This is a genomic window from Thalassobaculum sp. (genome assembly GCF_040219215.1).
Classification (GTDB): Bacteria; Pseudomonadota; Alphaproteobacteria; order Thalassobaculales; family Thalassobaculaceae; genus Thalassobaculum_A.
On the sequence record NZ_JAVJSX010000021.1, the window covers coordinates 1 to 57,306 of the forward strand.

The following is a 57,306-nucleotide window of genomic DNA, read 5'->3' on the forward strand; positions in this document are numbered from 1 at the left end:
AGAAGCGCCAGAAATCAGGACGCACAGTCAGATGCACAGATCGGCTCGTATGCCAGAACCCTCTCAGGTCCCAGCGTGCCCAGCAAAACCAAGCCAGACCGCCGCCTGCGCATCCCTTCCATTTCACAATGTCCAAGAGCCGCGGACCAGTTCCCCGGAGGGCTTCCAGTCCGTCGCCGCGACCCGATGTGTCTCGGCGAGGCGCGGCTTATACGAAGCCCCCGATTTTATGTCAAACCCCTTTTTTGAAGTTTTTTGGTCTTCCGTCGGATCGGCCGTTTGCGCCAGTATGGCTCCCGCGCGAGGGGAGAACGCGGGCAGTAGCTGATTAATCTGTCTGTTCAGGAAGCAGCTAAAACCACATGGAATCGTTCAGTTTCCTTGACAGGAGACGGTTCGAGAACGATCATGCGGCCAACGTCTTCGGGCGGCGGCACGGCATTTTGATTTTCGGGGAGACGCGGCCAATGAAGTGGACGAGCGCGGTGGTATTCGGGATTCTCGCCGCCGCATGGATCGTTCTCGGGCAATCCGAACCGTCGAACGCCCGTTTTGCCGAAGCGTCTCCGCCGCTGATCGACGGCGCCACCATCCGGCCGCAGAGCTTCGATGCCCGGCGTGCCGAGGAAATGCACGCCTTCCCGACGGTGGAATCCGAGCCCGGCCCCGAAGACCGGATCATCACGGTGTCCCGCGGCGACACCCTGATCGGCATCCTCACCGACAACGGCGTGGACCGGGTCAGCGCGCACAGCGCGGTCAGCACCCTTGGTAAGGTGTTCGACGTCCGGCGCCTGCAGATCGGCCAGGACATCACCCTGACCTTCAAGCCGAGCACCGACGGCGACCAGTTCCTCGGCATGGCCCTGCGGCCGTCGCCGGACCGCGACGTCCTGGTCAAGCTGGACGACGCCGGAAGCTTCACCGCCGAGGAAGCCGAGCGCGCGCTGGACAGGCGCTACGCCTATGGCGCCGCCACCATCGACAGCAGCCTGTACGAAGCGGCCATCGAAGCCAACGTGCCGATCGACGTGCTGATGGACTTGGTCCGGGTGTTCAGCTTCGATGTCGATTTCCAGCGCGACGTGCAGCCCGGCGACCGCTTCGAGGTGCTGTACGAAGGCTTCGACGACGAGTTCGGCGACCGGGTGCGCAACGGCGACATCCGCTATGCCGCCATGACCCTGTCGGGCAAGACCCTGGCGTTCTATCGATTCACTCCGTCCAGCGGCTTCGTCGACTATTTCGGGCCGGATGGGCGCAGCGTCCGCAAGGCGCTGATGCGCACACCGATCGACGGCGCCCGCCTGTCGTCGGGGTTCGGCAAGCGACGGCACCCGATTCTCGGCTACACCAAGATGCACAAGGGCGTGGACTTCGCGGCACCGACGGGAACCCCGATCATGGCGGCCGGCGACGGCGTGGTCGAGATGGCCGAGCGGTTCGGCGGCTACGGCAACTACGTGCGGATCCGCCACAACAGCGAGATCAAGACGGCCTACGGCCACACGTCGCGGTTCGCCAAGGGCGTCCGGGCCGGCAGCCGGGTCCGCCAGGGCCAGATCATCGCCTATGTGGGCACCACCGGCCGGTCGACCGGTCCGCACCTGCACTACGAAGTCATGCTGAACGCGCGGCAGGTCAATCCGATGAGCATCAAGCTGCCGACCGGCGAACAGCTCGCGGGCAAGGATCTGAAGAAGCTGCAGGCGCTGATCCCGACGATCGACGCCGAAGTCGACGCCGCCCGTGCCGAAGCCAGCGTGGTCGCGTCAAACGAGGGGCGCTAAGCAAGCCTGTTTCCCGGTTATCCGGCGATTCGCACCAGTGCGTCGACCGCCACGGCGCCGGTCTCGGTGACGATCACCGGATTGGCTTCGGCCTCCTCGACCCGGCGTTCGGGATCCAGCGCAAGGCGGGACAGCGCAACCACAGCCGATGCTAAAGCGTCGAGGTTGCCCGCAGGCCGGCCGCGCCAACCCGCCAGGGCCGCGAAGCCCTTGACCTCGCCGATCATGGCCCGGGCAGTCGCGAGATCGACCGGGGCCAAGCGCACCGCCACGTCGCGGTACAGTTCGGCGAAGATCCCGCCCACACCGACGGTGATGACCGGACCGGCCTCCGGATCCAGCCGGTAACCCATCAGGGCCTCACCAACCCCGCGCACCATCGACTGGATCAGCCAGCCGTCAAGCCGCGCCTCGGGCGCGCTCACCGCCAAGCGCTCGCGCATGGCCACACGGGCTGCATCGACGGCGGCACGATCGGCAAGGCCGAGCGCCACCGCCCCGGCCTCGGTCTTGTGCGGCAGGTCAGCCGAAAGCGCTTTCAGGGCAACGGGATAGGTCAATCCAGCAGGCACTTCCGCGTCCTGCTCCAGGTGCTGGCGCTCCACCGTCGGGACGCCAAGCCGATCCAGCAGATCGAGGCCGGCGGCCTCGTCGAGCAGGGCACCGGACGGAAGCGGATCCAGCGCGGGGATTTCCCCTATGGCAAGGTCGCGCGGCGGCGCCCAGGCCAGGAACGCCCGCACCGCGTCGGCCATCGCCTCGACCGTGCGGAACCCGGCGACGCCACCCTCGGCCAGCATTTCCAGCGCTCGGTCGGCCTGCGGCAGCGGAACCGCCGCCAGCGGGGTTTCATGGCCGGCCGAATCGATGATCGGCTGCACCGCCCGCTCCGGCAGGAACTGAGCCGACGACCCGATCGCCGCGATCACCGCAGCGTACTCCCCGCAATCGAGAAGGCCATCGAGCACCGCCTTCATGACTTCATAGCGCGCGCCCGCCAGCGTCACGTCGATCAGCCTCCCGCCCTTCACCTCAAGTCCGTGGTCCGCTTTCACCCGCTCGCGCAGCGTCTGGCTCGCCCCCGCCAACGCCACGCCGGCGCCGCCGAGGCGGTCGACCGCCATCGCCCCGCCGCCGCCGGTGGTGGTCACCACCGCCACCGGCCGCCCGGCACGGGCCGCATCGGGGCGCCTGCCCTTCAACAGCGCCGGCAATTCCAGCAACGCCTCGAACTGATCGACCCGAAGGATGCCGTGGTCGCGGAAGAACGCGTCCGCTGCCTGGTCGGAGCCGAGCAGCGCGCCGGTGTGCGACACCGCCAGCGCCTGCGCTTCGGGCGAGCGACCAAGCTTGTAGGCAATGATCGGCTTGCCAGCGGCGTGCGCCGCACGGGCGAATCGGGCCAGCCGGTCCGGTCGGCGCAGCGTCTCAAGGAACAGCAGGAACGCGTCGACTTCCGGCAGAGCGGTCGCCGCCTCGCCGATCGCACCCACGTCAAGATCGGCCTCGTTCCCGACCGACACCAGGTGCGAGAAGCCGATGCCGCGGGCGGCGCCACGCGACAGCAGCGTGCCGATCAGCGACCCGGACTGCGACAGCGCCATCAGCCGGCCCGGCAGCAGGGTCGAGGCCTCCAGGGCGGCGTTGGTGGTGAACGGAATCCGGTCGACGACGTTGACCACGCCCATCGAGTTCGGACCGAGCAGCCGCAAACCACCCTCCGCGGCCCGCGCCACCAGCCGGTCCTGGCGGGCACGCCCCTCGTCGCCCATCTCGGCAAAGCCGTCGGCGAGAACCGTCGCCGCGGGCACGCCGAGCCGGGCCGCCTCGACCACGGCGTCCTCGACCCGTTCGGCCGCCCCGACGATGTAGATGTGGTCCGGACGTTCCGGCAGCGCCTCGAGCGACGCCCACGCCTTCTCCCCCAGCACGGTGTCGCGCCGTGGGTTCACCGGATAGACCGCGCCTGAGTAGCCGTGCTTGCGCAGGAACCGCAGCGGCCGCGCGCCGTCCTTCCTGGGGTCGTCCGAGGCACCGATGATGGCGACGGACCGCGGCCGCAGGAGTGCCGCGAGCCAAGGGGCGACCGAGCCGGGGTCTGGCATGCTCACGCGGACCGCTTCGGCGCGCGCTGCGAGAACCGGCGATCGAAGACGCCTTCTGCGATCCGGTTCTTCATCATCTCCAGGCTGCCGCCGGCGATCTGCCAGCCGCGGGCCCGCCGCCAGCAGTACTCCACCAGACTTTCCTCGCTGTAGCCGAGCGCGCCCAGGACCTGCATCGATTCGTTGGCGGCGAAGAAGCCGGCCTCGTTGCACAGATACTTGACCAGGGCCGTCTCGTAGGCGTCGGGCAACCGGTCGACCGCCCGGGCCGCGACCCGGTACAGCATCAACTGGGCCGCCTCCATGCGGGCGGCCATCTCGGCGAACTTCCACTGTATGCCCTGGAAGTCGCTGAGCGTCCGGCCGAACTGGCTGCGGATCTCGGCGTGCTCGCGGGCGATGCCGAAGGCGTGTCGGCCGAACGCCAGCGAGCGAGCGGAATTGCCGAGGCGCTCGACGTTGAATGCCGCAATCTGCTTCTTGAAGCCGCCCTCGCGCAGCAGCACGTTGCCGCCCGGCACGAAGACGTTGTCGAAGTACAGCTGGCACCACTCGTCGCCGCCGACGTACCGGACCGGCTTGCCAACCGAGAAGCCCGCCGTGCCGCGTTCGATCAGCACAGACCCGATTCCGTCGACCCCCGGCCCGTAGCGCACGTAGACCAGGAACAGCTTTGCGTCCGGACTGTGCGAGGAGAACACCTTGGTGCCGTTGATCCTGAAGCCCTCACCGTCGGGCGTTGCGGCGGTCACGAGGTCGGTGACCGCCGAGCCGGCTTCCGGCTCGCTCATTCCAACCGAGATCAACGCTTCGCCGGCCAGCATCGGCCCCAGGTACCGGGCCTTCTGGTCGGGCGTTGCGTATTCGACGAAGGTCCTTATCGGTCCAAAATTTCCGGTCTGGATGACGTCCGCCGATCGCGGACAGACGGACGACACCGCTTCGATCGCCAGGATCGTATCCATCAGCGTGCCCTCGGCCCCGCCATCGGCTTCCGGGAAGGTGATGCCGAGCAACCCTTGCTTCGCCATCAGCTTCGCCACGTCGAACGGAAACGACGGTTCGTGCGCCCGCGCCAACGCGCCGGCCGCCAGATGGCGCTCGGCAAAGCCGCGCACCGAGTCGCGGAACTGGATCTGCTCTGCGGTCAGCAGGTCGTCGAACAGCGCGGTCATAGGCCAATCTCTCCGGTGGCAGGCGATACGTGGCGGATGGTCATTCGGCCGCCTGGGACAATGCGGCACCGGCAAGCAGGTCGTTGATCCGCCGGCCGGCCCCAAGGGTCTGCAACCGATGCAGCAGGGCAGCGGACCGCTCGGCGCCGAGCACCGGGCCGGCCAGTTCAGCGAACTTGTCGGCCAGGTCGGCGTCGGTCAGCGGGTTGTCGGGGTCGCCCTTGCGGGTCGGGGCGAACCGCTCGAGCCGACGGCCGTCCATGGTCACGATCGCCACGCGGGCCGACCGGGCCTTCGGGAACGCGGCCTCGCAGCCGGAGTCGACGGTGTGAACCACGCGCGCCGCCACCGCCCGAACGGTTGGATCGGCCAACGCCGGGTCCTCGAACGCCGCCCGACGCACCGAGCCGAGCACCAGGGTAGCCGCCACGCAGTACGGCAGGCTGAACTTCGCCTCGAACGCCGTGACCGGCGTGGCGTTGCCGCAGATCTCCAGCGACTTGGCATAGGAGCCGACTTCGATCCGGTCGATGTCGGCCGCCGTCAGGGCGTGCTCGTCCGCCAACGCTCGCACCGCGTCGACGGCGGCGTGCAGGTGGCCGCAGGCGGCGTGGTTCTTGAACGTCATGCGGGTGATCGTCCAATCGACCCCCAGGTCGGCGGTCACCGCATCCCAATCGATGTCGGCACCGCTCATGGCGGCGGCGAAGCCCCGCGGCCCTTCCAACGCATCAAGCGCGCCGGTGACCCCTTCGGCTGCAAGCCGGGCCGACAGCAGCCCCGCCTCCGCCGCCCGTCCGGCGTGCAACGGCTTGCTCATCGCGTCGGCGCGGAACGCCTGTTGCAGCCCGGCGGCCATGGTGGCTGCGCTGGCCAGGGCGTGGGCGGTGCGGTTGCCGTCGAGACCGAGAATGGCCGCCGCAGCGCCGGCGGCGCCGAAGCATCCGACCGTTGCGGTGGTGTGCCAGAAATCGTAGTGGCGCGGATTCACCGCCACGGCGATCCGGTTCGAGATCTCATAGCCGGCAACAACGCCAGCCAGCAGCTTTGCGCCGTCGGCATCGGCCAGTTCGGCCGCCGCCAAGGCCGCGGCGATGGTCGGCGCACCCGGGTGGTACAACCCGTCACGGTAGATATCGTCGAACTCCACCGTATGGGCCGCGGTGCCGTTGATCAGGGCAGCCGCCTGCCCGCCGGCCGGCGTACCGGACGGTATCAAGGTCGCCTTGCCGTGGCCGACCTGGTCCGCCAGCGCCCGGACCGCCAGGGTCGCCGGCGGCATCACGCCGCCGGGCAGCGTCGCCGCGAACCAGTCGATAACAGCGCGACGGGCGTGCCGCTGCACCTCATCGTCCAACGGGCCGGCGCACCGTTCGGCGGCGAACGACCCGAAGCGTTCGAGAACCGTAGCCATACTACCCTCCTCAACAACCCAGCCGGTCGGCCAACTCATCCATGCTGTTCACGGCATGGTCCCAGTCGTCCTCGGCACGGAAATCGCGGGACTGCTTGTCGCCATGTTCGGTCGGCCGGGCGATGAACGCGGTGCGAAGGCCGAGCGCGCGGGCGGCCGCGAGATCACCGTTGTGCGCCGCCACCATCATGACTTCCGCCGGCACGAGACCAAGCCAGTCGACCCCGGTCAGGTAGACCGAGGGCACCGGCTTGTAGTTCCGGGCGGGTTCGGCGCCGAGGATCATGTCCCAGGGCAAGCCAGCGTTCTTCGCCATGTTCAGCATCAGCGCCACGTTGCCGTTGGACATGGTCGCCAGGATGAAGCGCTTCTTCAACCGGGTCAGGCCAGTCACGCAATCCGGCCATGGATCGAGCCGGTGCCACGCCCGGTTCAGATGCTCGAGTTCCTCGGCCGGCAACGGATCCAGACCGAACTCCTCGACCAGGGTGACGAGGCTGGCGCGATGGAGGTCATCGAGACGGACATAGGGCTTCTCGCCCCGGCGCACCGGATCCATGGACGGCTGGTAAAGCGCCCGCCACCGATCGGCGAACGCGACCGGGTCGATGCTCCACCCCTTCGCCGCAGCAACGGTGCCGACCTCGCGCGCCACGCTGGTGCGCCAATCGACGACGGTGCCGAACACGTCGAACACCAGGGCTTTCACGGCGGGCTTTGGATTGGTCTCTGACATTGTGTCCTCCTGTCCGCGCCATGGGCTCTTTCTTGACCGACGGTACGTGGCGTGAAAATGTATACAAGCGCCTCACGGTGCGGCAACCGGTGGTCTCGACAAAGCCGGAAGATACGAATGCAGGGAACGGGGAGGTCGGTAGCCGCAGAGCTGCTCCTATCCGTCTATCAGCTCGTCCAGCCCAGCCTGCTGGCTGGCGGCGCGAGCGCAAAGATCGACCGGACCAGGGACGTTGCGCCCTGAACCGCGTCGCATGGGAAGGAGACGTCCACATGAGTTCAGGACTGAAGACATTCGCGGCTTCCGTCGCGGTCACTGCCGCGCTCGCCTTAGGGCTGGGCGGGGCCATGGCGGCGGAAACGCCGAAGAAGGGTGGGGTTCTCAAGTTCGTGGTGCCGGACGAGCCACCAAGCTTTGACGGGCACCGGGAGACCACCTTCGCGCTGATCCATCCGATCGCACCGTTCTACAGCCTTCTGGCCAAGGTCAATCCGGAGAATTCAAGCGATCCGACCGACATCATCTGCGATCTCTGCACCGAGATGCCGAAGGCCACCGACGGTGGCAAGACCTTCACCTTCAAGCTTCGCCAGGGCGTCACCTTCGAGGACGGCTCGCCGCTCGATGCCAAGGACGTCAAGGCGACCTTCGACAAGATCATCTTCCCGGCAGAGGGTGTCAGCTCGGCCCGCAAGGCCTATTTTGTGATGGTCGACTCGGTCGAAGCGCCTGATGCCAGCACGGTGGTCTTCAAGCTGAAGTACCCGTCGTCGGCGTTCATCCCGGCGCTCGCGATGCCGTTCAACTTCATCTACGACGACGCCAAGCTCGCCCAGGACATGCACTGGTACGAGAAGAACGTGCTCGGCAGCGGTCCGTTCCAGAAGTTCGAGCGGCAGGCGGGTGCATTCATCAAGGGCACTGCCAGTCCGAACTACTATGAGAAGGGCAAGCCGTACCTGGACGGCATCGAGGCGATCTTCGCCAAGAAGGAGTCCCTGCGGGTCCAGGCGATCCGTGGCGACCGCGCCGCGATCGAGTTCCGTGGCTTCCCGCCGCAAAGCCGTGACGATCTGGTCAAGGCCCTCGGCAAGGACATCACGGTCCAGGAAAGCGACTGGAATTGCGTCCTGCTGATCACTCCGAACCACCGCAAGAAGCCGTTCGACGACGTGCGCGTCCGTCGGGCGTTGACCCTCGCGGTCGACCGCTGGGGCGGCTCGGAGTACCTGTCCAAGATCGCCATCGTGAAGACGGTTGGCGGCATCGCCTTCCCGAAGCACCCGCTGGCCGCGACGAAGGCCGAGCTTGAGCAGCTTGCTGGTTATTGGCCGGATCTGGCCAAGAGCCGTGAGGAAGCCAAGAAGCTCCTCAAGGAAGCCGGCATTCCCGACGGGTTCAAGTTCACGCTCAACAACCGCGCCGTCGACCAGCCGTACAAGATCGTCGGCACCTGGCTGATCGACCAGTGGAAGCAGATCGGCCTGGCGGTCGACCAGCAGGTCCAGCCCACCGGTCCGTTCTACGACACGCTGCGCAAGAAGCAGGATTTCGATGTTTCGATCGACTTCAACTGCCAGTCGATCGTGAATCCGCTGCTTGACGTATCGAAGTTCATCTCCGCCGAGCGTTCCGGCAGCCAGTATGGCGGCTACGAGGACGCCGAGGTCGACAAGCTGTTCGACGCGATGAACCAGACCGACGACACCGCCGAGCAGCGCAAGCTGATGCGGCGGATGGAGCAGATCGTCCTCGACGAGAAGGCCCTCGGCTTCATCACGATGTGGTGGTACCGGATCATTCCGCACCGCTCGTATGTCAAAGGCTGGAACGTCAGCCCGAGCCACTACCTGAACCAGGATCTGGCGAACGTCTGGCTCGACCAGTAACGCCGACTTCCTGCCGGTGGCCTGCCGCCCAGCGCGGCGGGCCACCGGATCGTTCTTGATCGACCTTCCAGGACCGAAGGCCGCTGCTCATGCACCAGTACATAGTCAAGCGCATCCTGTTGATGATCCCGACCCTGTTTGGGGCCGCCGTGCTCGTCTTCTTCCTGATGCGCATGATCCCCGGCGACGTCTGCGAACTGCGGTTGGCCGGCACGGGCTCGACCTTCGATCCGCAGGCCCTTACGCTTTGCCAGGAAGAACTCGGCCTGGACGAACCGATGTTCGTCCAGTTCGCAAGTTGGGTTGGAGGTTTCTTCGTCGGCGACCTCGGGACCTCGATGTGGACCAACCAGCCGATCGTCAGCGAGATCGCGCTGCGGTTCCAGGTTTCCCTGCAGATCGCATTGATGGCGACCGTCGTATCGATCGTCATCTCGATCCCGATGGGGATCATCTCCGCGGTGAAGCGCAACACCTGGGCCGACTACGCGGTTCGGGCGTTCTCGATCGCCGGGATTGCCATGCCGTCGTTCTGGCTCGGGATCCTGATCATCCTCGGCCTGCTGGTGACCAGCCAGGCCTGGTACGGCGTACCGTGGATGCCGCCGATCACCTATGTGCCGATCTGGGAGGACTGGAAAGTCAACCTGTCGATGCTGATCTGGCCCGCGCTCGCAACCGGATACCGCTATTCCGCGGTGGCTACCCGCATGACCCGCTCGGCGATGCTTGAAGTGCTGCGCGAGGACTATGTCCGGACCGCCCGGGCCAAGGGGCTGATCGAGAAAGTGATCGTCAACCGGCACGCGCTCAAGAACGCGTTGCTGCCGGTCGTTACCGTGATCGGCATCGAGTTCGCGTTCCTGATGGGCGGACTGGTCGTCACCGAACAGGTGTTCAATCTCAATGGACTGGGCAAGCTGTTCGTCGAGTCGGTGAGCAATCACGACTACACCATGACCCAATCACTGGTGATGCTGGTGGCGCTGATCTTCGTGGTCACCAACTTCATCGTCGACCTGTTCTACGCGTGGCTTGATCCACGCATCCGCTACAGCTGAGAGGGAGAGGCTCAATGGCGACCTCGGAGCTCCCGGCAAACATGCCGACGAACGCTCGTACGCATCGGACGGCATGGCAGGTGTTCACGCGGATGGCGCGTCGGCAGCCGCTCGGCGTGGCCGGCGGCTTCATCGTCCTGCTGATGATCATCATGGCGGTCTTCGCCGACTACATTGCACCCCACGATCCCACGGCGATGAACTACAGCGCGTTCGCCGTCGCACCCGGTGCCGAGTACTGGCTGGGCACCGACCCGCTCGGTCGCGATGTGTTCTCGCGCATCGTCTATGGCGCCCGCACGGCACTGTTCGTCGGCTTCGTGTCGGCCCTGATCGGCGGTGGCGCGGGTTTGGTCCTCGGAGTCGGCAGCGCCTATTTCGGCGGGCTCGTCGACCTGATCTTCCAGCGGGTCATGGACATCTTCATGTCGTTCCCGCTGATCATCATGGCGCTGGCCATGGTCGCGATCTTCGGCACCGGCACCGACAAGGTGATCGTCGCCATCACCATCCCGTTCGTTCCACGATGCGCGCGGGTGGTGCGGTCCAGCGCGCTGGCGGTTCGCGAAATGCCGTATGTCGATGCCGCCCGGTCGATCGGCTACAGCCACAGCCGGATCATCCTGCGCCACATGGTGCCGAACGTGATGGCGCCGTTCCTGATCATGATCACCGCCTTCGTCGGCCAGGCGATCCTGCTCGAAGCGTCGCTGTCGTATCTCGGTCTCGGCGTCCAGGAGCCGACGCCGGCCTGGGGATTGATGCTGCAGGGTGGCGCCGAGCTGTACGCCGAGAGCGCCCCGTGGATCGCGGTATTCCCGGGACTGGCCATTACCCTGGCGGTGTTTGGTTTCAACCTGTTCGGTGACGCCGTCCGCGACACCCTGGATCCGAGGCTGCGGTCGCAGTAGAGACCGCAGCCTCAAGACATTAGGCGACAGGATCGCCTTTCAGAACTGTACCGATACGACCGGTCTTGTCGGCATCCATGCTTGAGTTCGGCTCGAGTTCCATGGCGCCGAACACCAACCGTGGCACCTCGTCTTCATCCGCTAGTACCGGCAGCAGTATCCGCCGGAACGACTGGTGATCACGCCCGTCGACCACCACGACGCCGCGATAGAACACCGGCCGGCGTTCATCCAGGCACTCGAAGAACAGGCGCGCCCGATGAGGGTACGACTCTGGTTGCAGGCGCTGGTCGAGATACTGTCCCCGTGGCTCGTAGCCGAGAGCCGCAACGAACCGGCCACCAGCCAAACGGCACTTCAGGCGATTGCCATCGACCCGTTCATACAGCGACAGGTCGGGCAGTACTCTTGACGGGATCGCCAACGGATCGAGATCACGGTGCCTTGGAAGGCCGCCGTCGCGCTTGACCAGATCGGACCAGAACTCGAATACGGCCGTTATCGACGAACCTTCTGGCACGTATCCGGACAGATCCATGGTCAGGCGGGTCTCCGGCCAACTGGTCGTTGTTGGCTCAGGCGGCCGCTGCCGCAGCAATCTCCTGCACGAAGTGTCCGGGACCCACTTCACGATAGTGGCGGGCCGGCGGCTCATAGCCGATCGGCTTCAACGGGCTGGGAATTTCGTCGGTCATAAGCCGCAGCTCGGTCTTGCGCTTGGTGGGGTCGGCGATCGGCACCGCCGACATGAGTTTGCGTGTATAGGAATGCTGCGGGTTCTCGAACACCGACTGGCGCGGCCCGATCTCGACGATCTCGCCGAGATACATCACCGCCACCCGGTGGGCGATCCGTTCCACCACCGCCATGTCGTGGCTGATGAACAGATAGGCGAGACCGAACTCCTCCTGCAGATCCATCATCAGGTTGACGACCTGTGCCTGGATCGAGACGTCGAGCGCCGAGACGGCCTCGTCGGCGATGATCAACTTCGGATTCAGGCCGAGCGCGCGGGCAATGCACAGCCGCTGGCGTTGGCCGCCGGAGAACTCGTGCGGGTACCGGCTGGCGTACTCTTCGTCCAGCCCGACCCGGCGGAGCAGGTCGATCACCCGGTCCTCCGCATCCTTGCCACGCGCCAGACCGTGCACCAGCATCGGCTCGGCGATCGCCGAGCCCGCCGTCATTCGCGGGTTCAGGGACGCGAACGGGTCCTGGAAGATCATCTGCATGTTGCGGCGCAGCGGCCGCATCTCGCTCGCCGACAGACCGATAACCTGCTGGCCCTCGAACTTGATCGATCCGCGGGTCGGCTCGACCAGGCGGATGATGCTGCGCCCGGTCGTCGATTTGCCGCAACCGGACTCGCCGACCATCGCCAGTGTCTCGCCCGGCAGCAGGCTGAACGAAATGTTCTCCACCGCGTGAATGCGCCCGGTGGCTCGGCCGAACATCCCGGTCCGGATGTCGAAGCGGGTCGTCAGGCCATCGACGGTCAGCAGCGGGGCCGCGTCGCGCCGCACCGTGTCGCGGATCTCCAAGGCCGTTTCGGGTTGGTCCTGGCGGTCGACGACCACGTCGCCCTCGGAGCGGGTGACGTCGACGTTGGCAAACTTCCGCGGCAGCTTGAAGCCCTTCATCGAGCCAAGACGCGGCACCGCGTCCAGCAGGGCCTTGGTGTAGGGATGCTGCGGGCTGTGGAAGATCTGTTCGGCCGGCCCCTCCTCGACCTTCTCGCCGCGCAGCATGACCACGACCCGGTCGGCGACCTCGGCCACCACGCCCATGTCGTGGGTGATGAACATCACCGACATGCCGATCTCGTTCTGCAGCAGCTTGATGAGGTCCAGGATCTGCGCCTGGATCGTCACGTCGAGCGCGGTGGTCGGTTCATCGGCGATCAGCAGGCTCGGCCGGCACGACAGCGCCATCGCGATCATCACCCGCTGGCGCATGCCGCCGGACAACTGGTGCGGATACTGCGAAAGCTGCTTCTCCGGTTCGGGAATGCGGACCAGCTTCAGCATCTCCAGCGCCTTGTTCAGCGCCTGCTCCTCGGACAGTCCCTGGTGCAGCATGATCGCTTCGGCGATCTGGAAGCCGACGGTGAACACCGGGTTCAGCGACGTCATCGGCTCCTGGAAGATCATCGAGATGTCGTTGCCGCGGATCGAGCGCATCTGCTCGGGCGTCTGCTTGACGATATCGACGACTCCGCCTTCGGGCTTGCGGAACATGATCTTGCCCGTCGGGATGTGCCCTCCGGCGTTGTCGGTCAGTCGCATCAGGGCCATCGCCGTCACCGACTTGCCCGAGCCGGACTCGCCGACCACCGCCAGGGTTTCGCCCTTGTCGATGTGCCAGGACACGCCGTCCACCGCTTTGACCGTGCGGTCGTCGAGCGGGAAGTGGACCCGCAGGTCCTCGACTTCGATCAGGCGCTTGTCATCCATGGCGTCGCGGTCCCCCTCACGCATCTCGGCATAGCCCGCGTCGGCGGGACGCAGCATTTTGCGTATGCTGGACCAAGACCACAACCGTTACCATGCCCGGATTGCATACAACCTTCGCCTATCGGAGCCTGACGTGACCAAATCCGAGAGTCGATCCGCTGCATTTCGCGGATTCCGCGATGCCATCAGCGTTCCGCTGCTGATGGTCGGCGGTGGGATGGCCGGTTTCGGCGCGCTTGCCCATGACATCGGCTTCGCGTCGTGGGAGGCGGTGCTGGCATCGCTCCTTGTCTGGGCTCTGCCGGCGCAGGTGGTTGCCGCCGACCTCTACACCTCCGGTGCCGACCTCATCGCCATCGCCATCGCAGCAACCCTTGCCAGCATGCGGTTCTTCCCGATGGCGGTCGCCCTGCTGCCGACCCTCGGCAAACCCCGTGGAGGGCGGTTGGGGAGAATTGCACAGGCCCAGTTGATGTCGGCAACCAGCTGGGCGTTCCTGATGCGCGGCAGCGCGCCTTCCGAGCCCCGGCAGAGACTGGCCTATCACACGGTATTCGCGCTCACCTGCCTGTCGATCGGGGCGCTCGGCACCATCGCCGGCTACCTCGGCGCCGCCGGCCTGCCGCGGCCGCTGGCGCTCGGTCTGCTGTTCCTCAACGCCGCATCGTTCACCGTGCTGCTGATCGAGACCCGCAACCGTCAGGCGCTGCTGGCGGTGGTGCTCGGCGCGGCGCTGTGCGCGCCGATCCATTCGGTGATTCCGGAAGCTTCGCTGGTGCTGGCCAGCGTCATTGGCGGAACCCTGGCCTTCGTGCTCGGCGACCGGCTGCGGAAACCCGCCGGATGACCGATCTGCCGCACGCGCCGCTCACCGTCGTGCTTGTCGCCGCGGCCGCCACCTTCGTGTGGCGGGCGCTCGGGGCAATTCTGGTCGACCGCATCGATCCCGAGGGCGCGGTGGTGCGCTGGTTCACGCTCACCTCCTACGCCCTGCTGGCAGCCTTGGTCGTACGGCTTGTCGGCCTGCCGACCGGCTCGCTCGGCGGCGTGTCACTGGCCATCCGGCTTGCCGCCGTTGCGGTTACACTGGGCGTGTGGTGGCTGACCCGTCGCAATCCGTTGCTGGGCGTCCTGGCCGGCACCGCGTGTTTCATTGCGGCGGTCACCTGGACCGCCGGTCCCTGACGCGTCAATACCTGAACTGGAGGAGAACGTCGTGAAGATCCCCGCCCTTCCGTTCACCGTGACCGACTGGTCCGGTGTCGAGCCGACCGAGCATCCCGGCGAGACCGGAACGGCCACATGGCGGACGCTCAACGTGGGCGACATCCGGATCCGGCAGGTCATCTACTCGCCCGGCTACCTCGCCGATCACTGGTGCGACCGCGGGCACATCCTCTATGTGGTCGAGGGCGAGTTGGTGAGCGAGTTGAAGGACGGCCGGCGGTTCACCCTGACTCCTGGCATGAGCTACCAGGTCTCCGATCACGGCGACGCGCCGCACCGGTCGGTGACCACGACCGGTGCGACGCTGTTCATCGTCGACTGAGCGACAGCCCGTCAGGCGTTGCCCGCCAGATAGTCCATCGCCACCTGGACGCCGCCCGGCTTGATCGGCACGCCGGCAATCCGCATGCCCATCTCGCAGCCGGCCAGGGTGCCCATCAGCATCAGGTCGTTGAAGTCGCCCAGATGACCGATCCGGAACATCGTGCCCTTCACCTTGCCGAGTCCGGCCCCGAGCGACATGTCGAACTTGTCCAGGATCACCTTGCGCACCGCGTCGGCGTCGTGGCCGTCCGGCATCACCACGCCGGTCAGCACCGGGGAGTACACGCTCGGCTCCTGGCACTGGATCTCCAGCCCCCAGGCCCGCACCGCGCGCCGGGTCGCCTCGCCGTGCCTTTCATGCCGGGCGAACACGTTGTCGAGACCCTCGTCCATCAGCATGTCGCAGGCTTCCAGCAAGCCGTAGAGCAGGTTGGTCGCGGGGGTGTAGGGGAAGTTGCCGGACGGGTTCTGGCCGAGCTGCGAGCCCCAGTCCCAGTACGACCGGGTCAGCTTGGCCGACTTCGATGCCTCGATCGCCTTCGGCGACAGCGCGTTGAAGCCGAGGCCCGGCGGCAGCATCAGGCCCTTCTGGGAGCCGGTGATGGTGACGTCCACGCCCCACTCGTCGTGCCGATAGTCGGCGGAGGCCAGGCCCGAGATGGTGTCGACCAGGAACAGCGCCGGGTGCCTGGCGGCGTCGATCGCCTTGCGCACCAGGCCGATGCGCGACGTCGCGCCGGTCGAGGTCTCGTTATGGACCACGCAGACCGCCTTGATCTTGTGTTCCTTGTCGCGGCTCAACCGTTCCTCGATCGCGGCGGGATCGACCCCGCGGCGCCAGTCTCCGGTGATTACTTCCGGCTTCAGGCCGATGCGCGTCGCCAGTTCCACCCATAGGGTGGAGAACTGGCCGGTCTCGTACATCAGCACGGTGTCGCCCGGCGACAGGGTGTTGACCAGCGCCGCCTCCCACGCCCCGGTACCGGACGACGGGAAGATGATCACCGGGTGTTCGGTCTTGAACACCGGCTTGACCTTGGCCAGCACTTCCTTGGCCAGGGCCTGGAAGGTCGGGCCGCGATGATCGATGGTCGGCCGCTCGATGGCGCGCAGGATGCGTCCTGGCACGTTCGAGGGACCGGGGATCTGCAGAAAATGCGGGCCGGCGCGATGTCCGCTCATGACGTCTCCTACTCCTTGCAAAACGGGTGATGCGCAAGGCCGGCCGGATCGGGCCGCTTTTGCCGCATCAATGGAAATCCGGTACCCTTGGGGTCGACGGGGTTCGCGAAGTGGCCGTATCCGCCAGTTCGCGTTTTGGATGCAGCCGCCGGTCGACGATCTACGGTCGGGCGTCGGGGTCTGTAGTTCAGCCATTCCGCTCGACAGGCGAGCGGCCGCTGGGGGATTGAAACATGATCAAGAACAGTGTTTCGCGCCGGAGCGTGATGGCCGGTGTCGCGGCGTCGGCCGCCATTGCGGGCCTGCCGTCGGCCGCTCACGCGTTGGCGCCGCAGCAGCAACTGGTAGCCACGACCCGCGAGATCGAGGTGAACGGGACGCTGGTGAAACGGCTGGCCGTGGTTGGCCCGGACGGCCCCGAGGGGTTGCGCGTGAAGCGCGGCGATTACTTCAGGTTCAAGCTCACCAACAAGCTCGACACCGAAACCCTGATCCATTGGCACGGCCTGATCCTGCCGCCGTCCCAGGACGGCGTGCCGGGTATCTCCGCTCCCGCCATTCCGCCGGGCGGATCGGCCGACTACGACTTCCCGCTGGTCCAGGCCGGCACCTACTGGATGCACTCCCACGTCGGCTTCCAGGAGCAACTCGGCCTGGCAATGCCGCTGATCCTGGAAGACCCGAACGACCCGCTGTCCAACCTTCAGGAAGTCGTACTGTTCCTGGAAGACTTCACGTTCAAGGACCCCGAAGCGATCGTCGCGGCGTTGCGTGCGCCCGGACAGTCCGACACGGCGGCCGGTCAAGGCACCAGCGCAACCGACACTGCCAAGCCTGGTATGAAGGGAATGGCAGGGATGGCTGGAATGGCCGGCATGACCGGTATGGCTCCAGCAACCGGAACGACCGCTGCACCGACCATGGCTGGGATGGTCGGATCGACCCCGGCAGCGGGAACAACCACGGCCATGGCCGGAATGGAGGGCATGGCCGACCTCAACGACGTCGACTTCGACGCCTATCTGGCCAATTCCCGCACTTTGCGCGATCCGCAGGTCGTCTCGGTGGAACGCAACGGCAAGGTCCGTCTGCGCATCATCAACGGCTCGGCATCGACCAATTTCTTCATCTCGGCCGGTGGGCAGTCGGCCCGGCTGATTGCGGTCGACGGCGAAGCAGTCCACCCGATCGACGACGTGATCTTCCCAGTCGGCATCGCCCAGCGGATCGACCTGCTGGTCGACGTTCCCGGCGGCAAGGCCCTGCCGATCATTGCGCAACGCGAGGGCGATACCGCCCGGACCGGCCTGATTCTCGCCGGTCCCGGTGCCGAGGTCGCGAAGCTGTCCGACAACGCCGACGCCAAGGCCGGCGCCATCGGTGTGGAACTGGAGGCGCGGCTGCGCGCCGTCAAACCGCTGCCGGAGAGGCCGATCGCGGCGGAACTCGACTCGCTGCTGTCCGGCGACATGGCGAAATACATCTGGATGATGCACGGCGGGGTCTACCCCAACAACAAGCCGCTGGTGGTCCGCACCGGAGACCGCACCGCCGTCCGGATCCGCAACCAAACCGGCATGTCGCACCCGATGCACCTGCACGGCCACGTGTTCCAGGTGATCGAGATCGGTGGCAAGCCTCTGGCCGGCGCGGTCCGCGATACCGTGGTGGTCCCGCCGCAGTCCGACATGGTCATCGCGTTCGATGCCAACAACCCCGGCAACTGGGCCTATCACTGCCACAACCTCTACCACATGGAGGTCGGCATGTTCTCCTACCTGACCTACGTGCCGGCGACGTGAACAACTGAGGTCGGCGAGCGGCAGCATCAGCCGAGGCTCCGCGCCAGGACGACCGCGACATGCTCCGCGGTCCGTCCGGCGCCGTCGTGGATCTGGTGGCGGCAACTGGTGCCGTCGGCGACCAGCAGGGTGTCCGGCCCGGCCTTGCGGACCGCCGGCAGCAGGTTGAGTTCGGCCATCTTCATCGACACGTCGTAGTGCTCGGCCTCGTAGCCGAACGCCCCGGCCATGCCGCAGCAGCTCGACTGGATCACCTCGACCTCGAGCCCCGGTATCAGCTTCAGGGCGGCGGTAACGTCGCCCATGGCGTCGAACGCCTTCTGGTGGCAGTGACCGTGCACCGCCGCCTTGGTTGCGATCGGCTTCAACGCCAGGCCGTCCAGCCGACCGGCTTTCGCCTCGCGCGCCAGGAAGCTCTCGAACAGCATGGCCTGGCCCGGCACCGCCCCGGCGGCGTCGCGCAGCAGCGACGGCAACTCGTCGTTCAGGGTGAACAGGCAGGACGGCTCCAGCCCGACGATCGGCACCCCGCGCCCGGCATAGGGCGACAGCGCCTCGACCAGCCGGCGCATCTCGGCCTCGGCCTGCTCGATCAGCCCGCTCGCCAGGTAGGTCCGGCCGCAGCACAACCGCCGCCCCTCGCCGGTCTGCGACGGGTCGACCACATGCACCGTGTACCCGGCGGCGTCCAGCACCCGCACCGCGGCGCGCAGGTTCTCAGGCTCGAAATAGCTGTTGAAGGTGTCGGCGAACAGCACGACCTCGCGGCCGTCGGTCACCGGCCGTTCCGGGACTTCGGACGCCCGGAACGGATCGCCGGAGAATGCCGGCAGGCTGCGCTGCCGGGCGAAGCCCATCAGCTTCTCCGACAGCCACGGCAGGCCCGGTAGGACATCGCGCAGATTGGCGAGGTAATGGAAGCGCGACGCCGCCTCAGCCCAGCGCGGCAGGGTAGCGATCATCCGGTCCTTCAGCGACAGGCCGTGGCGCCGGACATACTGGCCCAGCACCTCGGTCTTCATCTTCGCCATGTCGACGCCGGTCGGGCACTCGCGCCGGCAGCCCTTGCAGCCGACGCACAGGTCGAGTGCCGACTTCATCGCCGGGTCGGTCAGGCCATCGGGGCCGAGCTGGCCGCTCAGCGCCAGCCGCAGCGTGTTGGCCCGGCCGCGGGTGACGTGCTCCTCGTCGCCGGTGGCCCGGAAGCTCGGGCACATCACGCCGGGATCCCGTTTGCGGCAGGTGCCGTTGTTGTTGCACATCTCGACCGCGCCGGAGAGTCCGCCCCAGGCCGACCAGTCGAACCGGGTCGCCGGGTTCACCGGCTTGTAGTCCGGCGGGTAGCGGAACAGCGAGCGGTCGTCCATTTTCGGCGGATCGACGATCCGGCCGGGGTTCATCAGCCCCTGCGGGTCGAAGGCGCGCTTGACCTCGCCGAACGCGTCGACCACCCGGTCGCCAAACATTTGGCGGTGGAACTCCGAGCGCACGATGCCGTCACCGTGCTCGCCGGAATGCGAACCCTTGTACTCCCGCACCATGGCGAACGCCTCCTCGGCGATCGCCCGCATTTTCTTGACGTCGGTTCCGTCCTTCATGTTCAGGACCGGGCGGACGTGCAGGGTGCCGACGCTGGCGTGGGCGTACCAGGTGCCGTTGGTGCCGTGCTTGTGGAACACCTCGGTCAGGCGGTCGGTGTAGTCGGCCAGATCCTCCAGCGGCACCGCGCAGTCCTCGATGAACGACACCGGTTTGCCGTCGCCCTTCATCGACATCATGATGTTCAGGCCGGAGCTGCGGACCTCGGTGATTTGCGCCTGGAATGCCGGGTCCTCGGCCCGGACCACCGAATCCGCGAAGCCCAGGTCGCCCATCATGGCGTCCAGGTCTTCGAGGCGCTTCAGCAGCGGATCGCACTCCTCACCGGCGAACTCGACGACCAGCAGGGCCTGCGGCTCGCCCTTCACGAAGCGGTCGACGATCGGCCGGAACATCGCGATCTGGCGCGCCAGATCCATCATCGTGCGGTCGATCAGCTCGACCGCGTAGGGCTTCAGGGTGACCAGGTGGCGGGTCGAATCCATCGCCTCCCGGAACGTCGGAAAATGACAGACCCCCATGACCCGGTGCTTCGGGATGGCGTGGGTCTTCAGTCGGATGCGCCGCGACAGCGCCAGGGTGCCTTCCGAGCCAACCAGCAGAGAGGCCATGTTGTGGCCGCCGCGGCCGTCGCGCTGCACCACCCGGTCCAGATTGTAGCCGCCGACCTTGCGCATCAGCTTGGGGATCCGGCCGTCGATCTCGTCAGCCTCGCGCTCGGCGATGGCACGCACCGTCTGCACCAGGTCGCGGTACCGCTCCGGTCCGACCAGTTCGCCGAGATTGCCCGGCACGTGACCGAACCGCGCCTCGGTGCCGTCCATCAGGATGGCGTCGATCGCCTCGACGTTGTCGACCATGATGCCGTAGTGGATCGACCGCCCGCCGCATGAGTTGTTGGCGGTCATGCCGCCGATGGTGGCCCGCGACGCGGTCGACACGTCGACCGGGAACAGCCGTCCCTTCGGCTTCAGCCAGGCGTTCAGGTGGTCGAGCACGATGCCGGGCTGGACCGTGACTTCCTCGGTCTCTGCGTCGTAGTCAATCACGTCGCGCAGGTGCTTGGTGCAGTCCAGCACCAGGGCATGGTTGACGGTCTGGCCGCACTGCGAGGTGCCGCCGCCGCGCGGCAGCAGGGGCACGCCCTCCTCGGCGGCGATCTGCACGGCGATGCGCAAGTCCTGCTCGGTGCGCGGGATCACCACGCCGATCGGCTCGACCTGGTAGATCGAAGCGTCCGTGGCGTAGCGGCCGCGGTTGAAGGCGTCGAACAGCACGTCGCCCTCGAGCTCGCGGCGCAGCCGCGCGGCCAGCGCGGAATCGCCGATACGGGCAGTGGCGGCGCGGTTGGCGCTCATGGTCTCATTCCTCCCATCGCCTGCTAAACTACCCCGAGTGGGAAGCAACCGATACCGGACCAGCGGACAGCGAATGTCGCCGAGCGGACAGGACAACAAGAAGCAGACCGCAGCGGGACGCGACCCGGTCAGCGGCCATGTTGAGGCCGATGTGGCGATCATCGGCCACGCCGCCAGCTTCGCGCCGGGCGCCAGCGTGTTGTGGCACCGCCACAGCCGCGGGCAACTGGCGCTGACCCTGGCGCGGGTGATGCGGGTCGAGACCCTGGACAAGGTCTGGCTGGTGCCGCGCGGCAGCGTGCTGTGGCTGCCGGCCGAAACACCGCACCGCAGCCTCGCGCCCGAGCAGCGGCTGATGCGCAGCCTGTACGTCCGACCGGACAGCGCCGAATCCCTGCCGACCGCGCCGACCGCGGTGGAGCAGGGCACCCCATTGGCCGACATGGTGACCTGGCTGGCTGAGACCTATGACAGCGACCGGCTGGACAAGGCGTGGTCGACGGTCGCCGGCGCCGCGCTCGCCCTGGTCCGGCCGGGACCGGGGGTCAGCATCCGGCTGCCGCAGCCGGCCGACCCGGCCCTGGCGGTGATCGCCGATGCCGTGCTGGCCGACCCGTCAGCCGAGATCAGCCTGGAGGACTGGGCCGAGCGCTTCGGCATGGCCGCCCGGACCCTGCGCCGCCGGGTCCAGGCCGAGACCGGCCTGTCCTACCGCGACTGGCGCCGCATCCTGGGCCTGACCGTCGCCGCCGAACGCCTGCTGGCGGGAGGACGGGTCACCGACGTGGCGTTCGAGACCGGGTATGCCGGGACCAGCGCCTTCGTTGCGGCGTTCCGAGCCGCGTTCCAGGTGACGCCGGGGGAATTCCAGCGGCGGGCGGCGGGGCGGTAGCGACAGCGCTTCCCATCCGTTCAACCTCAGAACCGCAGGTGCACCTTCATCGACTTGCGCCGATCCGCCGCGGTGCGGAACGCCTCCATGGCGTCGGCGATGGCGAACTCGTGGCTGAGCACGGGGTCGAGCGCCAGCCGGCCGCTGCCCAGCATCGCGACTGCCACCGGGAATTCACGGGCGAAACGGAATGAGCTCTTCAGGGTCAGTTCCTTCGTCATCACCACGTCCATCGGGAACGTCGCCCTGGCGTCGGCGTAGACCCCGATCTGCACCAGGGTGCCGCCGGGGGCCAGTTGCTGCAGACAGGTGGCGAGTGCCGCCGGGTGGCCGGAGCATTCGACCGCCACGTCGAACCGGCCGCGCGGCCGGGCCGGGTCCGCGACGCTGCCGGGATTGGCCGCCACGTTGTGGGTACGGTCGGCGCCCAGCGCCTCGGCGGCCTTCAGCGGCTCCGGGGTGACGTCGGTGATCTCGACGGCCGCGGCACCGGCGTGGCGGGCGGCGGCCAGGGACAGCGCGCCGATCGGCCCGGCGCCGGTCACCAGCACCCGGCGGCCGAGCAGCGGCCCGGCGTGGGACAGGGCGTGCAGCACCACCGACAGCGGCTCGGCCAGCGCCGCCACCCGCGACGGCGTGCCGGGGGCGACCTTCACGCATTGCCGCTCATGGGTGGCGAAGGTCTCGGCGAAGATCCCCTGGGCGTGCGGAAACCGCCGCGACGAGCCGAGGAACACCATGTCGGCGCACAGGTTCTCGCGGTCGGAGCGGCAGTAGTCGCAGGCGCCGCACGGATGGCTCGGGTTGATCGCCACCCGGTCGCCGACCGCCACCGTGGTGACGCCGGATCCAATCTCCGCCACCGTGCCGGCCGCCTCGTGACCGAGCACGAACGGCTCGCGCACCGGGAAATCGCCCATGCGGGCGTGGTGGAAGTAGTGCAAGTCGGAGCCGCAGATCCCGCCGGACTCGACCCGTACCCGGACCTCGCCGGGGCCGAGCGGACGCTCGTCGCGCGGCTCGACCCGCAGGTCCTCGATCGCGTGCAGCACCACCGCCTTCATGGCCGTCCTCCCGGGGAATGAACCCCGGCAATCTGCGTCCGGGCGGCGCGAGAGGCAAGCGCCGGAGGCGAACGCCGGGCGCGGCCGGTGGCCCCCGGCTCCGACCCGCCGCCGGCGGGCCGGTCCGGGGTGACGGTGGTGATGGGGACGCGATGTGTCCCCAAACTCCGCCAAACCCTATCGTGCTGAGGTGCGAGCGCAGCGAGCCCCGAAGCACCGGGGCGGCCGCGACCGGCCCTTCGTGGCCGCGCGATGCGCGGCACCTCTGGGCGACAAAAAACGGGCGGCTATCCCTTAACCCGCCGTCATCCCGGGCAAGCGAAGCGCGACCCGGGATCCAGCCGCCCGCTCCGCCGCTCCGGAGCCCTCAGTCTCCCGTCGCGCGCGCAACCGCCGGCGGGGTTGCCGGGGCGTATTCCGGGACCAGACGGGCAAGGGTGCGCTGGGTCGCCGCGGTGTCGCGGGATCGCGCGGCCGCTTCCAACTCGTCAAGGCCGCGGGCCAGCAGCGCCAGGTCGGTGGTGCGCGGCCGGGCGCGGCGCAGCGCCGGGATCGCGGTCGGCTCCAGCGCCTCGGAATCGTGGAACAGTTCCTCGTACAGCTTCTCGCCGGGACGCAGGCCGGTGAAGGTGATCCGCACGTCCTCGTCCGGCACCAGCCCGGCCAGCCGGATCATCTGGCGGGCGAGGTCGACGATCTTCACCGGCTCGCCCATGTCGAGCACGGTGATGCCGCCGCGCCCGCGCTCGCTGGCGACCTCCAGTGCCGCTGCCTGCAGGACCAGCTCAACCGCCTCGCGCACCGTCATGAAATAGCGGGTCATCTCGGGATGGGTGACGGTCAGCGGGCCACCGCGCTCCAGCTGGCGCTGGAACAGCGGCACCACCGAGCCGGTCGAGCCCAGGACGTTGCCGAACCGGGTGGTGACGAACCGGGTAGCCGAGCCCTCGGCCAGATCCAAGGCCTGCGCGTACGCCTCGGCCAGCCGCTTGGTGGCGCCCATGACGTTGGTCGGGTTGACCGCCTTGTCGGTGGAGATCAGCACCACCGCCCGCACCCCGGCGGCGCGCGCCGCGTCGGCGACGATCCGGCTGCCGACCGCGTTGGTCAGCACCGCATCGTCGACGTTCGCTTCCATCAGCGGAACGTGCTTCAGGGCGGCGGCGTGGAACACGATCTCCGGTGCCGCGGCGCGCATGACCTCGGCGACCCTTGGCCGGTCGCGCACGTCGCCGATCAAGGCGCGCCGATCGAGCGCCGGCACCGTCTCCTCCAGCTCGCGGTCGATGCTGTAGAGTGCGTACTCCGAGCTGTCGACCAGGGTCAGGGCTGACGGGCCGAAACCCGCGATCTGCCGCACCAGTTCGGAACCGATGGTGCCGCCGGCACCGGTGACCAGCACCCGACGGTCGGCGACCAGCGCGCGCATCGAACCGCGGTCGAGCGTCGCCTGCGGCCGGCCCAGCACATCCTCGACGTTGATCGCCCGCAGGGTGACGGCCTCGCCGTCGGCGGCCTCCAGCACCCCGACCCTCGGCAGCCGGCTGACGGGAATGCCGAGCGTGTCGCCCTGCTCGAACACCCGGCGCACGGTCGCACCGTCCATGCGGGCACGGGTAAGCACCAGGCGCTGCGGGCGCAGGCCCTGGCCGGTCAAGCGGTCGACCACCGCTGCCAGATCATCCAGCCCGCCGAGCACCCGTACGCCGCGGATTTCCCGGCCGGTGCGGGCGTCGCGGTCGTCGACGATGCCGACCACCCGGTAGGGCGCTTCCTGGCCGCGCGCCATCTCGCGGATGAACAGCTCGGAACCGTCGCCGGCCCCGACCAGCAGCACCGGGATTCGGTCCTGGGCGTTGCGCTCGAACAGCGCCGACAACGTGCCGTCCTTCAGCAGCCGGTAGGCAAACCGCGGCGTTGCCAGCATCGCGGTCAGCACGAACGCCTCGATCACCAGGAAAGAGCGTGGGAAATCGTCCAGCCGGGTCAGCGCGAACTGCACCACCAGGAAGCCGGCCAGCATCAGCAGCACCGCCCGGACGATGCGGGCGAGGTCACCGATCGAGGTGTAGCGCCACACCGCGGTATCGAGCCGGATCACCAGAAGCACAGCGACGGCGGTCAGGGTGAAGGCGACCAGCCCGGTCTCGACCACCTGGCGCGGCCACGAAAAGATGCCGTTGCCGAGCCGCAGATACAGCGACAGCAGAAACGAGGCCGACGCCATCGCGACGTCATGGCCGAAGATCGCGGCCGATCGGCGAAACGCCCGTCCGGTCAAGGCCGGGTCCTCCGGTTGCTGCGGTGGCAGGATAGCATGGCCAGCGTCTGACTTAGAGGCATGGATCCGGCCCGGCAAGCACCGCGTCGGCCATCGCCTGGTCGCCATCCAGCGGCGGCTGCCAGCCGAGGCCGGTGCGGATCGCCCGGTCGTCGACCGCATAGGACTGCACCAGGCGCCGCGCCGATTCGGGTCCCATGCGGGCACCCGCTAGCGCCGACAGAAACACACCGGGCACCGGCAGCACCCAGGCCCGGCGTCCGAGCGCCCGCAGCATCCGCCGCACCAGGGCGTCGGTCGACAGCGCATCACCGTCCGACACCAGGAACGTCCGGCCCGCAGCCTCCGGAGCCTCGATGCAACGCACCAGCGCCGAGACCAGATTGGCGCGGTGAATGAACGAGCGTCGGTTGCCGGAGTATCCGAGCGGCAGGATCGCCGGGGCATGACGCAGGAAATCGATCATCTGCCGGAGATTGCCGGAACTGGAACGGCCGTAGACCGCCGGCGAGCGGACCACCACCGCGCCGGGCGTCCGCGCGAGAACACATCGTTCGGCCGTCAGCTTCGCTTCGGCGTACACGCCCCGCGGGGCCGGCGTGTCCGACTCGGTCAGCGGACGGACGCCCGATTCCTCGCCCATCGCCTTCAGGGAGCTGAGGTAGACGAAGCGCTCCACTCCGGCAGCAATCGACTGGTCCAGGAGCCGTTCGGTGCCGGCGACGATCACTTGGCTCGCCTCGTTGCGCTGCGCCGCCTCGTTCTTGTCCAGGAGCGGTGGCGCCACGGTATGCAGCACGGCCTGGATCCCCTCGAGCGCCGCCCGCCAGTCGGTCGCCGCGTCGACCGGCCCAACCGCGACGGCACCGGCACGCCGGCCCGGAGGCAACCGGTCCAACGAACGGACCGCCGACACCACCTCGTGGCCGGCATCGGTCAGAGTCAGACGGGCAGCCCGGCCGATATAGCCGTTGGCGCCGGTGACCAGGACCTTCATGCGCGGCCCGCGGTTGAGCGGACCGGCGCCGGCCGAAGCGCCAGGAACAACGCGAAGACCACGCCGCCGCCGAGTGCGAGCGCGGCAACGGGAGCCAGCGGCGCCATGAACCAGGCGAGGGCGATCAGGCATGCGTTGGCTGCCGCAATCCGGATGCTGACCGACGAATGGCTGGCGCCAGCGATGACAGCGCGCTGGTAGACATGCTCGCGGTGCGCCTGGGTCGGGCTCTCCCCGCGCGCCACGCGCCGGGCGAGGGTCACCGAGGCGTCCACCAGATACACCAGCGGCAGGACCAGGGCCGCCGCCAGCCCAACCACGCCCTGGCCGGCGACAATGACCAACAGGAAACCAAGCAGGTAACCGAGCGGCACGCTTCCCACGTCGCCAAGGAAGATGCGCGCCGGGTGCCAGTTCCAGACCAGGAATCCGAGGGCGCCTGCCGCCAGTACCAGCGCGGGTCCGGCGGCCATAGCCGGTGCCAGCCCCAGGGCCGCAAGGCCCGCCAGGCCGGCACCGATCGACAGTGTCTCGATGCCGGTGATGCCGTCGATGCCGTCCATGAAATTGTACAGGTTCAGAAACCAGAGCCAGCCGAGCGCGGTCAGCGGCAGGTCGATCCAGGCCGGTGCCACGGCGGCGAGCGCTCCCCTGCCGTCCAACGCCCACAGACCGACTGCCACGGCCGCCGCCTGCACGCCGAGCCGAAGGCCGGCGCCGAGATTTCGCAGATCATCGACGAACGAGATCCCCGCCAGCGCCAGACCGGCAGCCAACGGCGCCAGCCAGCGCACCGGATCCGTCATCGACAGGTCGGCGGCAATCCAACCCCAGCCGACGGCGACCGCGGCGACAACCGCGATACCGCCACCGCGCGGCACCGGTACCGCATGGCTTGACCGCTCGTTGGGTCGATCGAGCACCGCGCGCCGGGTGAGCACGCCAATCAGCACGCGGGTCCCGACACACGCGAGCGCGAAAACCAGGGCAGGAGCCATGAGCGCCGTGGATTCAGCCATACCGGCGCTTATACCGGAGCGGATCGACGCGAGATAGGTGTCAAGGGACGAGCCGAGACCGGCGGGACCGCATCAGCCGGCGCGCCGGTCCTCACGACGCAGCGCCCATTTGATGGTAAGCGCTCCGTCTTCGCGCACCGACGCCACCGGCGTCGACAGCACCAGCTGCTGGCAGCGCTGCAGCGTGCCGCGGTCACCGAAATAGACGCTGTCCTGCAACTGCAGTGCGCCACCGGCGGAGCGCAGCCGCCAGCCGGCACCGGACGCCGTCCGCAACAGGGCCGCCGCCCCGCTTTGCACGATCGACGCCGAGACCCTTGGGTGCAGGTGAAACCGGATGACCGCCTCCGATGGCCGGGCGCCCGGGCCGCCCGCGTAGGTCAGGACGTCCTCGCCCCGCAGGTCATCGCCGCCGGCCGCCAAATACAGGCGCCGCCGATGGGTCAGGCCATGGCTCTCGGCGTACCCGTCGTGCTCGGCCTCTACCCAGACCGCGCCATCGGCTTCCCAACGCTCCAGGCGTACCCGGGTCGGACATCGGCCGACGGTCCCGTTCTCATCGATCTCGCTGGAATTGGTGTCGTCGACCACCAGAGTCGAATGCGCAGCGGTGGCCCGCAGCACCGCCTCCCATCGAGGATCCGCCGGTGCCGCTCCGCAATTGACGATGAGGCGCTCCTTGCCCGCCGATACCTCGAAGGACAGTGTGCCTGCGTGCGCGGTCCCTTCCTCCTCGCTCGGCACACCGGTGTCGAAGATGACAACCGCCCGGCCGGCCGCCAGCCGCTCGAACCCGGTGTCCGAGGCGGATCCCAAGGCCCGGACCTTGGTTTCGGTACGGGCCAGCAGCGAGTCGAGCCGCCACACCGCGCCTTCGGTACCGCCATTGAACAGCGCCAACCCACCGTCGCCATGCCGCAGCATCCGCAGCACGCCGGTCATCCGAGCGATGGCATCATCCAGCACGCCCGTCGACTCCCGGCCGGCGGCACGCAGCGCGGCACGGGTATCGACCAAGCAGGCCAGGACCGTCATCTGGGCGCGCGGCGACCGCGACCGATGACCGCCATCGGGCAAGATCTGCTCGCGCAACGCGGCATCCAGCCGGTCGACCAGGGCCTGCAGGCGATCACCGTTCTGGCCGAGGGCGACAGCAACCGCAATTGCGCCCCGCAGCATCTCGATGCGGGCAACGCCGTCGGGGCCACCGGACAAGGCACCAATCAGATGGCGGTGCTGCCGAGCCATGCTGGCCAGCACCACGTCGCGGAAACCCTCGTCGGCCGATTCTCCGAAGAAGCCGAACGTCCCGACCCAGGACGACAGCCGGCTGGCCAGAATGTCGAGCCGCCACGCCAGACGATCCCAGCGCTCGAAATGCTCGATCCAGCCTTCGATGAGGTCGCGAGCCCGGCGACGCGCGGCGTCGCCGCTGAGATCGCGCAAGTCCCGCAGCCAGTCGAAGCGATGCAGGATCGCAATGGCGTCCTCGGTGACGCCCACGGCCTGCCATGGGTCGGCGCCGACGTGAACGAGTTGGCCGTCGATCGGAAAGGCCCCTTCCAGGATCTCCCGCCCGGCCTCGGCATCGCCCGGCCACGGATCGGTGAGAGAGACCGACAGGCCCACAGGCGTCTCGCCATCAAGCCGCCAGTCGTGGATCGGGGAAGCGTACCAGGCCTCGCGGAGCCGCTGGCCCAGGCCTCCTTCCCCGCTCACGCCAGGGCCTTCAGCCGCGCAATGTTCGCGGCATACTCGGCCGGCCCGCCTTGGAAGGTCGCGGTGCCGGCGACCAGCACGTCCGCCCCCGCCGCCACCACCCGTGGTGCCGTTGTCGCGGTGACGCCGCCGTCGACCTGAAGACGGATGTCGCGACCGGTGGCATCGATGCGGGCGCGCGCGCCGGCGATCTTCGACAGCTGGCTCTCGATGAACGCCTGCCCGCCGAAGCCGGGATTGACGGTCATGACCAGGATCAGGTCCACCAGGTCCAACACGTTGTCCAGTGCCTCAACCGGAGTGCCCGGGTTGAGCGCGATCCCGGCCTTGGCGCCCAGCGAACGCACCAGCTGCAGCGTCCGGTGAACGTGGGCGCCGGCCTCCGGATGCACCGTCACGATTTCCGCTCCAGCCTCGACGAATGCCGGCACGAACGCGTCGACCGGCGAGATCATCAGGTGAACATCGAACGTGCGGTCGGTGTGCGGTCGAAGTGCTTTCACCACGGCCGGGCCTATCGTGAGGTTCGGCACGAAGTGGCCGTCCATCACGTCGATATGGATCCAGTCGGCGCCAGCTTCGCTGACGGCACGGACTTCTTCACCCAGCCGTGCAAAGTCGGCGGACAGGATGGATGGGGCGATCAGGATGTCGCGGGGCATGGCCGGTCGTTATCAGGTTGCATCGGTGGCATCAAGCGCCGCCCGCCGTGCCCTCAGGCGCGAACCAAGCGGCAAGCGTAGAACCCGTCAATGCCGCCACGGTTCGCAAGTTGATCCGGACGGCTGCGCAAGTCGCCATCCTCGGTGATCAACTCGGCAAGGCCGCCAATCTCGTCGGCGCGAATCGGCACGCGTTTCAACTCGGGATTTGCCGCCAAGGCTGCCGCCACCCGCTCCGGCCCTTCGATCGGCTCCAGCGAGCAGGTGCAGAACACCAATGTGCCGCCGGGCGCCAGCATGCGCACCGCATTGGCGATCAGTCGGTCCTGCAAGCCGGCCAGCGAGTCAGCGTCATTGGCGTGCTTCAGCCACGGAATGTCGGGGTGCCGGCGGATCGTGCCGGTGGCCGAGCATGGTGCGTCCAGCAGAATTGCGTCGACCGGATTCTCCAGCTTCATCTCGGTGGCGTCGGCGACCCGGGTCGAGGCAGCCAAGCCCAGGCGGGCCAAGTTGCGTTCCAGACGCTGCAGGCGCGGCTTGGAACGGTCGACCGCCAGGACCTGCGCGCCGGCCGCGGCCAGCTGGGCCGTCTTGCCACCGGGGGCGGCACACAGATCGACAACCCGCCGACCGGCCACCGGCCCCAGCAACCGGACCGGCAGCGACGCCGCCATGTCCTGCACCCACCAGGCGCCCTCCGAGAAGCCTGGCAGCGCCTCGATCCGGCCGTCGAAGGCGCGCCGCAGCGTGCCGTTCGGCAGCAGTGTGGCGCCCAGCTTCTTGGCCCAGCCCTCCGGATCGTCCTTAACCGAGATGTCGAGCGGCGGCTCGACGAACCCGGCGGCGGCGATCGCTTCGGCGGTTGCCTCGCCATAGGCGGCGCGCCAGCCCTCGGCCAGCCAGTCCGGCAGCGCGTCCAGCGCCGACAGCTTCAGGATCTCGCCCCGACCCTCGCGGTCCAGGCGGCGCAGCACGGCGTTGGTCAGCTTCACAAACGGCTCATGGCCGCGAGAGCGGACCGTGTTGACCGCGCTGTCGACCGCCGCGTGCGGCGCCACGCCGAGAATCAGTAATTCGCTGGCCGCCAGCCGCAGGATATCGCGCACCACCGCCGCCTTGGTCGGCAACGGCTTGTCGATGCAGGCATCGACCAGCCGGTCCACATGTCCCAGACGTCGCAAAGTAGTCGCCACCAGCAGACGCGCAAACCCGCGGTCGCGCTCGGGCAGCTTGGCCAGCCCGTCGTGAGCCGCCAGCGCCTCGTCGAGCGGGGTGCGCTTTGCCAGAACGGCACGGAACAGGTCGAACGCGACGCTGCGCGAGGCGGAGACCTTGTTGTCGGATGCGGTGCGAGTATCGGCCATGGGCGCCGTTTGAGCACGCATAGCCGAACCCCTCAAGCCCCCTTGTTCAACCCCAGGGACCGCGCCCCTGAGCGGGTGCATTCGCCATCGCGCGCAGGCGCGCCACCCGTTCGTGCATCGGCGGGTGGGTGGAGAACAGCGAGTCGATCGATCGGACGTGCAGGGGGTTCACGATGAACAGATGGGCGGTCGCCGGGTTGGCCTCGGCGACATGGTTGTCGATGCGACGGGCGGAGTTGTCCAGACGCTCCAGCGCCGATGCCAGCCACAGCGGGCGGCCGCAGATCTCGGCGCCCAGAGCATCGGCACCGTATTCCCGATTGCGGCTGATCGCGAGCTGAACGATGGTCGCGGCCAACGGCGCCAGAATCGCCATCAGCAGCACACCGATCCCGCCCAGCGGACTGTTGCGGTCGCTTGATCCGCCGAACATGGCGGAGAACATCGCGAAGTTCGCCAGCATGGACAGCGCGCCGGCCAGGGTCGCGGTGATCGTCATGATCAGGGTGTCGCGGTTCTTCACGTGCGCCAGTTCGTGCGCCATCACCCCGGCGACTTCCTCGTGGTTCAACTGCCGCAGCAGGCCGGTCGTCGCCGCGACGGCGGCGTTCTCAGGGTTTCGGCCGGTGGCGAACGCGTTCGGCTGTTCCTGCTCGATGATGTAGACCCGCGGCATCGGCAGGTCCGCACGCTCGGCAAGCTGCCCGATCATGTCGTGGAACCACGGCAGGTCGGCGCGCCCGATCTCCCGTGCCCCGTGCATGCGCAGCACGATCGAGTCGGCGTTCCAGTACGCGAAGAAGTTCATGCCGACCGCGACGATCAGCGCGATCGCCATGCCGCCCTCGCCGCCCATGGCGTAGCCGGCGACCAGGAACAGCGCAGTCAGCGCCGCGAGCAGCAATCCGGTGCGGAAGGTGTTCATCTCTCCGTTTCCAAGATGCGATGGGACCGCTGCAGAAGTGGCCCGTGCCGTGCGCCGCTTCAAGGCTGGCGCCGGCCCGGCCGCGCGCCTATATCCTGATGTCATGAGCAAGCAACCCGGCCTGTTCCGAGATATCCGCACTCCTCAGTCGAAGGCGGCCGAGCCGCCTGCACCGGAATCCGCCAAGCCGGTCGAGGTGCCACCCAAGCTCGATCCTAGCGCGGCCGCGCAGGAGCTGCCGCCGGAGCGCGGCGGCTACACCGGGCCCGAACCGACCCGCTTCGGCGACTGGGAACACAAGGGTCGCTGCACGGATTTTTGATCCTTCAGCACCCGAACCTTCTCCGCCGAACTGACCCGGGGCCGATCGCGCCATGGAGTGACGTCGTGGGGGTCGGACCATCGCCCTTCGCACCCTTGCCGTCTCCGTGCCAAAGTCGCGTCAGCGACCAATGGCCCGATCCGGGAGGAACCCCATGGCATCCCTGCGCGACAAACTGAAACCCGGCAAGCTGCTGACCGCCCCCGGAGTGTTCGACGGCATCTCGGTCCGGCTGGCCGACCGGATGGGATTCGACTGCCTGTACATGACCGGCTACGGCACCGTCGCCTCGCATCTGGGCCTGCCGGATGCCGGCCTTGCATCGTACCGCGACATGGTCGACCGGGTGCGGGTGTTCGCCAGCTTGGCAACCACGCCGATGGTGGCGGATGGCGATACCGGCTACGGCGGATTGCTGAACGTCGAACACACCGTACGCGGTTACGAGCGGGCCGGCGCGGCGGCGATCCAGCTGGAAGATCAGGAATTCCCGAAGAAGTGCGGCCACACCCCCGGCCGTCGCGTCATCCCGATCGAACAGGCCGCCGCCAAGATCAAGGTGGCGTCCGAAGCCCGGGACAGCCGCGACTTCCTGATCGTGGCCCGCACCGACGCCCGGACCGCCCACGGCCTGGATGAAGCCCTGCGCCGCGCCGAAGCGTTCGCCAAGGCCGGCGCCGACATCCTGTTCGTGGAATCGCCGGAATCCGTCGAGGAGATGGAACGGATCGGCAAGGCGTTCGACCTGCCGCTGCTAGTCAATGTGGTGGAAGGCGGCAAGACGCCGGTGCTCAGCGCCGAGGAGTACGTCGGGCTCGGCTACCAGATGGCGATATACCCGGCCGCCGGCTTCCTGGCGGTGGGTGCTGCACTGGAGTCGGTCTATGGCACCCTGAAGTCGACCGGGGCTTCGACACAGGTGACCGCGCCGCTCGCCGACTTCATGAACTTCTCAAAGGCGATGGGATTCGAGGAGATCTGGGAGTTCGAGAAGGCACACGCCGGGCTGGAAGGACGGTGACGCCCCCCTACTCGGCTGCCTCGCGCTGCAACAGGATCAGGCGCGCGGCGCCATACCGCCGGTCGTCGGCCAGGGTGTAGCCTGCCGGCGCCGATACGGCTTCCTTCTTGCCGACTTCGACCGCGATCACGGTATCCGCGCCGACCCAGCCGCCGCGGCCGACCGTGTCAAGTGCTTCGACCCACAGGCCGGATCCGTAGGGCGGGTCCATAAGGACGAGATCGACCGGTTGCGGCGTCCGCTCCACAAACCGGGTAGCGTCGGCCTCGCGGACCTGGGCCATTCCGGCCGCGCGAAGGGTGGTAATGTTGGCGCGCAGCGCGGCTAATGCCGCAATCCCGCTTTCCACGAACACCACCTGGGCGGCGCCGCGTGAGAGGGCTTCCAGGCCGAGCGCCCCGGTACCTGAAAACAGGTCGAGCACCCGCGCGCCACGCAGGGTCAGCGGAAACCGACCGCCGTCGAGGATCGAGAACAACGCCTCACGCGCCCGCTCCGACGTCGGCCGGATCTCCAGGCCGTCGGGCGCGACCAGTCTAGCTCCGCGGTGCTTTCCGGCGACGATCCGCACCCGACTTCCCCCTGTCCGTTCCGGTTCCCTCCGGGTCGCTACGATCCGGCTTGGCGGCGCCAAAGCGCGAACCGCCCGGCCTGGCTTTGCCCGCCTTGGCCGCATCCGGCTTGGCCCAGCCTGTCTTCGAAACACCTGACTTCGTCGCAGCAGACTTCGATCCGGCGGGCTTTGCCGCCCCGGACTTGAGCGACACCTTCTCAACCGCCGCCGACCGTGGGGCCGACTTGACGACATCGGCGCGCGTGCGCTGGGGTCGTGCACCGGACGCCGGACGCTGGTTCTCAACGTCGATGTCCGCCGGCTTCGACTTGAGCCGCAGGGTGCCCGGCCGGCGGCCCGGCGGCTGGGTGCCGGTCCGTTCCGGCTTGGCCTTGGCGTGGCCGCTGTCGTCGCCCTTGGCGAGACCGAGTTGGTCCTTCAGAACCCGCCGCTTGATTTCCTCGACCCCGCCCGGTGGCACGTCGCCCAACTGGAACGGGCCGTAGGTGGTACGGATCAAACGGCTGACCGTCAGCCCGACGTGCTCCATCACCCGGCGGATCTCGCGGTTCTTGCCTTCGCGCAATGCCACGGTCAGCCAGGAGTTGGTGCGCGTAGCCTTGTCGATCGTCACCTCGATCGGGCCATACTCGACCCCCTCGATCCGCACGCCCTTCTTCAGGCTCGCGAGCTTGGCCTCGTCCAGCGGGCCGAACACCCGCACCCGGTAGCGCCGCACCCAGCCGGTCGACGGCAGTTCCAGGTACCGCGCCAGGCCACCATCGTTGGTCAGCAGCAGCAGGCCCTCGGAGTCGATGTCCAGCCGACCGACCGTCACCACCCTCGGCAGGTCCTTGGGCAACCTGTCGAACACCGTCGGCCGGCCTTCCGGATCGCGGTTGCTCGTCACCAGGCCATCGGGCTTGTGGTAGCGCCACAGACGCGGCGGCTCGATCTCCGGCAAAGGCTTTTCGTCGACCAGGATGACGCTGTCGTCATCGACGTTGACCGCCGGCGAGGTCAGCATCACGCCGTCGACCTTCACCCGGCCCTCCGCGATCCAGCGCTCGGCGTCTCGGCGCGAGCACAGGCCGGCCCGCGCCAGACGCTTGGAAATGCGTTCGGAGCCGCGGCTCTCCTCGAACAGCGGGGCGAGATCGGTCGGCGGGTGGCGGGGCGTTTTCGTTGACATGGGCCGCCGGTGTAGCGCGCCGCGCCCGGCGTGACAATCGAGTCTCGAACGGGTATGCCCGCGCCATGGTGGGTGACGGCTACATGGCACGCGCTCTGGCGCAGGCGGAATCAGCGGCACGCGGCGGGGAAGTGCCGGTCGGCGCTATCTTGGTGCACGCTCCGAGCGGACGAATCCTCGCCGAATCCGGCAACCGCGTCGAGACCGACGTCGACCCGACCGCGCACGCCGAGATGCTGGTGATCCGGGCCGCAGCCCGGGTTCTGGGCGCACCTCGTCTGGTCGATTGCGATCTCTACGTCACGCTCGAACCGTGCGCGATGTGCGCCCAGGCAATCGCGCACGCACGCCTCCGTCGGCTGGTGTTCGGCGCGTACGATCCGAAGGGCGGCGGCGTGGAGCATGGAGCGCGGGTGTTCGAACAGGCGACCTGCCACCATCGACCTGAAATCGTCGGCGGAGTCGAAGAGCGCGCGGCGGCCGGCCTGCTCAAGGCGTTCTTTGCCACCCGCCGCTGACCGGCCTGCTCAAGTCAGTTCCGACGTCGCCAACCGCCGGTCGTTGCCTTTTGCCTGCTTCTTGAGGCGCGCGATCTCGGCCATCACGCGGTCGGCCGGCACCGGGTCACGACCGGCCGGCAGGACCAGCATGCCGGCACTGCAGGTCAGCAACTCGAAACGGCGAACCAGGCCGTCGCGCGCCGCAGCTTCCAGATAGCCGAGGCAGCGGGCTTCCGGTTCGTAGAAGCTTTCAACCTCATGCTGGAACTGCCCCAGCACGTCCCGCACCCGAGCGGTCGTCGCAACCGGATCGTCGCCGGTGAAGCCCGCAAAGAAGTCATCCCCTCCGATATGGCCAAGAAACGCTCCGTCACCGGCAAACGCCTTCTGCATCAGCTCGGCGAACAGCTGGATGGCCCGGTCACCCTGTCGGAAGCCATAGGCGTCATTGAACGGTTTGAAGTTGTCGAAGTCGAAATACGCCAGGATTCGCGTCGTCGAGGTATCGGCCAGCGCACCGGAAACCCAGTCGCCAATCGACAGATTGCCCGGCAGCCGGGTCAGCGGGTTCTGGTCGCGGGCCGCCGCCAGGTTCTTCTCGTGGACTGCCCGCAGGATCGCGATCGAGCTCATGAACCCGGCGTATCGTCCGTGTTCGACCATCAGGATGCCTGGTGAATCCGTACGGTGGGCAAACACCTCCAGGATCTTCTCGATCGGCGTTTCGATCGCGGCCACCGGGCAGGGCAGAACCAGATCGCGCAGACGCTTGCCGTAGGTCTTGTTCGCCATCAGATCGCGCCCGAACGGCGAGTAGACATAGGTCTTCAGGTCGACGTCGCGAATCACCCCGATCGGCACGCCATCCCGATCGATGACCGGAAACAGCGTGAGTTCCCCGTGGCGTCGGAACGCCTCGAACACCTCGACCATGTCGAGCTCGGCCAACAGGGGCGGAAGCGTCTCGATCTGCTCTCGTACCAGGCCGACATCGCCTGATCGGTTGCGGCGCTCTTGATGGTTGATGCGCTCGACGATCGGATAGACCGAGCGCAGCGTCGTCCGGTCGATCGTCGGGTGCTGGATCAGGAACCCCTGGGCAAGGTCAAAGCCCAGATCCTTGCATGTTCGGAATTCAGCCTCGGTCTCCACCCCTTCCGCAATCATCCGGATCCCGAGAACCTGCATCACATCGACAATGCGCGACAGGAACAGCCGCTTCTTCGGTTCCGCCGAGATGCCGGAAATGAAGTACCGGTCGATCTTCACATAGTCGGGCTGATGCTCGTGCAGCAGCCGAAGCCGGGAATAGCCTTGGCCGAAATCGTCGAGCGCGAGGTGACAGCCGGCCTCCTTCAGGCGTCGGAACACTCCGAGCGCCCCGTCACCCGTGGCCAGGTCCTGGGTTTCGGGAATCTCCAGACAGAAGCGGTCGCGATCGATACCCGCAGCGTCGAGCCGCTCGGCGATCTCCTCGGCCACACCCTCGGCAGCGGCGACCCGTCGGGCATCGACGTTCAGGAACAGGCGGGCAGTGTCGCCCGGAAGTGCCGCAAACGCGTCGATCGCCTTGTTCTGCAGCAGCCGCTCCAGGGGCCCCAGCCATCCGCGATGATGGGCAAGATCGAACAGCGCGCCGATCGGCGAGAGCCCGAGCCGGTCGACGCCGCGCAGCAGAGCCTCGTAACCGTGAGCGATGCCGGTGTCGAAGTGGACGATCGGCTGAAAGGCGTAAGCAGTCGCCTGATCGACCGTGGCAAGGAAAGCCTCCAACGAAGCAAACGCTCTGGATCGCGCGTCATCCAGCCGGATGACGACGGCCTCGGTTTCCTTAGTCATGCATCCCCCACCCACAGGCCTTGACCTTGGAGGCCACGCTCGACCAAAAGTCCTAACGTGATCTTACCGAGCAGTGAAGTTTTCATGACCGACGCCGCGCAGACCACCAATCGCCGCATGCATCTGATCTTCGATCTGCAGCGCGGGCGGCTGGTCGCCAGGGAATTCCTGCGTGAGCTGTCGGCCCAAAACTGGCTGCTGCAAGTCACCGGTGCATCGAGGCGACACGATCTTGATCCGATGCATCTCGAGACGGTGATGGTCGAGACGATGCGCAAGGCCCAGATTGCGCTGGTGCTGATCACGCCGATGGCGTCCACCAGCCGCAACGTGGTGGAGGAGATCCGATACGCCAAACACGCCAATCTCCGGATTGCCGGCGTGTTGCTTGCCGGCTCGACCGCGCACACCCAGCTGCCGGATGGCCTGCACCGCTCGACCGTCGTCGGCTGGGATTGGGGCGCGCTGAAGAAAGCGCTGCTGTAGACAGCGGCGCTACACCAGATCCTGAAAGCCACCCTGGTCGTTGATGACCAATACACGCCCGCGATTCAAACCGACCTTGGGCGGTTCAGGCAGGTCGGCCTCCAGGGATTGCATGAAACCGCTCACCGCCTGCTCGACCTCGGCAGCGCTCAGATCGCGAATGTCATACCCGAAGGTGTTGAGCAGGTTCCGTTCGCGAATCCGTCCAAGCGAACTGTAGGCGCGATGCTCGACGACCATCCGTCCATCGTCGCTTGAATGGATCGGCTTCACGACCGTCCAATTGCGGCGCCCCCAGGGCAGCAGGTCGAACGGGTGCCAGTTCAGAAACAGGCTTGGGGTCCCGTACAGAAGCGGCACCAACGACAGTCCCGAGCTCGAGCCGATATGGAAGCGGGCGGTCCCCGGCAGCAGGATGTCCAGCGCCTCGGATTTCAACTCGGACACCGCATAGTCGAAGACACCGGCCATCGATGGCAGGGGCGTCATCGACGGGTCCCCAAGACGGACGACCTGGTAGCCTTGCTCCACCAGCGTTGCCAGCGTGTTTAGGTACGCCCTCACATCGACATCGCGCAGGCTGGAAGCGCCTACCGCTCGAAACCCGCTCTCCCGGCAATGCAGGGTTACGATTCGGGCGTCAGGGCTGATGCCGCTTGCGTCGAAGAAATGCCGCAGCGCCGGATCCCGCCGCGACGGTTTCTCCAGGATTGCACCGCCGGCGTCCCCGGATCGGTCGGCCACGATGCCGCAGGCTTCAAAATAGTCGACGAAGCGGCCGTCCACCCACTCGTGATGCGCGCTGTGATGATGGTCGGCAAACACCGATCCCTTCGGAACAATCTTGAAATTCTCCGACAGATCCGAAAGGCATTGCCAGAGAAACCGATTGGCAACACCTCCCTGCCAGATCTCAGCGTTGCGAAATTCCATCAGGCCCGCGGACTGACCTTTTAAAACATACATGAGAACCACTAGATGTCCGATCGCGAACGTCCACTGATCCGTAAATCCACGAGTTTCATCACCGTATAAATTTCTTCTTATTCTTCTAATAAACTTGGATTTTCCAATCGAAATTTCATCTCTAAATTTAAAAAATCCCGCTGATGATAAAATTTCAATAATATTACTCTTAAATCTTACGATATCAAACGCATCCATGACCTCGCTTGGTACAATTTTCTCGGACAAAATCGCCAAAGAAATCTCAAAATTATCCTGGCAGTTCTCGAAATGAATCGGGCTTTTGTTGATGTTTGATAAATTTACCTGACCGTTTACCAATAATACCGAAGCCACGAACGGTCTGATCTTGTAATCGCGGCTATGGGCGGATTCCGCATACTTCCGCAGTTGGCCAACGCCAACCTGTCCGGCGGCATAGAGCACCTTTCGGAGGGCCTTTCCCCCAATATCGGACTCCGAAAGCACCCTCGATCGCCGAAACCACGAGAACACCTCATCCGGATCATCGATCGCAAGAATGAGGTCGGCAAGATCACCGCACGACACGGGATCAATCAGGAGAGATCTTTGTGCTGGCCGTCCTTCCTTACGCACGACGTTGTTCATTCGCGTTCCAATAAGTCGGCATCAACCGGTCGCGACAGGAGGCGATCGTTCCAGCCATGAGCAAAACCCTGTCGGGCAACCGGACACACATGGGCGCCGCATCGCACCACAGTTGTCTCGCCACGAACCATCACCGCCCTGCCGCGCCATCCGGTAACCCTTCTCGTCAGACGGAGCAAGCACCGGGGATCGGCAGCGCCTTGACATCCACCTCCATGAATTGGCGCTCCATCGGGGGTTGCGGCGTCGGCAAATGCCTTGCCTAGCTTGTTGGAGCGGATTTAAGCTATTCTGTTGCTAGTTGGGAGAGGCTGTCAGTCGTAACCATTGCTTGGAACATGACCGTTCCGGTGCGGCTGCTGACGACGGGGATAGAAGTGTCCGGCAACAAGACATTCGAGATCCTCACGATGCGTGGGGGGTCGTGGTCGATAGAAGCAACCACGACATCACTGGAATCGGCGAAGGCCGAGGCCGCCAAGATGCTGAACCGCCCCAACACCCAGGGCGTTCGCGTCATACAGGAATCACGGAAATCGATCGCCCAACTCGGACCGGAAGACATCCTGTTCGAGAAGCTGCGGATCAAGAACGAAGACAAGATCTTCGTGCAGCACATCCTGGATGCGCCGATGTGCTCCAGCGCGGCGGACCTGTTCGAGCGTCCGGCCCGCATGACGATCAATCAGCTGTTCCGGGCCTATCTCGACAAGAACAACATCACCGCCGGCGAACTGATGCATTCGGCAAAGGAGATCAAGCGCCTGCTGGATGAAGGCACGCTGATCTCCTCGGCAACCGGCAAGGTCGCGACCATACAGGCGAAGAAACAGGAAGGCGCGACGACCAATCAGCGGCGCGACATGCTGTTCGAGTACGTCAACGAGATCAACGCGAAAGCCCGGACCGCCGCGGACCAGAAGCTGCCCAGGATCCGGGACGCCGGGTTCAACGATGTTCTGGAACGGATCACCGGTTCCGCCGCGGCAGGTGACGCGGACTATCTGATGCGGGTCGCCATCTCGACCGAGTTGCTCGATACCCGCAGCTATTTCGGCAAGCTGGTGCAACTCCTCGAATGGTCTTCGGCGGTCGAATCGGATCAGGCGTTCGTCCTGCTCGACTTCTTCATTTCCGACGTCCTGTGGAACGCCGACGTGATACGCGATCTGCTTGGCGACCAGCGCGATCTGGGCAGTGCGCTGGTCACCATGATCTGCTTCGCCAACGGCGAGCCCCTGACCGAGGAGCTCCCCGAGGGCCTGAGCCCCGAACACCCCAAGTTCGTCGGCATGCAGCTCAATCAACTGATCGCAGAAGGCCGGCTGCCGGATACCCAGACCGTTCTGTTCGACCGGATCAAACGGCAGTTGGAGGGCTTGAATCCGCTGTCGCGCGGCGACCGCGAGGAAGAGCGCGAAGTGTTTTTCGGCCTGCTGAACAAGCTGATCCCGGACATCGAGATGATCGGCGGGGCGGCGATGGCCGAAGCCGTCACGGCTCGCCAGTCGACACTGATCAACAAGGGCGGCAACAAGGGCATGAAGGAAGCGGCGGCATCGATGCTGCCCTCCCTCAACGACCCCGGCCGCAAGACCGGCTACCTTTTGGCGCTGCTGGAGTGTGAGATCGGCCAGGAGGTGCTGCGCGCCGACATCGACGACCACCTGGACGCCATCCTGGTCAAGCCACCATCGGTCAATCATCTGGTCAGGGACAAGCTGCCGCCGAACAAGAAGATGCAGAAGCTGACCTCGATCTATTACCGGGTCGAGAAGTCACGACTTCCTGATGACCGCAAGGAGCGGCTGACCAAGCATCTGGACGATCTGCTCGCTTCCTACATCGTCGACGGCAAGATCCTCGACAAGGTGAACAACCCGGAACGCCCGCTGCACATCCGCGCCAACATGCTCCTCAGCATGGTGCAACCGGACATGCTGCCGAGCGGCCGGGCGTCGGCGCTGGCCCGCGACATCATCGTGAAGCACCTGAAGCGGCCGAACTTCGAGGCGGAGTTCGTCTCGCAGATCCCCGATGCGGAGCAAAAAGCGCGGAGCCTGCGCCAGTTCCACGAGCAGCTGCGCCGGTGCGGCTTCTTCGGCTAAGCCGGTCGAGCCGCGGAACCGCCGGTCACTGGGCCTCGTAGCGCAACCGAGCTAGTCGCCCAGGTCCGCCCATTCATCGAGGTCACCGTCATCCTGCTGGCGCGCTTCCTCGACCATCGTCTCGAGCAGAGTATTATACCGGTCCCAAGCATCGTCGCTGACCGTCGCCTTGGTCGCCGCCCAAGCCGCCGCCAGGCCGGTTGCGCGAGCGGCATGGGTCCTGGCGGCAGCCGCCCTCGCGGCTTCGCCGGCAACGGCACCTTCGACGTCGTTCCGGGCGGCGTGAGCCCTCGACGCCTCGCGCGCGGCCGCCCGTGCCGGAACCCGGAAGTTCTCGTCTCCGGTCTCAAGATACTTCCGGACGACCTCGGGAATGTCCCAGATGTCGGCAACATCCAGGGCAACCCTGCGGGCGAAGTCCCGCAACAGTTCCTCACCGTCGAGTCGCCACTGAATCGTGCGGCTGCGGCAGACTAGTTTGTCATCCTGGCGGCTGACGATATCCTCGCAAACCACTCGGCAAATGGTGTTGCCCGGCGCGTATTTGAGCGCATCAAGCAAACGTTCGGATGCGTGCAGGCCGGAGGCGCAGACCGCAACTTCGTCGTCATAAACCAACACTTCGCCGTCGGGCGGGACATCGCGACCGTCCCGGAGCGCCTCGTCGACAAAATGCCAAGCCATCAGCGGTGACGCCGGACTGCCCTGACGATCTGCTGTACTGACACGTTCTGCCATTTTCCGCCTTCGCTGATGCCACGAACGTTGTACCGTTTCAGGCCCGGTTGAACTGTTGCACTGTACTCCAGTTCGCACACACCGGCTTGCTGCTTTGATGTCTGCGGGCACCCTCCATAATCCTTTCAAACCATGGAGAATCGCGACAACTATGGTAGGGAATGCTGTTACGATTAGGAAATCGAAAAGCGCCGCATGGCGTGTCCGTGATCCATCCGCAGGCGAATGGTCGGTGAATGCCTAAGATCCTGATTGTCGATGACTCGCGGCTTGTTCGTTTGACCGTCAAGAACATCCTTCAGCGAGCGAGCGGATTCGAGGTCGTCGGCGAGGCCGAGAACGGCCGGGAAGGCGTAGACATGGCCCGGGAACTCAATCCGGATGTGGTTACGTTGGACATTGAAATGCCGGTAATGAATGGCATCGAGTGCCTGCGCCGCCTGCGTATCCTGTGTGCCGCGAAGGTGGTGGTGCTGTCGTCCCTGACCCATCCGGCTTCGCCGAAGGCGGTGGAGGCACGCCTTGTCGGTGCCGACGCGGTTATCGGCAAACCGTCAGGCTCGGTCAGCAGCAATGTCGATGCGTCCGGTGGCGACCTGTTGGTCAACACGATCCGCCGACTCCTGAACACTGACACGACCCGGTTGCGAGAGGTTGCCTCGTGAGCCCCATGGAAAGCCCTGTCGAGGGGCAGAAGGTCCCGGTTCTTCTGTTCCTTTCGGGAGGTCGCCGTTACGGGGTCCGCCTGTCGAAGGTGCGCGAGGTCGTCGAGATCGGCACCCGGGAATCGATCGAGGGCGAAGCCGGCGACTACATCGGCGTCATGGTCCTCCGCGAAGAGCCGATTCCGTTGGTGGCGGTCGGCCAGGTGCCGGCCGACAGCTCTGACTCGGATCTGCCCATCTGCATTGTTCTCCAGAGCGGCCACGCAATCGTCGGATTGGCCGTCGAACGGATCCTGGGCATCCGGCAGTTCGGCCCGGAACGCCCGATGAAGGGCCTGATGTCCAACGATCGGCCACAATACGCCTATCTGGACGAGGAGGGCCGGCTGGTGCAGGCGGTCGACACCGACCGGTGGTTCAACGCGCAGCCAGCGCTGCCGCTGCTGTCCGACCAGCGCTCGTCCAGGCCACTCGCCGAACGGGCGGACGCCATCGACGAGGCCCGTCCGACCTACATGGCATTGACGGTGGGCGACCGGTACTTTGCTGTCGATTCGACGCTGGTTGAACGGGCGATCGACGACATCAGGGTAGCGCTGCTGCCGCGGCGGCCAGGAGTGCGCATCGATTCGGTCATCGAGGTCAGCGGCAACGTGCTGCCGGTGCTCCGGCTGTCCGAAGGCGGGTTCGAGAGCCAGTCCATCTACATCATCGTCAATTTCTACGACCACAAATGGGCCGTCGCGACCGAGCGCGTCCTGGGCATTGTCTCCAACGAGAGTCCGCCCCGGCCGGTCGGGGACGACGCGCAGGAGAGGGTGATCTCCCACAAGGGCGCGTTTCATGAGGTCATCGATCTGAAGGGCCTGATCGCCGCCCAGGTTCCCGACTTCATTCGACCTGACGGCCAGAGGGCCTGAACGTATGGACGATCTCGACGCCGCCGAAAGCCTGTGGGACCTCTTCGAGCAGGAAAGCGAAAGCTATCTGGCCCAGATCGAGGAATCGCTGTCGGGGTCGGCCGAGGAACTGGCCGATCCCGAGGCGATGGGAACGCTGTTTCGGGCGTTCCATTCGCTGAAGGGGGTTTCCGCGTCCCTGGGCCTGACCGGCCTGGAGACGATCACCCATTACGGTGAAGACCTTCTGGACATGTTCCGGAACGGCGAAGCCCAGCCGGACGAGGCTGCCCGTGAACTGCTGCTGTATGCGGCAGACTCTCTGGTGTCCCTGCGCGAGGCGTGTCTGGAAAGCCGCTCCGATATCGCCGGCGACGCCACCCTGGTGGCGGATCTCAAGGCGGCGAAGACCCGGCTGAAGGGTGGCGGTGCCCCGGCACCCGCAGCCAAACCGGCCACGCCCGAGCGAACGGCCAATGCCGGCGCGACGCAGAACCAGCCCCAAGGCTCATCCCCGAAACTGGCCGCCTCGGCGACGCCCCCGGTGTCCAGGGCGCCGGAACCGCAGCAGCAACCGACAGGGCAGAAGCCAACGGCCCTGCAGGTCTCCAAGGCCCCTGCCGATCCGTCGGAAAGTGAGTTTCAGGACGAGACCGTCGGACCCTTTGCTGCGGTCGTCTCGGCCGAACTCGGCCATCTGGCGGAGGCATTGGAGAATCCAGCGTTCGCAGCGTTGGATTCGCAGGAGATCATCGGCTCGGTGCTTCCGATCCGCGAAGCGGCCAACGACGCCGGCTATCTCGGCATTGCCGACGTCCTGAACGGCATTCTAGGTGCCCTGCAGGACTCCGAAACCCTCGACAAGACGGCGCTGACCCGCGGGCTCTGCATCTTCGTGCACCGACTGAGAGTGTTGTCCGAGTTGGCGGATTCCGGGTTGTCCATGGAGAACGTGGATGACTCGATGTCGCCGCACATCTCCAAGGAAGCCCGCGACGTCATCGACCGCCTGGGGGTCAATGGCGGGCAATCCAAGGATTGGGAACTCGTCGGTATCCTGGCCCGTGCACTGGGTGTTCACCGGCTCTCGGCGCTCGCCCGGCTGACCAGCGAGTTGACCGCGCTTGACGATTGGCGGGAGCGCCCGGGCGCGCTGGCCGTCGTCGAGGAGATCCGCAAGGAAAGCCAGGTGATCGGCATCGAGGGTCTCGACGTGTCGTCGCTCGATGTCCGGCAAGCGGACTACGATCGGCTGCGCGACCAGATGGCACTGCTGCTGACCAACGCCGAAGCCGCGGTCGCGGAGCTTCGGCAGTCGCTGGGTGACGAGATCTTCAACAGCCTGTCCCCGGATGCACGCAACAAGATCGCGGACTTCCTGAAAGGCCCGGGCGCCCGTTTGCTGGAGGTCCAGGCGGTGCTGGCGGACGGCAATCCGGACGCCCATGCCCTGATGAACCGGTTGAATGAAGAGAACGTGATCTCCAACCGCGTGCTGGTCGAGGTCGATCCGGACCTCTACCAGTTCCTGATCGGCATTGCCGGCCCGCCCGAACGCCTTGTCTCCGAGTTGAAGGCCATGCGCGGCGCGGCAACCGCGTTGAAGTCCTGGGCGGTTCTGGCGCAAAGCGAGCTCGACGAGGAGACGGCTGCGGCGCCGCCGTCGACCGATGACTCTGAAAGCAGCTATCTGGTAGTCGCCGACGATGCCTGGGAGATCGTGCAACAACCGAAGCGGCATCCGGAGGCGCGGCAGACAATGACGCCGGACATCACGGAGTGGGCGCCATCGAACGCCGCCGACGCGGTGTCGCTGGATCTGGTTGCTCCGGCGAGCCGACCACCGCAGGCCGAGGCATCCGCGCAGGCAACGCGCATTGAGTCGACCGAGGTCGATCTGCCCTCGGCATCGACCGACCCGAAGGTGCCGGCCGAGCGGAAAGAGTCCGGATCAGCCAAGAACATCGGCGGCAGTTCGCTGCGCGTTTCCTCCGAGTTGGTCGACAACTACCTCGACTCGGTAGCGGAACTGCGGCTGTGCCTGTCTCGGCTCGAGCAGGGAGCGTCGGAAGCCGGATTCGGAAGCACGACCGCCGAATTGCGGTCCGCCGCGACGCAGACCAGCGCGCGCACCGCGGAACGGTTGCGCGCGGCCGCCCGGCAGATCGACAATGCCGGCAAGGTGATCGCCAGCCAGATCGCCCGCGCCGAGACGACCCTGCGCATGCTGCATTCGGTCACACTCGAGTTGCGGGTGGTGCCGATCAGCATCGTGCTCGGCCGCATGCCGAGGCTGGTCAGGGATCTGGCCCGAAGCCTGGGCAAGCAGGTCAATCTCGACATCGAGGACGGCGACATCCAGATCGACAAGTCGATGGTCGACGCGTTGATGGAACCGATGGTCCACATGATCCGCAATGCCATGGACCACGGCATCGAACGGCCAGAGGAACGGGCGCGCACCGGCAAGCCGAGCAAGGCGACCCTTACGCTGAAGGCAACCCAGAACGGCAACGTCGCCCGGATCATGATCGCTGACGACGGGCGGGGACTGAACACGGCGGTCATTCGCGCAAAGGCCATCGAGCGCGGGTTGCTGTCCGAGCAGGACGCGATGCGGATGCCGGACCGGGAGATCCAGCGGCAGATCTTCGCGCCCGGCTTCTCGACGGCGGCCGCCATTACCGAGACATCGGGACGCGGCGTCGGCATGGACGTGGTCCTGGTGACGATCCGCCGGCTCGGCGGCTCGATCGACATCGACAGCGTCGAGGGCGAGGGCACCAAGTTCTACCTGAACTTCCCGGTCTCAGCGGCGCTGCAGCGCATCGTCGTGGTCTCCGACGGCGAACGCGATCTCGGTCTTCCGGAACGCGCCATTGTCGAGGTCATAGAGGTCGAGAAGAAGGCAATCCAGACGGTCGGGGAGTTGGCCGGTATCCAGCACCGCGACGGTTTCCTGCCGGTGCGCGCGATCGAGACCATGCTCGGCTGGGACACGCCGGAGAAGACCGCCAAGCAGACGGTGTTTCCGGTGGTCATCATCGGAACGCCTGAGCGCCGCGTCGGAGTCGCCGTCGCCCGGGTCAAGCGCCGCCAGGAAGTCTTCATGAAGGAACTTCACCCGGCACTGAACGCAGTCGATGTGCTGGCCGGGGCAACCGTCATGGGCGAAGGTCAGCCGCTGCTGGTGCTCGATCCGGAAACCCTGATCGCCATCGCCGGCGCCTAAGCCGACCAGTGGTCCGGCGCGGCTACTTCGACAGGGTCAGCGTCAGGCCGGACAGCCACCCGGCGATCTTCGACAGCGGCATCACGCTGTCGGCTGCGCCTTCCTCGAACGCTGCCTTGGGCATGCCGTAGACAACCGACGTCGCCTCGTCCTGGGCCACGGTTCGCGCACCGGCCCGCCGCATCGCCAGCAGGCCCTCGGCGCCGTCCCGTCCCATCCCCGTCAGGATGACGCCCAAGGCCCGTTTTCCGAGTTCCTTGGACGCGGACATCATGAGCGCGTCCACTGAGGGACAGTGGCCGCCGATGCGGTCGCTCTCGCCAAGCTTGGTCCAGATCCCCTTGCCGTCCTTGCGCAGTCGAAACTGACGACCACCCGGCCCAAGCACGGCCAGCCCCGGCCGCAAGGCGATGTTGTCGCGTGCCAGTTCCACGTCGATCGAGCAGGACTGGTTCAGGCGCTGGGCAAAGGAATCGACATACGCCTCCGGCATGTGCTGGACGATGGCGATCGGCGGGCAATACCGGGCCATGCCGGACAGCACCGAGAGCAGAGCATCGGTTCCGCCAGTCGAGGCGCCGATGCAGATCACCGGTCCAAGATACGGTGTACCGGAGTCCTTGGACGGTTCATCAGCGCGGGTCCGCGTACCGGCCTTCTCGGATTCCGGCGGCCGGGCCGCTGGCTTGTCGGACAGCCGTTCGGGCGGTCGCCAGACCGGCATGCGCGCCTGCTTGAGTGCCGCTTCGAGGCTTCGCGATGCCCGGGCCAGCTCGTCGCGAACGTTCAACCGCGGGATCGCGACGACATGCTGTGCCGGAATCTTCAGCCTGTCGGCAACCGATCTCCCCTCATCCTGGAAACCCGCGGCGATCAGAAGGGTTGCCCGGTTCGCCGAGACGATCGCGGCGATCCCGGCATCCAGGGCCGCCAGATCGTCGTGAAATGCCGCCAGAACGATGATCTCGCTCGCCACCAGGCGCTCCCGGGCCACCCGGGTCGGCGAAATGGCCTCCACCCGGCCGGCATCCGACAGCTGGATCAATTTCTCTGTGACGGCCTTGCGCAGCAGCGGGTCCGCGGCGATTACCAGGATCTCGGAGGATCGGCTCATCGGGCTGCCCGCTTCCGAAAGATGGCCGGCTGCAACTGATCCAGATACTCGCGAGTGTGGTCGGGATTGTCGGTGTGACCGATGAACAGGTACCCACCCGGCGTCAACAGCTCCGCCAGGTTGCGAATCAGCTTTCGGCGCGTATCGTCGTCGAAATAGATCATGACGTTGCGGCAGAAGATGACGTGAAACCCGCCCTTCAGGAAGTCCAGCGGGTCGACCAGGTTCAGCCAGCGGAACATGACGTCGTCGCGCACCGGTTTGACGACCCGGTACCGGCCGCCGTCCAGTGGCTCCAGAAACCGGGTGCGCCATTCTGCGGGCATGTACCGGAACGCGTCAGACTTGAATTCGCCGGCGGCGCCGCGCCTGAGAGCACGAACCGCGATGTCGGTGGCCAGAACACCGGCATCGAGGTCGTCATACTGCTTTCCGAAATACGCGCGCATGGCCATGACGATGGAGTAAGCCTCTTCGCCGGCCGCCGCCGCGGCACTCCAGATCCGCAGGTCCATGCGTCCCGAACGCGCGGCCCGTTGCTTGATCTCCGGCAGGACGGTCGAGGTCAGGAACTCAAAATGCGCAGGCTCCCGGTAGAAGTAGCTGTGATTGGTCGACAGCTGTTCGACCACTTCGATCAGCAGGTCGTCGCGCCCCTCGGTTCCAGCCTCGCGGATCAGCGCATTGATCGACCGGTGACCAGAAGAATTGATGTATCCAAGCAGGCGCGATCGTAGAAAGTTCTCCGCGTCACCCGGCAGAACAATCCCGAACCTGGCATGCATGAGCCGGCGAAAGGTGCCGAACTCAGCACTCGTGACGTCAATACTTTCCAAAATCGCCCGACGTGATCTTGTCCTGGGCGTCCTTGCCGGCGCCTTCGGTCGACTTGCCGGACTTGGGCTTTGGCGGCGTCGGCTCAGCCTCGTCATCATGGCTCACGCTGGCCGCCCCGTTCAGCTTGAACCGGGAAACCGACTGCTGCAGCTCGCGTCCACGGGTCGCCAGCGAACCCGACGTCGCAGCCATCTGTTGGGCGGCGGCGGCATTCTGCTGGATGACGGTGTTCAGGCGATGGATCGCGACATTGATCTCGTCGGCTCCGATCGACTGCTCCTCGCTCGCCGCCGTGATTCCCTGCACGAGGTCCTTGGTCCGGGTGATCTCCGGCAGTAGCTCGCTCAGCAGCCGGCTGGTGTTCTCCGCCGCCTCGCGGCCATCGGCCGATGCGTCCTGGATCTCGCTGGCCGCCTGCTTGCTGATCTCGGCCAGACGGGAGACTTCGGAGGCGACCACCGCGAACCCGCGGCCATGCTCGCCGGCGCGGGCGGCTTCGACCGACGCGTTCAACGCCAACAGTTCGACCTTCCGGGTGATCTCCTCGACCACCAGGATCTTGTCGGAGATGTGCTTCATGGCGGCGGCGGTCTGGCCCATCGCCTCGGAGCAGCGGGTGGCTTCGCTGGCCATGCGCTCGGAAACCTTCTCGGTCTCCTCGGCGTTCTTCGCGTTCTGGCGGATGCCCGCGGACATCTCCTCCATGGCCGCCGAAGTTTCCTGCACACTGGACGCCTGGTCGTTCACCCCGTCGGCAACCTGCTGGGCAGCCTGGCGAAGCTCGGCGCTTCCGCTGCTCACGCCATTCGATGCGGTGCGAATGGTGCCGAGCATGTCCCGCAGATTGTCCTGCATCGTCGCGACGGAACTCAAGACCCGCCCGATCTCGTCGGTTGCCCCGTCGGTCTCGACGGTCGCAGACAGGTCGCCGGCACCAAATCGGTCGACGATCTTAACGGTGGCATTGAGGCGCTGGCGAATCCGCAATGCCAGCGCGATACCGGCAAGCAAGGATATGATCACCGTAATCACGGCCCCGACGATCAGATGTTGAACCGCCGCCTTCTCGGCTTCCTCGACGATCAGCATCGATTTCGCCGTCAACGCGTTGGTGCGCTGCAGCAGGTCCTGCATGTAGGCGTTCGAACGCTGTTCCGCTTCCTCGATCCGCTGCATCTTGTCTTGGAGGAACGACAACTCAGGGATACGCCCCCCCGACGCCGCAAGCAGTTCTTTCAGCTGCGTGAACACAACCTCCGCGGAAGCGTTCAGACTGTCGTGCTCTTTCTCTATCTTCCGCATCAGGCCCTGCAGTTCGCGGTACTCGGCCGAACGCGAATCGTTTTCATTCACCACCGCATTCAGAAGAGCGTCGATCTGCTGGTGCTCCTCTTCCGCCTTGTGTGAATACTCCTTGAATTTTTCGATGTGCTCGTTGGTCTTTGCCCCGCGTCCCTGCCCGACATTGGACAACGTGATGTGTATTTCCATTTCCTGCAGAAGCTGGTGTTCGATCGAGCTGGCCACGAGCTGGGAAATCGGTGTTTCGACTTCCGCTATGTGCTCGATCTGCTTGCCGATCGTGGCCATCGTGAAAATGGCATATCCGGCGAAGCTGCTCAGGGCCGCAGCCATGAAAACAACCAGCGCCAACAGCTTCGTGGACAGATTTACGGACATCGGTCGCCCCTCGACACTATTCGAACAGTTCTGCTCGGCCCTGTAGTACCGACGGGCGGGCCGCGATTCGGGGGCGAGTATATAGTCGTCGGTGCGCTGTTGTCAGAGCAATCTGGCCTGAGCCGAGTCGGTATACTCCCCAAAGAGCCGAACCCCCGATCCGATCAAGGCCGGGAAGCATCTCAACGGCCCGGGCAGCGAAGGATTCAACCGGAATATCAGGAGCATCTGCTCGCGAATCGGAGCAAGAGAATCAAGCCAGCGGGCGCAGTTCCGTATCATCGTCGAACACCAGCACACGGCCCAGATTGCGCATCGAACGAACCTCTGCGGGAACCGGATCGTCGAGCGTCTCCAGGAACCCCTCGACGGCCGCGCTGACTTCGGCCGGCTGGAGATTGTGCACGTCGTGCCCCAGCACGTTCAGCATTCGGCGTTCGCGGATCTTTCCAAGCTTTGAGTAAGCCTGCCGGTCGACGACCCGCCGTCCGTCCTCCAGCGCCGTGATCGATTTCAGCACCGTCCAGTTCCGTCGCCCCCAAGGCAGCATGTCGAAGGGATACCAGTTCAGGAACAGGCAAGGCGTTCCGAACAGAAGGGGGACCAGCGACAACCCGGAGCTTGAACCGATGTGAAACGCCGCCGTCCCCGGCAGAAGAACATCAAGCTCCTGCGTCTTAAGCGGCGAATGAGCGTAGTCGAAAACCCCCTCGATCGGCGGCAGTGCACTCATCGACGGATCGCCCAGCCGGACGACCTGATATCCTCGCGCGACCAGGGAATGAACTGCCGGCAGGTACGTCTCGATGTCGGTGTCGCGCAAGGTGCTCACCTCGACGTCGCGGAAGCCCGGTTCCCGGCAGTGGAGTGTGACCAGCGGCCGTGATGGATCGAGCCCACCGGCACGAAAGAACGCGCTCACTTCGGGATCTGTGTCAGGCACCTTGTCAAAGATGGATCCGTCCAGCCGTCCTGACTTGTCCGCGACGACACCGCACATTTCAAAATAATCAACGAATCGACCATCTACATACTCGAGATTCGCACTCGAATGATTGTCAAAGAAAGTTGACCATCGATCCGTTGATTCGATGTTTTTGGATATTTCCGACAATTTATCGAACAAAAATCGATTAACTGGAGGCTCTCTCCAAAGACACACTTTGCGAAATGGGGTGTCTTCAAATTCTATGGATTTTACTATATATGCAAGAATCACCATATGCCCAATGGAGAACGTCCAGTGAGCCGACAGGGCCCTTTCATGTGATTTGTTAAAATTATATCGGTAATTTAGGATGTGACTTGAAATATTGGTTCGGAGTTTCGTTGATTCCACAAAATTGCACGTTTTAGCAAGCACCGACTCAATCCATTGCTTGCCTAGTACGATCTGAAAAGCTTCATTGATCGACTGCGGCACGGTCTTGTCAGACAAAAGAGAGATCAGTTTCTCATAGGTACTATCCTGCTTCGAGAACCAGACCGGCTCGCCCGACAGTCGATCAAGATCGACCCGGCGATGCACGATCAGCGCGGCCCCGACGAACGGAACAATACGCTTGTCGGTGATCTTCGTCGTGTTGACCCAGTCCTGAAGAACCTTCCGGTCGATCGTCCCTGCCGCACGCAGCGCCTTCCACAGGATATCCGCTTCCACCATCACCGGCAGGATCATCAGACGACGGAACCACCGGAAGATCGCCCCTGACGCAGCGACGCACCGAATACAGTCGGCGCACGCGACCACATCCTGAGGGTCGTTTATGACAGCGATGCGCGTTGCACGATCAGGTGCGTCGTGATTGAGCGTCATCACACCGCCGCTCGCTCAGCCGCGCGCGACCGCGCGCCAGCCGATGTCACGGCGGCAGAACCCGCTAGGCCAGTCGATCCGGTCAACCGCGGCATAGGCCCGGCGTCCAGCCTCCGCCGCATCACCCCCCAGTGCCGCAACGCCCAGAACCCGCCCGCCGGTTGCCAGCAGGCGGCCGTCCTCGGCACGCGCTGTACCTGCGTGAAACACTACGGCCCCCTCGGCCTCCGCGGCGTCGGTCCCGGCAATCTCCGTTCCCTTGCGATAGTCGCCGGGATAGCCCGCCGCCGCCATCACCACGCACAGGGCGGCCCGGTCGTCCCACCGCAGGTCGACATGGGCGAGTTGACCATCGGCCACCGCGATCAGCGCGGGCAGCAGGTCGCTCTTCAGCCGCATCACCAGCGCCTGGCATTCCGGATCGCCGAACCGCGCGTTGTACTCGATCAGCCTCGGCCCATCTGGACCGATCATCAGGCCGGCGAACAGCACGCCTTTGAAGGTACGGCCCTCCGCCTTCATGCCGGCGACCGTCGGCTCGATGATCTCGGCCATGATCCGCGCCGCCATCGCCTGATCGACCACCGGCGCCGGCGAATAGGCACCCATGCCGCCGGTGTTCGGACCAACGTCGCCGTCGCCGACCCGCTTGTGGTCCTGGGCGCCGGCCAGCGGCAACACCGACTGGCCATCGGCCAGCGCGAAGAAGCTGGCCTCCTCGCCGGCCATGAACTCCTCGACCACGATCTCGGCACCGGCGTCGCCGAACGCCTTGTCGGCCATCATCGCGTCGACGGCAGCCAGGGCATCGTCCAGCGTCTCGGCGATGATCACACCCTTGCCGGCCGCCAGCCCATCGGCCTTGACCACGATCGGTGCCCCCTGCTGGCGGATGTAGGCCTTGGCCGCATCGGCATCGGTGAACCGGCCATAGGCCGCCGTCGGGATGTTGTGGCGGGCGCAGAAATCCTTGGTGAACGCCTTCGAGCCCTCCAGCACCGCCGCCGCCGCCGTCGGACCGAACGCCTTGATGCCGGCAACGTCCAGCCGGTCGACCAGCCCGGCGACTAGCGGGCCTTCCGGACCCACCACGACGAAATCGATGCGTTCGTTCCGCGCAAAGGCCACGAGGCGGTCCAGGTCATCGACGGGGATCGGCACGCAGGTCGCCTCGCGGGCGATGCCGGCGTTGCCCGGTGCGCAGTACAGCGCGTCGACCAGCGGAGATGCCGAGATCGCCCAGCACAGCGCATGCTCGCGCCCGCCGGAACCAACGACCAGAACACGCATGACGGACCTCCTGCCCGGTCGGGCAATCTTTGTCGGGTAGGGACGTTCACAGGCGCCGGTGTGTAGCATAGATTGCCGCCATGCAAGACGCAGCGTCCCCGACTTCACCCACCCCCGGCAATCTGCCCCAATTCACCGTCGGCGAAGTCTCGCTCGCAGTGAAGCGCACCGTTGAGTCCGCGTTCGAACGCGTACGCGTACGCGGCGAGATCTCACGCCCGACCCGCGCCGGCTCCGGCCACCTCTACCTGTCGCTGAAAGACGACCAGGCGGTGCTGGAGGCGGTGTGCTGGCGTGGACAAGCGCAGCGCCTGTCGATCCAGCCCGAGGAAGGGATGGAGGTCATCGCCACCGGCAAGCTGACCACCTACCCGGGCCGCTCGAAATACCAGATGGTCATCGAGCAGATGGAGTTGGCCGGCGAAGGCGCGCTGCTGAAGCTGCTGGAGGATCGGCGCAAGCGCCTGACCGCCGAGGGCCTGTTCGAGGCCGAACGCAAGCGGCCGATCCCGTTCCTGCCATCGGTCATCGGCGTCGTCACCTCGCCGACCGGAGCGGTGATCCGCGATATCCTGCACCGCCTGGCCGACCGGTTCCCGGTGCACGTGATCGTCTGGCCGGTGCTGGTCCAGGGTGAAGGTGCGAAGGAGCAGATCGCCAACGCCATCGCCGGCTTCAACGCGCTGCCGGCAACCGGCGGCAAGATCGCGCGGCCGGACCTGCTGATCGTCGCCCGCGGAGGCGGCAGCCTGGAGGACCTGTGGGCTTTCAACGAGGAGATCGTGGTGCGGGCGGCCGCGGCCTCCGACATCCCGCTGATCTCCGCGGTCGGGCATGAGACCGACACCACCCTGATCGACTTCGCCAGCGACCGCCGTGCACCGACCCCGACCGCGGCCGCCGAGATGGCGGTACCGGTGCGCGCCGACCTGGTGGCCCGCCTCGCCGAGAACGCGGCCCGCATCGCCCACGCCATGGCGCGCCGCCTGACCGACGGCACGACGCGACTGACCGGGCTCGCCCGGGGTCTCGGCGACCCGGCCGCCCGCATCGAGCAGGCCCAGCAGCGCCTGGACTACGCCGGGCAGACCGCAGGTGCATCGCTGAAACGGACCCTGGAACGGCTGGCCGATCGCGTCGAGCGGCGCCTGCCGACCCCCTTCGAGATTTTGGCCCGCACCGAAGGTCGGCTCAACGCCGCGCTGCGCGGATTACGGATCGCCCCGGTCGAGCAGCGCATGCAGCAGAGCGTGCGAGAGTTCGCGCGGCTCGCCAAAGCCTCCGATACGGCGGTCGATCGGTTCCTGAAGGTCGAGGATGATCGGCTGAAGGCCCTGGAACGGGTACTCGAGGCAAATTCGTTCGTCCGGGTGCTCGACCGTGGCTTCGTCCTGGTCCGGGACGCCGACGGAACGCCGGTCACCTCGGCGGACGATGCCCGCGACGGCCAGCCCGTGACCCTGCGGTTCCGGGATGGCGAGCGGTCGGCCGTGGTCGGAGCTGGCGGTACCCGTCCCCGATCCAAAACACCGGCGCCGCCTTCGACGCAGGAAACGCTGTTCTGATGCGCGCTGTTCTGATCGTTTTCACATTCCTGGCGACGCTCGCCGGCGCGGCAGCGGCAACCAGTCTGGAGGGCAATATCGTCCAGGGCGGGCTGGTGATCGGCCGGACCGACCCCGGCTCCACGGTTGCGCTCGACGAACGGACGGTTCGGGTCAGCCCCGATGGCCTGTTCATTCTCGGCTTCCACCGTGATGCCGCGGCCACCGCCACACTGACGGTCACCGCGCCGAACGGAACGGTGGAGAAACGCACGCTCGAGGTGGCTTCGCGAACCTACGACATCCAGCGAATCGACGGCCTGCCACCGCGCATGGTGACCCCGCCGCCTGAGGTCCTGGAGCGAATCCGTCGCGAGAACGCGCAGATCGCGGCGTTGCGACAGATCGACCAGCCGGAGGCACTGTTCCGCTCCGGCTTCATCTGGCCGGCGACTGGACGCATCAGCGGGGTCTACGGCAGCCAGCGCATCCTGAACGGCGAAGCCAAGCAGCCGCACTACGGCGTCGACATCGCCGCTCCGGTCGGCACGTCGATCAAGGCGCCGGCCGACGGCATCGTGGTGCTGGCCGAGGCTGACCTGTACTACACCGGCGGCACCGTGATCCTCGACCATGGTCATGGGCTGTCGAGTGCCTTCCTGCACATGAGCGCAGTGTCCGTGAAGGTCGGCGACCGGCTGCGCCAGGGAGACGTCCTCGGTGCGCTGGGTGCCACCGGCCGGGTCACCGGGCCGCATCTGGACTGGCGGATGAACTGGTTCGAGTCGCGGATCGACCCGCAGCTGCTGGTCCCGCCGATGCCGGGACAATAACTGCCGACCGGCCGTCTACTGGCCGAGGACGCGACGCACCCAGGCGGCGATCGGCGACGGATCGCGCCAGACCAATGCGACCGGAAACACCTCCACCATCGCCCGCGCCTCGGCAGACAGGCGCACCGCGTCCTTCTCCGTCGTCACCGCCACGGCACCCAAGGCGTTCGCACGCTCGACCAGTTCCATGACCTCGTCGCCGCGCCACTGCTGATGGTCGGCAAAGCCGATCAGGTCGACGACCTCGGCGCCGGCTTCCGCCAGGCTTTCGGCGAACTTCGCCGGGCGGCCGATCCCGGCGAACGCCAGCACCTTCCGGCCGGCGAACCGTTCCGTCCCGGGCATCGGTTCCAGATGCGCGCGAATCACCGGGCGAACGCCGCCGATCGCCTCGATCACGCCGACCCGGTCCTCGCCAATCACCGCCACAAGGTCCACCCGGGCCAGCGCATCCGCGAGCGGCTCTCGCAGCGGACCCGCCGGCATCACCCGTCCGTTCCCGAATCCGGCACCGCCGTCCACCACCAGCAACGACGCGCTCGGCACGACCGACGTGTTCTGCAGGCCGTCGTCCATGACGATCACTTCAACGCCCTGGGCCTCCAGATACCGCGCGCCGACGTCTCGGTCGCGCGCGATCACGGTGATCCCCGACCGCGCCAGCAGCAGCGGCTCGTCTCCGACAGCGGCGGCATCGTGAACCGCCGGGTCGACCCGCAGCGGACCGCGTTCATAGCCGCCATAGCCGCGCGACAGGAACCCGACCCGCAGGCCGCGCTCCTTGATCTCGGCCGCAACGGCGAGCGCAACCGGCGTCTTCCCCGACCCACCGGCAACCGCGTTGCCGACGCAGATCAGCGGAACGGCCGGACGGTAGGGCTTGGCCGTCGATCGCCGCATCCGGCCGACCGCCGTCCACAGGGTCGACAACGGTGCCAGCAGCCGTGCGGTCGAACCGTCGACCGACCAGAACGCCGGCGCCTTCACTTGGATGCCTCCGGCGGAAGCAGCGGCTCCAGGGCCTCGACGATGCGCTCGAGCCCCGCGCGACCCTCCGCCGCCACCCGTCGTCCTGCAACCGCCATCGCGGTTGCCCGATCAGGTTCGGCGAGC

47 protein-coding genes (1 of these 47 only partly in view) are annotated in these 57,306 nt (G+C 66.4%); 19 read left to right on the plus strand and 28 right to left on the minus strand.

The features are described 5' to 3' along the window. The first annotated feature begins 467 nt into the window (after positions 1 to 467). Positions 468 to 1,790: a M23 family metallopeptidase gene (locus RIC54_RS15135; protein WP_350098412.1), complete on the plus strand. Its 1,323-nt coding sequence runs from the start codon at positions 468 to 470 to the stop codon at positions 1,788 to 1,790. Positions 1,791 to 1,807: 17 nt separating this feature from the next. On the opposite strand, the gene RIC54_RS15140 is transcribed toward RIC54_RS15135, so the two are convergent. From RIC54_RS15140 to RIC54_RS15155, 4 genes are read right to left on the minus strand one after another with little or no spacing between them, the layout of a single operon-like run. Next, positions 1,808 to 3,895 (minus strand): acetate--CoA ligase family protein, encoded by a 2,088-nt coding sequence (locus RIC54_RS15140; RefSeq protein ID WP_350098652.1) that lies wholly within the window; start codon positions 3,893 to 3,895, stop codon positions 1,808 to 1,810. A gap of 2 nt (positions 3,896 to 3,897) precedes the next feature. Then, the gene (locus RIC54_RS15145; RefSeq protein WP_350098413.1) at positions 3,898 to 5,070 is read right to left on the minus strand and encodes an acyl-CoA dehydrogenase family protein; all 1,173 of its coding nucleotides are present in this window, start codon (positions 5,068 to 5,070) and stop codon (positions 3,898 to 3,900) included. 40 nt (positions 5,071 to 5,110) lie between these two features. Then, on the minus strand, positions 5,111 to 6,484 hold the full coding sequence (locus RIC54_RS15150; RefSeq protein ID WP_350098414.1) for an MmgE/PrpD family protein: 1,374 nt from the start codon (positions 6,482 to 6,484) through the stop codon (positions 5,111 to 5,113). Between the two features lie 10 nt (positions 6,485 to 6,494). After that, entirely contained in the window at positions 6,495 to 7,220 is a 726-nt protein-coding gene (locus RIC54_RS15155; RefSeq protein WP_350098415.1) for a haloacid dehalogenase type II, read from the minus strand. Positions 7,221 to 7,492: 272 nt separating this feature from the next. On the opposite strand from RIC54_RS15155, the gene RIC54_RS15160 reads away from it, so the two are divergent. The 3 genes from RIC54_RS15160 to RIC54_RS15170 all read left to right on the plus strand — a co-directional run bounded on the left by RIC54_RS15160 (position 7,493) and on the right by RIC54_RS15170 (position 11,081). Further along, on the plus strand, positions 7,493 to 9,109 hold the full coding sequence (locus RIC54_RS15160; RefSeq protein WP_350098416.1) for an ABC transporter substrate-binding protein: 1,617 nt from the start codon (positions 7,493 to 7,495) through the stop codon (positions 9,107 to 9,109). 89 nt (positions 9,110 to 9,198) lie between these two features. Further along, complete coding sequence (locus tag RIC54_RS15165; protein ID WP_350098417.1) at positions 9,199 to 10,170, plus strand: ABC transporter permease; 972 nt, start codon at positions 9,199 to 9,201, stop codon at positions 10,168 to 10,170. Between the two features lie 14 nt (positions 10,171 to 10,184). After that, on the plus strand, positions 10,185 to 11,081 hold the full coding sequence (locus RIC54_RS15170; protein WP_350151149.1) for an ABC transporter permease: 897 nt from the start codon (positions 10,185 to 10,187) through the stop codon (positions 11,079 to 11,081). A gap of 19 nt (positions 11,082 to 11,100) precedes the next feature. Here the strand turns inward: RIC54_RS15170 and RIC54_RS15175 are convergent, their stop codons facing one another. Next, positions 11,101 to 11,619, minus strand: a complete 519-nt coding sequence (locus RIC54_RS15175) for a PAS domain-containing protein (protein ID WP_350098419.1) — start codon at positions 11,617 to 11,619, stop codon at positions 11,101 to 11,103. A gap of 37 nt (positions 11,620 to 11,656) precedes the next feature. Continuing rightward, positions 11,657 to 13,591 (minus strand): ABC transporter ATP-binding protein, encoded by a 1,935-nt coding sequence (locus RIC54_RS15180; protein WP_350151151.1) that lies wholly within the window; start codon positions 13,589 to 13,591, stop codon positions 11,657 to 11,659. A gap of 76 nt (positions 13,592 to 13,667) precedes the next feature. Here RIC54_RS15180 and RIC54_RS15185 point away from each other — a divergent pair, with 76 nt between their 5' ends. Genes RIC54_RS15185 through RIC54_RS15195 form a run of 3 tightly spaced genes read left to right on the plus strand, consistent with a single transcriptional unit; the run spans position 13,668 to position 15,083 of the window. Beyond that, on the plus strand, positions 13,668 to 14,381 hold the full coding sequence (locus RIC54_RS15185) for an AzlC family ABC transporter permease (protein ID WP_350098421.1): 714 nt from the start codon (positions 13,668 to 13,670) through the stop codon (positions 14,379 to 14,381). Further along, the gene (locus tag RIC54_RS15190) at positions 14,378 to 14,719 is read left to right on the plus strand and encodes an AzlD domain-containing protein (RefSeq protein ID WP_350098422.1); all 342 of its coding nucleotides are present in this window, start codon (positions 14,378 to 14,380) and stop codon (positions 14,717 to 14,719) included. The genes RIC54_RS15185 and RIC54_RS15190 overlap by 4 nt, the downstream gene beginning before the upstream one ends. A 31-nt stretch (positions 14,720 to 14,750) precedes the next feature. After that, the gene (locus tag RIC54_RS15195) at positions 14,751 to 15,083 is read left to right on the plus strand and encodes a DHCW motif cupin fold protein (protein WP_350098423.1); all 333 of its coding nucleotides are present in this window, start codon (positions 14,751 to 14,753) and stop codon (positions 15,081 to 15,083) included. Positions 15,084 to 15,094: 11 nt separating this feature from the next. Here RIC54_RS15195 and RIC54_RS15200 read toward each other — a convergent pair whose 3' ends face one another. Then, the gene (locus tag RIC54_RS15200) at positions 15,095 to 16,267 is read right to left on the minus strand and encodes a pyridoxal-phosphate-dependent aminotransferase family protein (protein WP_350151153.1); all 1,173 of its coding nucleotides are present in this window, start codon (positions 16,265 to 16,267) and stop codon (positions 15,095 to 15,097) included. A gap of 233 nt (positions 16,268 to 16,500) precedes the next feature. Here RIC54_RS15200 and RIC54_RS15205 point away from each other — a divergent pair, with 233 nt between their 5' ends. Continuing rightward, a complete protein-coding gene (locus RIC54_RS15205) occupies positions 16,501 to 18,069 on the plus strand; it encodes a multicopper oxidase family protein (RefSeq protein ID WP_350098425.1) in 1,569 nt (522 codons plus the stop codon). A gap of 26 nt (positions 18,070 to 18,095) precedes the next feature. Here the strand turns inward: RIC54_RS15205 and RIC54_RS15210 are convergent, their stop codons facing one another. Beyond that, entirely contained in the window at positions 18,096 to 21,026 is a 2,931-nt protein-coding gene (locus RIC54_RS15210; protein WP_350098426.1) for an FAD-binding and (Fe-S)-binding domain-containing protein, read from the minus strand. A gap of 73 nt (positions 21,027 to 21,099) precedes the next feature. Here RIC54_RS15210 and RIC54_RS15215 point away from each other — a divergent pair, with 73 nt between their 5' ends. Beyond that, entirely contained in the window at positions 21,100 to 21,918 is an 819-nt protein-coding gene (locus RIC54_RS15215; protein WP_350151155.1) for an AraC family transcriptional regulator, read from the plus strand. A 26-nt stretch (positions 21,919 to 21,944) separates the two neighbouring features. Here RIC54_RS15215 and RIC54_RS15220 read toward each other — a convergent pair whose 3' ends face one another. The 8 genes from RIC54_RS15220 to htpX form a co-directional block, all read right to left on the minus strand. Further along, entirely contained in the window at positions 21,945 to 22,982 is a 1,038-nt protein-coding gene (locus RIC54_RS15220; protein ID WP_350098428.1) for an L-idonate 5-dehydrogenase, read from the minus strand. 367 nt (positions 22,983 to 23,349) lie between these two features. After that, the gene (locus RIC54_RS15225) at positions 23,350 to 25,263 is read right to left on the minus strand and encodes a polysaccharide biosynthesis protein (protein WP_350098429.1); all 1,914 of its coding nucleotides are present in this window, start codon (positions 25,261 to 25,263) and stop codon (positions 23,350 to 23,352) included. Positions 25,264 to 25,315: 52 nt separating this feature from the next. Then, positions 25,316 to 26,260: an NAD-dependent epimerase/dehydratase family protein gene (locus RIC54_RS15230; protein ID WP_350098430.1), complete on the minus strand. Its 945-nt coding sequence runs from the start codon at positions 26,258 to 26,260 to the stop codon at positions 25,316 to 25,318. Then, a complete protein-coding gene (locus tag RIC54_RS15235; RefSeq protein ID WP_350098431.1) occupies positions 26,257 to 27,279 on the minus strand; it encodes an MraY family glycosyltransferase in 1,023 nt (340 codons plus the stop codon). Before RIC54_RS15235 ends, RIC54_RS15230 begins: the two co-directional genes overlap by 4 nt. Positions 27,280 to 27,351: 72 nt before the next feature. Further along, positions 27,352 to 28,998, minus strand: a complete 1,647-nt coding sequence (locus RIC54_RS15240) for a heparinase II/III family protein (RefSeq protein ID WP_350098432.1) — start codon at positions 28,996 to 28,998, stop codon at positions 27,352 to 27,354. Next, positions 28,995 to 29,660: a ribulose-phosphate 3-epimerase gene (rpe, locus tag RIC54_RS15245; RefSeq protein ID WP_350098433.1), complete on the minus strand. Its 666-nt coding sequence runs from the start codon at positions 29,658 to 29,660 to the stop codon at positions 28,995 to 28,997. Before rpe ends, RIC54_RS15240 begins: the two co-directional genes overlap by 4 nt. A 53-nt stretch (positions 29,661 to 29,713) precedes the next feature. Further along, positions 29,714 to 31,024 (minus strand): RsmB/NOP family class I SAM-dependent RNA methyltransferase, encoded by a 1,311-nt coding sequence (locus RIC54_RS15250; RefSeq protein WP_350098434.1) that lies wholly within the window; start codon positions 31,022 to 31,024, stop codon positions 29,714 to 29,716. Positions 31,025 to 31,070: 46 nt separating this feature from the next. Then, positions 31,071 to 31,949 (minus strand): zinc metalloprotease HtpX, encoded by an 879-nt coding sequence (htpX, locus tag RIC54_RS15255; RefSeq protein ID WP_350098435.1) that lies wholly within the window; start codon positions 31,947 to 31,949, stop codon positions 31,071 to 31,073. Between the two features lie 103 nt (positions 31,950 to 32,052). Between htpX and RIC54_RS15260 the strand changes: the two genes are divergently transcribed. Both RIC54_RS15260 and RIC54_RS15265 read left to right on the plus strand, forming a co-directional pair. Continuing rightward, complete coding sequence (locus RIC54_RS15260; protein WP_350151158.1) at positions 32,053 to 32,271, plus strand: DUF1674 domain-containing protein; 219 nt, start codon at positions 32,053 to 32,055, stop codon at positions 32,269 to 32,271. A 154-nt stretch (positions 32,272 to 32,425) separates the two neighbouring features. Continuing rightward, on the plus strand, positions 32,426 to 33,292 hold the full coding sequence (locus RIC54_RS15265) for an isocitrate lyase/PEP mutase family protein (RefSeq protein ID WP_350098437.1): 867 nt from the start codon (positions 32,426 to 32,428) through the stop codon (positions 33,290 to 33,292). 7 nt (positions 33,293 to 33,299) lie between these two features. Here RIC54_RS15265 and rsmD read toward each other — a convergent pair whose 3' ends face one another. Together rsmD and RIC54_RS15275 are read right to left on the minus strand one after the other, a co-directional pair. Continuing rightward, complete coding sequence (gene rsmD, locus RIC54_RS15270; RefSeq protein WP_350098438.1) at positions 33,300 to 33,863, minus strand: 16S rRNA (guanine(966)-N(2))-methyltransferase RsmD; 564 nt, start codon at positions 33,861 to 33,863, stop codon at positions 33,300 to 33,302. After that, positions 33,829 to 35,037, minus strand: coding sequence for a pseudouridine synthase (locus RIC54_RS15275; RefSeq protein WP_350098439.1), 1,209 nt, complete (start codon positions 35,035 to 35,037; stop codon positions 33,829 to 33,831). Before RIC54_RS15275 ends, rsmD begins: the two co-directional genes overlap by 35 nt. A gap of 83 nt (positions 35,038 to 35,120) precedes the next feature. Here RIC54_RS15275 and RIC54_RS15280 point away from each other — a divergent pair, with 83 nt between their 5' ends. After that, entirely contained in the window at positions 35,121 to 35,555 is a 435-nt protein-coding gene (locus RIC54_RS15280; protein ID WP_350098440.1) for a nucleoside deaminase, read from the plus strand. 9 nt (positions 35,556 to 35,564) lie between these two features. On the opposite strand, the gene RIC54_RS15285 is transcribed toward RIC54_RS15280, so the two are convergent. Then, positions 35,565 to 37,376: an EAL domain-containing protein gene (locus RIC54_RS15285; protein ID WP_350098441.1), complete on the minus strand. Its 1,812-nt coding sequence runs from the start codon at positions 37,374 to 37,376 to the stop codon at positions 35,565 to 35,567. Between the two features lie 84 nt (positions 37,377 to 37,460). On the opposite strand from RIC54_RS15285, the gene RIC54_RS15290 reads away from it, so the two are divergent. Beyond that, positions 37,461 to 37,862, plus strand: coding sequence for a hypothetical protein (locus tag RIC54_RS15290; RefSeq protein WP_350098442.1), 402 nt, complete (start codon positions 37,461 to 37,463; stop codon positions 37,860 to 37,862). Positions 37,863 to 37,871: 9 nt separating this feature from the next. Here RIC54_RS15290 and RIC54_RS15295 read toward each other — a convergent pair whose 3' ends face one another. Then, entirely contained in the window at positions 37,872 to 39,437 is a 1,566-nt protein-coding gene (locus RIC54_RS15295; protein WP_350098443.1) for a TIGR04372 family glycosyltransferase, read from the minus strand. 338 nt (positions 39,438 to 39,775) lie between these two features. Between RIC54_RS15295 and RIC54_RS15300 the strand changes: the two genes are divergently transcribed. Further along, the gene (locus tag RIC54_RS15300; protein ID WP_350098444.1) at positions 39,776 to 41,545 is read left to right on the plus strand and encodes a hypothetical protein; all 1,770 of its coding nucleotides are present in this window, start codon (positions 39,776 to 39,778) and stop codon (positions 41,543 to 41,545) included. Positions 41,546 to 41,596: 51 nt separating this feature from the next. Here RIC54_RS15300 and RIC54_RS15305 read toward each other — a convergent pair whose 3' ends face one another. Then, the gene (locus RIC54_RS15305; protein ID WP_350151160.1) at positions 41,597 to 42,229 is read right to left on the minus strand and encodes a DUF7666 domain-containing protein; all 633 of its coding nucleotides are present in this window, start codon (positions 42,227 to 42,229) and stop codon (positions 41,597 to 41,599) included. Between the two features lie 290 nt (positions 42,230 to 42,519). Here RIC54_RS15305 and RIC54_RS15310 point away from each other — a divergent pair, with 290 nt between their 5' ends. The 3 genes from RIC54_RS15310 to RIC54_RS15320 are packed head-to-tail and all read left to right on the plus strand — an operon-like array spanning position 42,520 to position 47,079. Then, positions 42,520 to 42,948, plus strand: a complete 429-nt coding sequence (locus RIC54_RS15310) for a response regulator (RefSeq protein WP_350098446.1) — start codon at positions 42,520 to 42,522, stop codon at positions 42,946 to 42,948. A gap of 5 nt (positions 42,949 to 42,953) precedes the next feature. After that, a complete protein-coding gene (locus RIC54_RS15315; RefSeq protein ID WP_350098447.1) occupies positions 42,954 to 43,868 on the plus strand; it encodes a chemotaxis protein CheW in 915 nt (304 codons plus the stop codon). Positions 43,869 to 43,872: 4 nt separating this feature from the next. Beyond that, the gene (locus RIC54_RS15320) at positions 43,873 to 47,079 is read left to right on the plus strand and encodes a chemotaxis protein CheA (RefSeq protein ID WP_350098448.1); all 3,207 of its coding nucleotides are present in this window, start codon (positions 43,873 to 43,875) and stop codon (positions 47,077 to 47,079) included. 22 nt (positions 47,080 to 47,101) lie between these two features. Here RIC54_RS15320 and RIC54_RS15325 read toward each other — a convergent pair whose 3' ends face one another. The 5 genes from RIC54_RS15325 to purD form a co-directional block, all read right to left on the minus strand. Then, the gene (locus RIC54_RS15325) at positions 47,102 to 48,193 is read right to left on the minus strand and encodes a CheB methylesterase domain-containing protein (protein ID WP_350098449.1); all 1,092 of its coding nucleotides are present in this window, start codon (positions 48,191 to 48,193) and stop codon (positions 47,102 to 47,104) included. Beyond that, on the minus strand, positions 48,190 to 48,978 hold the full coding sequence (locus RIC54_RS15330; protein ID WP_350098450.1) for a CheR family methyltransferase: 789 nt from the start codon (positions 48,976 to 48,978) through the stop codon (positions 48,190 to 48,192). Before RIC54_RS15330 ends, RIC54_RS15325 begins: the two co-directional genes overlap by 4 nt. A 37-nt stretch (positions 48,979 to 49,015) precedes the next feature. Then, positions 49,016 to 50,710 carry a methyl-accepting chemotaxis protein gene (locus RIC54_RS15335; RefSeq protein WP_350098451.1) on the minus strand — a complete coding sequence of 565 codons (1,695 nt, stop codon included), beginning with the start codon at positions 50,708 to 50,710 and terminating at the stop codon, positions 49,016 to 49,018. A gap of 253 nt (positions 50,711 to 50,963) precedes the next feature. Further along, on the minus strand, positions 50,964 to 52,526 hold the full coding sequence (locus RIC54_RS15340) for a TIGR04372 family glycosyltransferase (RefSeq protein WP_350098452.1): 1,563 nt from the start codon (positions 52,524 to 52,526) through the stop codon (positions 50,964 to 50,966). 15 nt (positions 52,527 to 52,541) lie between these two features. Continuing rightward, positions 52,542 to 53,816, minus strand: coding sequence for a phosphoribosylamine--glycine ligase (gene purD / locus RIC54_RS15345; RefSeq protein WP_350098453.1), 1,275 nt, complete (start codon positions 53,814 to 53,816; stop codon positions 52,542 to 52,544). A gap of 158 nt (positions 53,817 to 53,974) precedes the next feature. On the opposite strand from purD, the gene xseA reads away from it, so the two are divergent. After that, positions 53,975 to 55,381 (plus strand): exodeoxyribonuclease VII large subunit, encoded by a 1,407-nt coding sequence (gene xseA, locus RIC54_RS15350; protein WP_502989717.1) that lies wholly within the window; start codon positions 53,975 to 53,977, stop codon positions 55,379 to 55,381. Beyond that, positions 55,381 to 56,193: a M23 family metallopeptidase gene (locus tag RIC54_RS15355; RefSeq protein ID WP_350098455.1), complete on the plus strand. Its 813-nt coding sequence runs from the start codon at positions 55,381 to 55,383 to the stop codon at positions 56,191 to 56,193. The genes xseA and RIC54_RS15355 overlap by 1 nt, the downstream gene beginning before the upstream one ends. Positions 56,194 to 56,208: 15 nt before the next feature. Here RIC54_RS15355 and lpxK read toward each other — a convergent pair whose 3' ends face one another. Beyond that, positions 56,209 to 57,180, minus strand: coding sequence for a tetraacyldisaccharide 4'-kinase (gene lpxK, locus RIC54_RS15360; protein WP_350098456.1), 972 nt, complete (start codon positions 57,178 to 57,180; stop codon positions 56,209 to 56,211). Beyond that, positions 57,177 to 57,306, minus strand: partial view of a 3-deoxy-D-manno-octulosonic acid transferase gene (locus tag RIC54_RS15365; protein WP_350098457.1) — the end only. Its footprint extends 1,145 nt past the window's final position; the window shows 130 of its 1,275 coding nt (coding positions 1,146-1,275); its start codon lies beyond the right edge, outside the window; its stop codon occupies positions 57,177 to 57,179. Before RIC54_RS15365 ends, lpxK begins: the two co-directional genes overlap by 4 nt.

What these genes read in the sequence shown, in the direction of transcription:
- RIC54_RS15135 (WP_350098412.1), top strand. Translation starts at nt 468, where the DNA reads ATGAAGTGGACGAGCGCGGTGGTATTCGGGATTCTCGCCGCCGCATGG.
- RIC54_RS15140 (WP_350098652.1), bottom strand. Translation starts at nt 3,895, where the DNA reads ATGCCAGACCCCGGCTCGGTCGCCCCTTGGCTCGCGGCACTCCTGCGG.
- RIC54_RS15145 (WP_350098413.1), bottom strand. Translation starts at nt 5,070, where the DNA reads ATGACCGCGCTGTTCGACGACCTGCTGACCGCAGAGCAGATCCAGTTC.
- RIC54_RS15150 (WP_350098414.1), bottom strand. Translation starts at nt 6,484, where the DNA reads ATGGCTACGGTTCTCGAACGCTTCGGGTCGTTCGCCGCCGAACGGTGC.
- RIC54_RS15155 (WP_350098415.1), bottom strand. Translation starts at nt 7,220, where the DNA reads ATGTCAGAGACCAATCCAAAGCCCGCCGTGAAAGCCCTGGTGTTCGAC.
- RIC54_RS15160 (WP_350098416.1), top strand. Translation starts at nt 7,493, where the DNA reads ATGAGTTCAGGACTGAAGACATTCGCGGCTTCCGTCGCGGTCACTGCC.
- RIC54_RS15165 (WP_350098417.1), top strand. Translation starts at nt 9,199, where the DNA reads ATGCACCAGTACATAGTCAAGCGCATCCTGTTGATGATCCCGACCCTG.
- RIC54_RS15170 (WP_350151149.1), top strand. Translation starts at nt 10,185, where the DNA reads ATGGCGACCTCGGAGCTCCCGGCAAACATGCCGACGAACGCTCGTACG.
- RIC54_RS15175 (WP_350098419.1), bottom strand. Translation starts at nt 11,619, where the DNA reads ATGGATCTGTCCGGATACGTGCCAGAAGGTTCGTCGATAACGGCCGTA.
- RIC54_RS15180 (WP_350151151.1), bottom strand. Translation starts at nt 13,591, where the DNA reads ATGCTGCGTCCCGCCGACGCGGGCTATGCCGAGATGCGTGAGGGGGAC.
- RIC54_RS15190 (WP_350098422.1), top strand. Translation starts at nt 14,378, where the DNA reads ATGACCGATCTGCCGCACGCGCCGCTCACCGTCGTGCTTGTCGCCGCG.
- RIC54_RS15200 (WP_350151153.1), bottom strand. Translation starts at nt 16,267, where the DNA reads ATGAGCGGACATCGCGCCGGCCCGCATTTTCTGCAGATCCCCGGTCCC.
- RIC54_RS15205 (WP_350098425.1), top strand. Translation starts at nt 16,501, where the DNA reads ATGATCAAGAACAGTGTTTCGCGCCGGAGCGTGATGGCCGGTGTCGCG.
- RIC54_RS15210 (WP_350098426.1), bottom strand. Translation starts at nt 21,026, where the DNA reads ATGAGCGCCAACCGCGCCGCCACTGCCCGTATCGGCGATTCCGCGCTG.
- RIC54_RS15215 (WP_350151155.1), top strand. Translation starts at nt 21,100, where the DNA reads ATGTCGCCGAGCGGACAGGACAACAAGAAGCAGACCGCAGCGGGACGC.
- RIC54_RS15220 (WP_350098428.1), bottom strand. Translation starts at nt 22,982, where the DNA reads ATGAAGGCGGTGGTGCTGCACGCGATCGAGGACCTGCGGGTCGAGCCG.
- RIC54_RS15230 (WP_350098430.1), bottom strand. Translation starts at nt 26,260, where the DNA reads ATGAAGGTCCTGGTCACCGGCGCCAACGGCTATATCGGCCGGGCTGCC.
- RIC54_RS15235 (WP_350098431.1), bottom strand. Translation starts at nt 27,279, where the DNA reads ATGGCTGAATCCACGGCGCTCATGGCTCCTGCCCTGGTTTTCGCGCTC.
- rpe (WP_350098433.1), bottom strand. Translation starts at nt 29,660, where the DNA reads ATGCCCCGCGACATCCTGATCGCCCCATCCATCCTGTCCGCCGACTTT.
- RIC54_RS15250 (WP_350098434.1), bottom strand. Translation starts at nt 31,024, where the DNA reads ATGGCCGATACTCGCACCGCATCCGACAACAAGGTCTCCGCCTCGCGC.
- htpX (WP_350098435.1), bottom strand. Translation starts at nt 31,949, where the DNA reads ATGAACACCTTCCGCACCGGATTGCTGCTCGCGGCGCTGACTGCGCTG.
- RIC54_RS15260 (WP_350151158.1), top strand. Translation starts at nt 32,053, where the DNA reads ATGAGCAAGCAACCCGGCCTGTTCCGAGATATCCGCACTCCTCAGTCG.
- RIC54_RS15265 (WP_350098437.1), top strand. Translation starts at nt 32,426, where the DNA reads ATGGCATCCCTGCGCGACAAACTGAAACCCGGCAAGCTGCTGACCGCC.
- RIC54_RS15275 (WP_350098439.1), bottom strand. Translation starts at nt 35,037, where the DNA reads ATGTCAACGAAAACGCCCCGCCACCCGCCGACCGATCTCGCCCCGCTG.
- RIC54_RS15280 (WP_350098440.1), top strand. Translation starts at nt 35,121, where the DNA reads ATGGCACGCGCTCTGGCGCAGGCGGAATCAGCGGCACGCGGCGGGGAA.
- RIC54_RS15285 (WP_350098441.1), bottom strand. Translation starts at nt 37,376, where the DNA reads ATGACTAAGGAAACCGAGGCCGTCGTCATCCGGCTGGATGACGCGCGA.
- RIC54_RS15290 (WP_350098442.1), top strand. Translation starts at nt 37,461, where the DNA reads ATGACCGACGCCGCGCAGACCACCAATCGCCGCATGCATCTGATCTTC.
- RIC54_RS15295 (WP_350098443.1), bottom strand. Translation starts at nt 39,437, where the DNA reads ATGAACAACGTCGTGCGTAAGGAAGGACGGCCAGCACAAAGATCTCTC.
- RIC54_RS15300 (WP_350098444.1), top strand. Translation starts at nt 39,776, where the DNA reads ATGACCGTTCCGGTGCGGCTGCTGACGACGGGGATAGAAGTGTCCGGC.
- RIC54_RS15305 (WP_350151160.1), bottom strand. Translation starts at nt 42,229, where the DNA reads ATGGCTTGGCATTTTGTCGACGAGGCGCTCCGGGACGGTCGCGATGTC.
- RIC54_RS15310 (WP_350098446.1), top strand. Translation starts at nt 42,520, where the DNA reads ATGCCTAAGATCCTGATTGTCGATGACTCGCGGCTTGTTCGTTTGACC.
- RIC54_RS15315 (WP_350098447.1), top strand. Translation starts at nt 42,954, where the DNA reads ATGGAAAGCCCTGTCGAGGGGCAGAAGGTCCCGGTTCTTCTGTTCCTT.
- RIC54_RS15320 (WP_350098448.1), top strand. Translation starts at nt 43,873, where the DNA reads ATGGACGATCTCGACGCCGCCGAAAGCCTGTGGGACCTCTTCGAGCAG.
- RIC54_RS15325 (WP_350098449.1), bottom strand. Translation starts at nt 48,193, where the DNA reads ATGAGCCGATCCTCCGAGATCCTGGTAATCGCCGCGGACCCGCTGCTG.
- RIC54_RS15330 (WP_350098450.1), bottom strand. Translation starts at nt 48,978, where the DNA reads ATGCATGCCAGGTTCGGGATTGTTCTGCCGGGTGACGCGGAGAACTTT.
- RIC54_RS15335 (WP_350098451.1), bottom strand. Translation starts at nt 50,710, where the DNA reads ATGTCCGTAAATCTGTCCACGAAGCTGTTGGCGCTGGTTGTTTTCATG.
- RIC54_RS15340 (WP_350098452.1), bottom strand. Translation starts at nt 52,526, where the DNA reads ATGACGCTCAATCACGACGCACCTGATCGTGCAACGCGCATCGCTGTC.
- purD (WP_350098453.1), bottom strand. Translation starts at nt 53,816, where the DNA reads ATGCGTGTTCTGGTCGTTGGTTCCGGCGGGCGCGAGCATGCGCTGTGC.
- RIC54_RS15355 (WP_350098455.1), top strand. Translation starts at nt 55,381, where the DNA reads ATGCGCGCTGTTCTGATCGTTTTCACATTCCTGGCGACGCTCGCCGGC.